Origin of the sequence: Lentzea sp. NBRC 105346 (genome assembly GCF_030269605.1) — a bacterium.
Classification (GTDB): Bacteria; Actinomycetota; Actinomycetes; order Mycobacteriales; family Pseudonocardiaceae; genus Lentzea.
Window position 1 is genome coordinate 133,562 of record NZ_BSTQ01000008.1, and the last position, 55,701, is coordinate 189,262.

The window sequence follows — 55,701 nt, forward strand, 5'->3', positions numbered from 1 at the left end:
GGTCGTGCTCGGCGTGACGGACCGGCTGATCCCGGCGAACGCCGGGTCGTACCTGATCACCCCGGACGGCGCGACGCGCACCGACCTGTCACCCGACATCGAGCTCACCGTCGACCTGCTGGGCGCGGCCTACCTGGGTGGCGTGACGTTCACGCAGCTGGCCGCGGCGAACCGGATCTCCGGCGCGACGGCGAACGCCGACCGGCTCTTCGCGATCTCGCAGTCGCCCTGGTGCGGCACGTACTTCTGATCAGCGGATTCGTTGTCCGGCGCGGAACACGGCGTGGACGCCGGTCAGTGCTTGGAGGTCGGCCACCGGGTTTCCGGACACGGCGAGCAGGTCGGCGTCGTACCCCGGCGCGATCCGGCCTTTGCGGTGGCCGACTCCGCACGATTGGGCCGCGAGGCTGGTGACCGCCTTGAGCCCGGCTGTTGGGGTGGACTCGGTGAAGCTCACGAACTCGGGCACGACCAGGGGCAGGACGTCGTGCGGTTTCCGGGCTGTGATGCCGGCGTCGGACGAGCACACCAGGCGAACGCCGTCGCGGTGCATGCGCGCGTACATGGCCCGGATCGCGTCGGCCCGTGGCGATGGCGGCGTCCGGCCGACCGTCACCCCGACGAAGATCCCCGCCTCGGCGATCGCGGCGACGGTAGTCCAGTCGGGCTCGGCACCGATGAACGTGCAGTGCTCGATGCCGTCCACCCCGGCGCGTACGGCGTCCGCGATCCCTTGGGCGCCGTGGGCGTGGGCGGTGACCCGTATCCCCGCGTCGTGGGCGGTGTCGACGATGACGCGCAGCTCGTCCAGGGTGAACTGCGATTCCTGCATCGAACTGCCGGGCGTGACGCTGCCGCCGGTCGCCATCACCTTGATCACGTCGACCTGGCGTTCCACCCGTTCCCGCACCGCTGCACGCACGTCGGTGGTCGCGCCGCCGAGGAACCAGCAGTGGCCGCCGGGCGTGGTGATCGGCGGTCCGGACACGAGCAGTTCCGGACCGTCCTGTTCCGCCCGCAGCGTGAGGCCGAGGTAGTTCCGATCGCCCAGATCGCGAACGGTGGTGATTCCCGCGCGCAGGGCCTGCTGGGCGTGCGTCCGCATGCGTTTGAGCAGCGCTTCGTCGTCGTCCGTGGTCAGCTGTTCGATGTCCAACGGCGGCCGGAAGGCCAGGTGGCTGTGGGCGTCGACCAACCCCGGCAGCAGCGTCACGTCGCCGAGGTCGGTCACGGGCCCAGGCGCGTCGGGGGTCACCGAGACGATGCGCCCGTCCTCAATGAACACCATCACGCGCCGGTCGACCAGCGTCTCGCCGTCGAACAGGCGGCGGGCGGCGATCGCGATCAGCGGCGTTCCATGGCGTTGATCAGGCGGGGCACCGAGCTGCCCAGGCCCCAGCGTTCGGTCAGCTCCTTGAGCCGGACCGGGTCGGCGGGCGCCGACGGCACGGCGTCGTCGCGGTCGAGGATCACCGGGGCGTCCAGCGCCGTGCGGACGACCGTGGGCGCGACGGCGAGGTAGGCCTCGGCGGCCAGCAGGCTGGTGCGCGCGCGGGCGGTGAGCTTGCGGTCACGCGGGTCGTTGACCGCGGCCAGCAGCGCGTCCAGCGAGCCGAACTCGGTGATCAGCTTCGCGGCGGTCTTCTCGCCGATGCCCGCCACGCCCGGCAGGCCGTCGGAGGGGTCGCCGCGCAGCACGGCCATGTCGGCGTAGGCGGAACCGGCGGTCGCGACCGGCAGCGAGTACTTCGCGGCCAGCTCGACGGGGCCGAGCTCCTCCAGCTTGTTCCAGCCGCGCCCGACGTAGAGCACGCGCACCGGCGTCGGCTCGTCGCGGACCACCTGGAACATGTCGCGGTCGCCGGTGACGACCTCGACGGCCGAGCGGGTCTCGCGGTGCGCGAGCGCGCCGATCACGTCGTCGGCCTCGTAACCGGCGGCCTCGGCGGTGCAGATGCCCGCGGCGTCCAGCACGTCGAGGATGATCGGGATCTGCGGCGTCAGCGTGTCCGGCACCTCTTCGGAGCCGTCGGCGGCCACCACGTCGACCCGCTGCGCCTTGTAGGACGGCAGCAGCGCGACCCGGAACTCGGGTCGCCAGTCCGCGTCGAGACACGCGACCAGGCGCGCGGCCTTGCGGTCGGTGATGACGCGGGCGATCGTGTCGACGAAGCCGCGCACGGCGTTGATCGGCGTCCCGTCGGGCGCGGTCATCGAGTCCGGCAGCGCGTAGTACGACCGGAAGTACAAACTCGCGGAGTCCAGCAGCACCAGGGGAGAGCTCACCGCGTCAACCTACTAGGCCGTGTCTGTCGGGTCCCGTTCGACAAGAGGCGTGTCCGACGCCTTCGGGCGCGACTATCGCGAACGTGGGCCGACCAGGCATGGCCTAGGCTCACGACCATGGCAACGATCACCGGACCCATCGACGTGTCTGCCCTGAAGGCCCGGCTCACCCGCACCACGAATGCGGCCGCCGGCGCCGGAGTCGACGCACTGCTCATCTCGCCCGGTTCGGACCTGCGGTACCTGATCGGCGCGGGCGGCGAGTCGTTCGAACGGCTCACCTGCCTCGTGCTGCCGGTCGACGGGACGCCGGTGCTGGTCGTGCCGAAGCTGGAGCAGCCCGGCTACGCGGGCATCCCGACCGACGAGCTGGGCGTCCAGGTCGTCACCTGGGTCGACGGTGAGGACCCGTACGCGCTGGTCCGTTCGGCATTGTCGAACACCGGCCGCGTCGCGGTCGCGGACATGATGCCCGCGTTGCACAACCTGCGGCTGCGCGAGGCGCTCGGCGGCGAGCAGACGCTGGCCGGGCCGGTCCTGCGCGAGCTGCGCATGCGCAAGGACGCCTCCGAGGTGGCGGCGCTGCGCAAGGCGGGCGCGGCGATCGACCGGGTGCACGCCCGGATGGGTGAGTTCCTGCGCGCCGGCCGCACCGAGGCCGAGGTCGCGAAGGACATCGCCGCCGCGATCGTCGAGGAGGGCCACACGGTCGCGGACTTCGTGATCGTCGGCTCCGGCCCGAACGGCGCGTCGCCGCACCACCGCGACTCCGACCGGGTGATCGAGCACGGCGACGTCGTGGTCATCGACATCGGCGGTCCGGTCGCCGAGGGCTACAACTCGGACTCGACCCGCACCTACGTGCTCGGCGAGCCGAAGTACGACGACGTGTTCAGCACCTACGCGGTGCTGCAGGCCGCGCAGCAGGCGGCCGTCGAGGCGGTCAAGCCGGGCGTCACGTGCGAGGAGATCGACAATGTCGCACGGTCGATCATCGCCGACGCCGGGTTCGGCGAGTACTTCGTGCACCGCACCGGCCACGGCATCGGCCTGGACGTGCACGAGGAGCCGTACATCGTGAGCGGCAACGCGTTGCCGCTGGAGCCGGGCATGGCGTTCAGCGTCGAGCCGGGCATCTACCTGCCCGGCCGCTGGGGCGCGCGGATCGAGGACATCGTGGTCGCGACCGAGACCGGCGTCGAGTCGTTCAACAACCGTCCACACGAGCTGGTGGTGCTTTGAGCCTGGAGCCGATCGACCGCGCCATCCTCAAGGAGCTGGCCGCCGACGGGCGGTGCAGCTTCACCGACCTCGCCGAGCGGGTCGGGCTGAGCGTCTCCGCGGTGCACCAGCGGGTGAAGCGCCTGGAGCAGCGCGGCGTGCTGAAGGGCTACGCCGCGCGGCTCGACGGGGACGAGATCGGGCTGCCGCTGACGGCGTTCATCTCGTTGTTCCCGATCGACCCGGCGGCGCCGGACGACTACCCGAAGCGGCTGGAGCACCTGCCGCAGATCGAGGCGTGCTACTCGGTCGCGGGGGATGCGTCGTACGTGCTGCGGGTGCGGGTCGCGTCGCCTGCCGCGCTGGAGGATCTGTTGCGGCAGATCCGGGAGTCGGCGCACGTGTCGACGCGCACGACGGTGGTGTTGTCGACGCCGTATGAGGATCGGCCGCCTGCTGTTTAGCCAGCTCGTCCTCGCTCGCCACCGGCTGGGAATGAGCGACGCCGTCGCGGCACGGGAGTACGCGTGGATCCGGCGGGCGCTGCTGCCCAGAATCGGTCCTGATCATCCGCTAGTGCAGGCGGGCGAAGACCCGCGCGAACTCGGTGTAGGTTTCGGCCGGCGCGAACATCAGCGCCGAGACCAGCACGAACGCACCCGCGCCGCGCACCCACCAGTTGCGCGCCCACAGCGCGGCCACGACCGCGTACGAGATGCCGGTGAGCACGAAGCCGGCGAGCTGCGGCGCGTGCCAGTCGTCGGCCAGAGTCATGACGAAGATCGTGCCCACGACGCCCAGCAGCCCGACGGTGACACCCCACGCGATCCGCTCGTACCACCGCCCATCCCACACGGCGAGGCCGAGCAGCACGTACAACGCGACCACGACACCGGTCAGCACGGCGACACCGCCCGCCGACTTGGCCGCGAAGAACAGGAACATCAGAATTCCGAGGCCGAGGAAAGCCAGCACGCCCCCCAGCCAGGCCATACCGACCTGAAGCGCGATCTTCACGGCGGCCAGTGTGGACGGTCCGGGCCGCCGTTGTTCGCGGAACGGCGAAAGTGGGTCGCCAGCCGTCTTCGAACCGCATGGCCGAATCCGTGGGAACCATGTCGTTGCCGCCATCAGGATCTTGCTGGACTCTGGAGGCGTGGGGAAGGAACGGGAGATCGTCCTCGTCGGGTACGACGACGCGGCGATGCTGGACCTGGCTGGGCCGATCGAGGCTTTCACGTACGCGAACTACGCCGGTGAGCGGCGCTATCGGGTGACGGTCGCGTCGCTCGGGGGCGAGTCGATCACGGCGACCGCGGGCGTGACGATCGGCGTGCACGACGACCTGGCCGCGATCGACCGTCCGATCGACACGGTCATCGTCGTCGGCGGGTGGGGATATCCCGACGTGGCAAAGGATCCGGTGTTCACCGGGCACCTGCGCCGCGTCGCCACCGGAGCCCGGCGTGTCGCGGGGATCTGCGTCGGCTCGCTCGTGCTCGCCGGCGCCGGGTTGCTGGAGGGGCGCCGCGCGACCACGCACTGGGCGTTCCTCGACGAGCTGGCCGCGTGCGGCGTTGACGTCGACCGTGACGCGATCTTCGTGTCCGACGGCAACGTCATCACCTCGGCCGGCGTCACCGCGGGCATCGACCTGGCGCTGGCGATGATCGAACAGGACCACGGCGCGGCGCTGGCCCGCCGCATCGCCCAGTACCTCGTCGTGTTCCTGCAACGGCCGGGCGGCCAGTCGCAGTTCAGCGTGCGCAGCAGGCTCCAGCCGGTGCGCGACGACGCGCTGCGGGCGTTGCTCGACGCGATCGCCGACGATCCGGGTCGCGAGTGGACGGTGCCCACGATGGCGCGCCAGGCCGCGATGAGCACGCGTCACTTCGCCCGGATCTTTCCGCGTCACGTGGGACTTTCGCCCGCGCAGTACGTCGAACGCGCTCGGGTGGAGGCGGCGGCGGAACTGCTGGCCGGTGCCGAATCCCTTGATGTTGTGGCCCGTCGCAGCGGTTTCGGCTCGGCCGAGACCATGCGCCGCGCCTTCCTTCGCGTGCTCGGCGTCCCGCCGGGCAGTTATCGCGCTCGTTTCCAGACCACGGGGGTTGCCTGATGGACGTCGCCTTTGTCTTATACCCGAACATGACGGCGCTGGATCTGATCGGCCCGTACGAGGTGCTGTCCGGGATTCCCCTGGTACGGCCCCATTTCGTGGCAGCCTCCAGGGATCTGGTCCGGGCCGACCAGGGTTTGGTCATGGCTCCTACCACGACGTTCGACGAGCTTCCGGCCGTCGATGTCGTCGTGGTGCCGGGCAGCAGCCACTGGAAGGAAGCACTGGACGACACCGCGCTGATCTCGTGGTTGCGGGCGGTTCATCAGTCCACCCGCTGGACGACCTCGGTGTGCACGGGGTCGACGTTGCTCGCGGAGGCCGGCCTGGTCGACATCGCCACAACGCATTGGGCGGTAAGGGATTTCCTGGCGGGACGTGGGGTCGAGGTCAGCACCGACCGCGTCGTGCGCTCCGGCAAGGTGATCACCGCGGCGGGTGTGTCCGCGGGCATCGACATGGCGTTGCGGCTGGTGGGGCTGGAGTTCGGCGACGCGGTCGCGCAGACCGTGCAGCTCGCCATCGAGTACGACCCGGAGCCGCCGTACGAGTACTCGGCGATCCCGCCGGAGATCGCCGACGGGGTCAGGTCGCTTATAGGCTGATCGCATGGATCTCACCACCGCGCACGTCGCGGACGCGTGCCTGCGCGCCGGGATCCCGGTGCGCTGCGCCCCGTCGGCGGTTCAGGCCCTCGACCCCGGGATGCGCGTCTTCGGCCGCGTCCTGCCCGCCCGCCACTGCGGCAGCGTGGACGTGTTCCTGGAGGCGTTCGAATCTGCTGCTGAAGGGGACGTCCTCGTCGTCGACAACGGCGGGCGGACCGACGAGAGCTGCGTCGGCGACCTCGTGGTTTTGGAGGCCGCGGCGGCCGGGCTCGGCGGTGTCGTGATCTGGGGTCTGCATCGCGACACCGCGGACATCCGGGCGATCGGCCTGCCGGTGTTCAGCACCGGCTCGATCCCGACCGGTCCGCTGCGGCTGGACGAACGGCCGGAGGGTGCGCTGGCATTCGCGCAGGTGGGGGAGTGGAGGGTCACGTCCGACGACGTCGTCTTCGGGGACGACGACGGGGTGTTGTTCCTGCCCGCCGCGCAGGTCGACCGGATGCTCGAGCTGGCCGAGGGGATCCGGGACACCGAGCGCAGGCAGGCCGAGCTGATCCGCGACGGCGAGTCGCTGCGCAGCCAGGTGCGGTTCGACGCCTTCCTGGCCCGCCGCGAGAAGAACCCCTCGCTGACGTTCCGCGACCACCTGCGTTCGGTCGGCGGCGCGATCGAGGAGTGACGGGTCAGGTCAGTCCGGACTGCACCGCGAACACGACGAGCTGCGCGCGGTCCCGCGCCCCGAGCTTGATCATGGCGCGGGACACGTGCGTGCGGACCGTCGCGGGGGAGATGACGAGGCGTTCGGCGATCTCGTCGTTGGACGCGCCGGTGGCGACGTGCCGCATGATCTCCCGCTCACGTTCGGTGAGCTTGTCCAGGTGCGCCACGGGTTTCGCGGGCACGCCGGAGGAGAACCGTTCGATGACGCGGCGCGTCACGGTGGGGGACAACAGCGACCCGCCGTCGGCCACGACGCGCACGGCCCGGAGCAGGTCGGCCGGGTCGCTGTCCTTGACGAGGAAGCCACTGGCGCCGGACCGGAGCGCCTCGAAGACGTACTCGTCGAGCTCGAACGTCGTCAGCATGACGACCCGCACGTCACCCAGGGCCGGATCGGACGTGACGCGACGCAACACTTCGAGCCCGTCGAAAACCGGCATGCGGATGTCGAGGAACGCCACGTCGGGGCGCGTCCGCCGGATCACGTCGAGCGCCTCGCGGCCGTCGGCGGCCTCGCCGACGAGTGAGATGTCGTCCTCGACCTCGAACAGCGTGCGCAGGCCCATGCGGACCAAAGCCTGGTCGTCGGCGACCACCACCCGGATCATGACGGCAACGGTATCCGGGCGACGACCGCGAAGCCGCCGGAATCCGCAGGACCGGCATCCAACGTGCCCCCCAGCGCCGTCGCCCGGCGGCGCATGCCCGTGATGCCGCTGCCCTCGGCGAACGACCCGGCGTGCCCGGTGTCGGCCACCGTGACGACCAGCGCGCCGTCCGAACAGGACACGTCCACCGACGCGGTCGCGCCGGGGCCCGCGTGGCGCAGGACGTTCGTCAGCGACTCCTGCACGATGCGGTAGGCGGCGGTCTCGACGTTCTCGGGGAGAGAATCGACGGACACCACCAGTGACACGGGCAGGCCGGCCGAGCGCATCCGGGCGGCCAGTGCCGGGAAGTCCGCAGTGGACGGACGCAGGGGTGCGTTGCCGCGCATGGCCTCCAGCTCGCCGCGCAGATCCGCCAGCGACTCCCGCGAGGCGTCACGGATGGCTTCCAGCGACGCCCGCGCCTTCGCCGGGTCGCGGTCCAGCACGTGCAGCGCGACGCCGGCCTGCATCGCGATCACCGAGAGGCCGTGCCCGACGACGTCGTGTACCTCCTGGGCCAGGCGCAGACGTTCCTCGGTCACGGCGTGCTCGCGTTGCTCCACGCGGGACCGGCGCCAGATCCGCACCAGCACACCGGCGACCGCGGGCAGGAAGATCCAGCCCAGCGCCCACGTGATCCAGCCGAGCGGGTCCTGCAGCCAGCCCGGCGCCACGGCGAACAGATAGGCGACGCAGCAGATCAGCGCCACCCGCACGGAACACCGCAACCCGACGGTGTACACGGCCGCCACACCGCTCAGCAGGATCGGGCCGAACGGGAATCCGAGCCACAGGTACACCGCGATCGCCGCGACGGCGAGCACGAACGTCCACAGCGGACGGACGCTGCGCAGCAGCATGGCGAGCGCGGCGAGGACGATGAGCGAGTAGCCCAGTACACCGGGGCTCGGCAGGTGCTGCAGACGCGCGGCGAAACGCGTGCCACCGATGCCGATGACCGTCAGTCCCAGCGCCAGCGCCACGTCGTACCACCTGATCCGCATGCTGAGAACGATAGGACCGAGGGCGTACGCAGATGTGCGTATTTCGAAGCCGCTTCCGAGCGGACGACGAACTACAAGCTCGGGAAGCAAGCTCGTAGCCATGATCGTGACGACGGAGAAACTGACGAAACGCTACGGCGACAAGACCGTGGTCGACGCGGTGGAGCTGAACGTCCGGGCGGGCGAGGTCTACGGGTTCCTCGGGCCGAACGGCGCGGGCAAGACGACCACCATCCGGATGCTGCTCGGGCTCGTCAAGCCGACCAGCGGAACCGCGCGGGTCCTCGGCGAGCCGCCCGGCAGCCCGAAGGCCCTGCTGCGGATCGGCTCGCTGATCGAGGGGCCGGGCTTCTTCCCGTACCTGTCCGGACGGGACAACCTCAGGGTGCACGCCCGGCGGCGCGACCGGACGGACATCGAGGTCGACGCCGTGCTGGAGCAGGTGGACCTGAGCGACGCCAAGAACGCCAAGTTCAAGTCCTACTCGCTGGGCATGAAGCAACGGCTCGGCGTCGCGGCGGCGTTGCTCGGCCAGCCCGAGCTGCTGATCCTCGACGAGCCCACGAACGGGCTCGACCCGGCGGGCATGGCCGACATGCGCGACCTCGTCCGTGAGCTCAAGCGCCAGGGGCAGACCGTGCTGTTGTCGAGTCACCTGCTGGGCGAGGTCGAGGAGATCTGCGACCGCGTCGGCGTGATCTCGAACGGACGGCTGGTCGCCGAGAGCAGCGTGCAGGAACTGCGGGGCGACACCGTGCTGCTGGTCCGCGCCGATCCGTTCGACATTGCCGAACGGGTGGTCGAGAACAGCTCGGTCGTCGACGGTGCGCTGCACGTGCACGCGTCCGAGGAGGACGCGCCCAAGATCGTCCGGGCGCTGGTGGAGGCGGACGTCGACGTCCGTGAGATCCGGCCACTGCGCCGGACTTTGGAAGAGGTCTTTTTCGAGATGACGGCAGGTGTTCGGTGATGGGTAGCTATAGGGCCGAGCTGTTGCGCCTGGTCAAGTGGCCCGCGACGTGGGTGCTGATCGGCGTCTGGCTCGTGATGACGCTGACGTTCGGGTACGTCTTCAACTACGTCGCCTACAAGAGTGGCGACACCAGCCGCGGCGGCGGGTCCGGCGCGCAACTGATGGCGCAGATGATGCCGGCCGAGGCGGCGGAGGCCGTGGTGCGCGGGCTGCCGATGTTCGGCGGCGCGATCGTGCTGGTGCTGGCCGCGCTGGCGGTGGGCAGCGGGTATGGCTGGGGGACGTGGAAGACGACGCTGACGGCCGGTCCGCGCCGGATCAGCGCGATGGGCGGCACGCTGGCCGCGGTCGGCACGATCGTCGTGGTGCTCGTGGCGCTGACGTTCGTTGTCGACTTCGGTGCGGCATTGTCGATCGCGACCATGGAAAACCAGTCCTGGTCGATGCCGTCGTTCGACCATGTCGTACAGGGTCTCGGCGCCGCGGGCCTGATCGCGGGCATGTGGGCCGCCATGGGTGTCTTCCTCGGTGTGATCACCCGCGGGCCGGCGCTGGCCGTCGGGCTGGGGCTGCTGTGGTCGATCGTCGCGGAGAACCTGTTGCGGGGTGTCGGCGCGCTGCTGGGGCCGGTCGCGGACGTGACGAAGGTGCTGCCGGGTGGTGCGGCGGGCAATCTGGCGGGGGCGTTCGGGGCGACGGGCGCTCCCGGGGTACTCACGGATCTGAGTGGCGTTACCGCGTCGCTGCTGGTGGCGGGTTACCTTGCGGTGTTCGCACTGATCGCCGCGTGGCTCACCGTGCGACGCGACCTGGTGTGATCGCCGGACTGAGAGGCAAAGCGTGCGGGCTGGTGTCTTCGCGATCGGGGAGTTCAGGACGCTCTGGACGGCCGAGCTCTTCTCGATCGCGGGCGACCAGCTCGCACGCGTCGCGTTGTCGGTCCTGGTCTTCGACCGCACGCACTCGCCCGCGTGGACCGCGCTGACCTACGCGCTCACGATGCTGCCGAACCTGGTGTCGGGCGTGCTGCTCAGCGGCCTGGCGGACCGGTTCCCGCGGCGGACGGTCATGGTGACCAGCGACCTCGTCCGGGCCGCGCTCGTCGGCCTGATGGCGATCCCCGGCACGCCGCTCGTGGTCCTGGCGGCGCTGCTGGTCCTGGTCCAGCTCGCGGAACCGCCGTTCGCCGCCGCGCAGGGGGCGTTGCTGCCCGAGGTGCTGGGGGAGCGGTACGAGGACGGCCAGTCCGTGCACCTGGTCACGCACCAGGCCGGCCTGCTCGCCGGGTTCGCGGGCGGTGGCGTGGTCGTGGCGCTGCTGGGCACGTCGGGCGCGCTCGCCGTGGACGCGGCGACGTTCGCGCTCTCGGCGCTCGTGCTGCGCGTCGGCCTGCGGGAACGGCCGGCGTCGCAGCCCTCCCGCAACCCGCCGGCGCCCCAGGTCACCACCCGTACGAGGTGGCGGGAGTGGGCGGCCCAGATCCGGGACGGCGCCGGCCTGGTGTGGCGCGACCGCAAGCTGCGGATCCTCATGCTGCTGGGCTGGCTGGCCCTGTTCAGCGTGGTGCCGGAGGGGCTGGCGGCGCCGTTCGCGAACGAGGTCGGTGCCGGTGCCGCCGCAGTCGGCCTGCTGCTGGCCGCCGATCCCGCGGGCATGATCGTCGGCGCGTTCCTGCTCAGGTTCCTGAAGGACCGTTCCCGCTGGCTGGGCGTGCTGGCCGTGGGCACGAGCCTGCCGTTGCTGGGCTATCTGACCAGCCCGAACCTCGCCGTCGCGCTCGCCCTGCTGGCGCTGTCCGGGTGCGCGAGCGCGTACCAGATCACGGCCGGGGCCACGTTCGTGCGGCTCGTGCCACCCGAGCGGCGCGGGCAGGCGCTCGGGTTCGCCCGCAGCGGGCTGATCGCCGCCCAGGGGATCGGTGTCGCCCTCGGGGGCGTTGTCGCGTCATGGACGGGCAGTGCGGCCGTCACGATTGCCGTGGCGGGCGCCTTCGGAACGGTGCTGGCGCTCGCCGCGGCCGCCGCATGGTCGGGTGTGTAGTCACCAGATCTTGTCGCGCATGGTGTTCACCTCCATGAACGGGTTACTTTTTGCAGATGACGTGGTCTCTATGGTCACTGCCCCGCCGGGCGGTGGCCTACGTCCTACTGGTGGACGTTGCCGCGCTGACGCTCGCCGTACTGGCGGCGCGTCCGGTCGGCGCGCGCTCATGGGTCACGTTCGGGGTGTTCGCCGCGTGCGCGGTCGCCCACCTGCAGGCCTCGCAGTGGATCGAGCGGATCAGGCGTGACCACAGCCGGGTGCCGCACGTCGACCTGTGCAGCATCTGGATCTTCGCTGGCGCACTGGCACTCCCCGCGCTCCCCGCGGTACTCCTCGTCGCGGTCATCTACCTGCACCGATGGTGGATGGTAGGCCGTTGGGACGCGTCCAGACCACCACATCGTTCCGTCTTCACCGCCTCGATGATGACCCTGGTCGTGCTCGCGGCGGGCTCCGTCGCCCGGCTGACCGGGTTTACGGACGGTACGCCGTCCGGGTTCAACGATCTGCTCTCTTTGGTCGTGTCGGGTGCCACGCACTGGACGGTGAACACTGCGCTGGTCGCGGGCATCGTGGTGATGACCGCGAAGGTGCACCCGCGTGAGGCGATCGGCACCGCGGGCGACAACCTGCTGGAGGCCGGTCAGCTGGCGCTGGGCGGGTTCGTCGCCCTCGGGACGCTGTGGTGGCCCGGTTTCGCGGTGCCCATGGTCGTCGCGGCCGTCGCGCTGCACCGCACGGTGCTCATCCACCAGCTGGAGCTCGCCGCCCGCACCGACACCAAGACCGGCCTGCTGAACGCCGAGGCGTGGCACCTGCAGGCACGGATGGAGCTGCACCGGCTGGCCCAGCAGCCGGGCACGCGGCTCGGGCTGTTCATGGTGGACGTCGACCACTTCAAGGACATCAACGACACACACGGCCACCAGGTCGGCGACGAAGTCCTGCGACAGATCGCCGCCACATTGGACGGCGCGGTCCGGCGCGGCGATTCGGTCGGCCGATTCGGCGGCGAGGAGTTCGCCGTGCTGCTTCCCGGTGTGGACGCGGCCGAGGCCATGGTGATCGCCGAAAGAATTCGCACCCAGGTGCATACCCTGCGGGTCGGAGCTATCGGCGGATTCGGCGTGAGCATCGGTGTCGCGGTGTGGCCGGACGTCAGCGAGGACACCGTCGAGGGGCTGCTGGCGGCCGCCGATGCGGCTCTCTACCAGGCAAAACGGGCCGGGCGCGACCAGGTTCAACTGGCTGGGCGCGACCGTCGTCAGCCGTGGTCGCCCGCCGAACGCCAGTAATCCAACAGGAGTCGGCAATTTCGTTACGTATTGGGTCAATTGATACGTAATCCGGATCACGTTCTGTCGGTTGTGAATCGAAAGGCAAATACGGTCGTCGCCTGCCGCCCCATTCCCGTGAAAGGACACGTTTGATGGAGCAGTTGGAGCCGACCGTGTACGAGCCGCCGATGATGGTGGAGGCCGGCGAGTTCGCCGAGCAGACCCACGGCAACGGATGGTTGTTCACCGACGCGGGCGCGGGCATCGCGAAGTTCTGATGCGCGACACGCGGTGCGGGCGGAGCTGGTTCGTGGTCCTGCCGGATCACGAATCGGCTTCGGCCGTCTCCCTGAACGCCTGCCGGCGGGTGGCGCATCCGTCGGGGCGGCCGTGGCTGCTGGGGTGCTGGGACGACGACTTCGTGCTGAGCGTGACCGGACGGCGTGCGGTCGCGGTGATCGGCACCTCGTCGGTCACGCCGGACGAGCTGGCGCGGTGCGATCTCGACGCGGTGCTGACCGGCAGCGCCCACGTCGTGGCGAGCATCGACGGACGGGTGCGTGTGCAGGGCACGGTGTCCGGCGTGCGGCGGGTGTTCCACACGCGGTTGAACGGCATGACCGTCGCCTCGGACACGGCCGGCGTGCTGGCCTCGTTGACGGGAGCGCCGCTCGACGACGAGTGGGCGGCGACGCGGCTGCTCTACCCCGCGCTGCCGCACCCGGTCCATCGGATCGCGCCGTGGCGCGGCGTCGAGACCGTGCCCGAGGACTGTTACCTGACGCTGGACGACGCCCGCGTGACGCGACGATGGTCGCCTCCGGCGCCGGAGCTGGGCCTGCGCGAGGGCGCGGCCGGACTCCGTGACGCGTTGCTCGCCGCGGTCGCGACGCGCGTGCGGCCGGGCGAGCCGGTGGCCGCGGATCTCTCGGGCGGCATGGACTCGACGTCGATCTGCTTCGCCGCGGCGCAGGCGGGCGCTCGGTTGGTGACCGTGACCCTCGACTGGGGCAGCGGCGGAACGGAGGATGCGCGACACGCCGATCTGGCGGCGACAGCGTTCGGCAATGTCGAACGGATCGTGCGACGCACCGACGATCTGCCCGCGTTCTTCGACGATGTCGGCTCGCGTTCGACATTGCCCGACCACACCCTGCCGCTGGTCCGCGAACGCGCGCAGCAACGCGTCATCGCGCGCGAGCTGAGGGCGCGTGGCGCGCGGGTGCTCCTGCGCGGGCACGGCGGCGACCATGTCGTGATGGCGCCGTCGAGCTACGTGCACACGTTGCTGCGCCGCGAGCCCCTGACCGCGTTGCGCCACATCCGCGCGTTCCGCGCGCTCGAACGCTGGCCGCTGCTGCCGACGCTCAAGTCGTTGTGGGACAACAGTTCCTACAGTTCCTGGCTGGCCGGCACCGCGGAGCGGCTCACCACTCCGTTCCGGACGAACGCACTGTCGATGGAGGACTGGGGCTTCCCGGTGCTGCTGCCGCCGTGGGCGACCCCGGCGGCGGCCGAGCTGGTCCGGGACGTCATCCGGCGCGCGGCCTCGGTGGCCGAGGAGCTGGCGCCGGGCCGGGGCCAGCACGGTGCGGTGTTCCACGCGCGCAACGCGGGCCAGCTCGCGGCGCAGGTCGAACAGGGGCATGGGATGGCGGTCGCGGCGCCGTTCTGCGACGACCGGGTGATCGAGGCGTGCCTGGCCGTGCGGCTGCCGGACCGCAGCAATCCGTGGCAGTTCAAGCCGTTGCTGGCCGAGGCCATGCGCGGCCTGGTGCCCGACGCCGTGCTCGCCCGGCGTACCAAGGACAACACCAACGCCCAGTGGCACGACGGGCTGCGTCGCAACCGTGCCGCGCTGGCAGCGCTCGTCGACGAGTCACCGCTGGCCGAACGCGGTCTCGTGGACCGGTCTGTGCTGCGGCGGGCCGTGCTCAGCCCCGAGCTGGCCCGTGTTCCGCCGCCGGCGTTGGAGAACACGATCGCCTGTGACGTCTGGTTGCGGGACCTGGAGGGAAGTCATGTCCGTTCGCCTGCGTGCTGATGTGTCCACAACGGACACCGACAACGGGGCGGTGTTGCTGGACCTGCGAAGCGGCCGTTACTGGCAGCTCAATCCGTCGGCCGCGATGGTGTTGCGGGCGCTGCTCGACGGCGGTGTGGAGGACGCGGTGCGGCGGCTGACCGAGGCTTATGCGGTGCCGGTGGAGCGGGCTCGCGACGACGCGGGTGCGTTGCTGGACCAGTTGGTCCGGGCGGGGTTGGTGGTGTCGTGAGGCAGGCGGTGGAGCGGTTCGCGCGCCCGGCGTTGCGCAGTCGGCCCGTGGGGGCAGCGGTGCGTGCGAAGCTGGTGGTGTCGTGAGGCAGACGCTCGAACGGTCGGCCCGCCCACCGCTGCGCCGCCGCCCCGCGGTCCACCTCGCCGTGTGGACCGCCCTGCTGCTCGCGAAGCTGGTGGTGTCGTGAGGCAGACGCTCGAACGGTCGGCCCGCCCACCGCTGCGCCGCCGCCCCGCGGTCCACCTCGCCGTGTGGACCGCCCTGCTGCTCGCAAAGCTCCCGCCGCGCCGCATCGTCACCGTCTTGTCCGTGGTCCGGCGCGGCGCCGCTCCGGCGGGATATGACGACGCGTTGCTGGCGCGCAACGATGTCGTCGGCGTGAGCGTGCGGTGCGCCGGCCGGTACTGCTTGCCGCGTGCCATCGCGACGGCGTTGCTGTGCCGCATGCGCGGGGTCTGGCCGACGTGGCGGGTGGGCGTGCACACCGCGCCGTTCGCCGCCCACTCGTGGGTGGAGGCGGAGGGCCGGGCCGTGGACGAGCCCTACCCGGACGGTCACTTCAGCCCGATCCTGAGCGTCTAGGCGTAGACGGCCAGTGCGACCGTGGCGACCCAGAGGAGGCCGAGGAGCTGCAGGACGCGGTCGGAGCGGGCGACGTCGTCCGGGGCGCCCGCCTTGCCGCTGTCCACGTCGACCGCGTAGCGCAGCACGGCGATGACGAACGGGATCATCGACAGCGCCGCCCACGGACTGCCGGTGCGCTGGCCGAGCTCGAACGCCCACAGGCCGTACGTCATGTTCATGACGGCCGCGGAGGTGGCCCACACGAACCGCAGGTAGGTCTCGGAGTACTTGGTCAGCGACTGCCGGATCGCGGCGCCCGTCGCCTGGAACAGCTTGATCTCCGCGTACCGCTTGCCCGCCACGATGAACAGTGAGCCGAACGCGGTCACCAGCAGGAACCACTGCGACGGAGAGATGTCCGCGCCGAGACCGCCCGCGATGCACCGCAGCAGGAAGCCGGACGCCACCACGCACAACTCCAGTACCGGCTGGTGCTTCAGCCCGAAGCAGTAGCCGAGCTGCACCGCCAGGTAGACCAGCATGAGCACCAGCAGCTTCCACCCGGCCACCGCGCCGATGCCGAGTGCCGCCACCATCAGCCCACCGGCCGTGGCGTACGCGAGTGGGACGGACACGACGCCCGCGGCGATCGGCCGGTCGCGTTTCTTCGGGTGCGCGCGGTCGGCCTCGACGTCCTTGGCGTCGTTGACCAGGTACACCGCCGAGGCCGCGCAGCAGAACGCGGCGAACGCCAGTCCCGCGGACCGGAGCACCACGGCCTCGGCGATCCGGGTCGACGCGAACGGGGTCGCGAGCACCAGCACGTTCTTCGTCCACTGGTGCGGCCGCGCGGTGCGGATCAGTCCACGAAGGACGGACGGAGGTGGTGCGGTCGCAACGGTCATTCGTGCTCTCCGAACACCAGGCGGCGCACGCCGCGGGCGATGACGGCGCCGAGGACGGCACCGGCGAGGACGTCGGTCGGGTAGTGCACGCCCAGCACGAGCCGGCTGAGCACCATGGGCGGTACGAGCATCGGTACCAGCGGACGGTTGGTGAGCGCGCCGTACGCGACCGCCGCCGTGGTGGTCGAGGTCGCGTGGGAGGACGGGAAGCTCAGCGCGCTCGGCGTGCCGGCCAGCACCCGCACGTCCGGGTGGTGCGGGCGTCTGCGGCGCACCACGCGTTTCACCACGACGGACGCCGCGTGCGCCGCGAAGACCGACGTCGCCGCGACCGTCCACTCCGGACGGCGCTGGCGGTCGAGTGCGGCACCGGCGATGCCGAGCACGAGCCAGCCCGCGCTGTGTTCGCCGAAGAAGGACAGGGCCCGTGCGGCCCGCACGACGGCCGGTGTCGCGAGGGCTGTCTGCACCGCGACGAGTGCCGCTGCTTCCCGGTCGCTCATCGCATGGCCTCCCAGCCGAACAACGTCGTGCTGCCGCGGCTGATCGAGTAGTCGACGGCGTACCGGGGCGTCGTCCGGTACACCTGGATCGGGTAGGCGCCGGGCTGGTCGCGCAGCCGGGCGGGCAGTGCGGTGATCTCGTGCGACGTCAGCACATCGCCGAACAGCGCGCCGCGCACGGGCGCCCACGTCGCGTCGCTGACGCCGAGCAGCGGCGTGTCACCCCATTGCACGGCATAGGTGACCGGCTCGATCACGCCGTCGCGCACGGCCGGCTGCCGTTGGCACGGGAACAGGAACGCGTGCTGCCACGCCACCGCCACCGCCGCGTCGCGCGGCAGGAAGTCCCGCAGCCGCAGGTATCTCTGTGCCGCCGGAGGGGACGCGTCACCGGTGAGCCGCACGGCCGTGGCGTCCGCCGGAGCCGGTGGCAGCACGAGGGTTCGCCGCACGACGCTGTCGGCGTCATCGGTGAGCCTGCCGCTGCCGACGACCCGCCCGGACCCGGTGGCGTACTCGTAGGTGACCGAGGGCCTGCCGGACACGACGGTCGCGATCGGGGTGTCGCGCAGCACGAACCAGCCGTCCCGCAACGGGGACAGCGTCCCGTCGGGCACGAGCACCTCGACGCCGTCGGCGGCGGCACAACGCCGGGCCAGCGGGTCCTGCACCGACGCGGCCCACGGCGACCACGTGTCGAGCGTGCGCACGGTCGCGATCGCGAAACCGCCCACCAGGTAGGCGATGTTGACGCCGAAGAACAGCACGATCACGACGGGCAACGCGATCAGCGAGTCCTTGCGGCGCCGGTACAGCACGTACGCCACGATTCCGATCAGCAGCAGCCACCAGTACGGCTTGTCGAGCTTGAGGAGCCAGAGGTGCGGCGGCTGGGCGACCTGCGGCAGCCCGAGGTGCCACGAGTACGGCCACCGGTTGGCGCCGTGCGCCGCGAGCCCGAGCATCGCGATCACGCTCAGCACCCCGCCGGTCAGCACCGCCGCGGGCACGCGCGGCGCCAGCGACCGCGCCAGCGGGACCACCGACAGCAGCATCAGGGCGAGGAACACCGAGCCGATCCCGGCGAGGCTGCCGAAGTGGTGCGTCCACTTGCTCGGCGTGAACCACAGCAGGAAGAACGCGAACAGCGTGGACCAGCCGGCCAGCGCGAGCCGTGGCGGCACCGCGATGCGGCGGGCCCGCAACGCGGTGAACAGCACGACGAACCAGACCATCGCGGCCACGCACACCAGCACCGGCGCGCGTTTGGCGTAGTTCGCCATCGCGTCGTTCTGGTTCAGCAGGAACATCCACCGGGCGAACTCCGTGTACCAGGACTCCGAGCCGGCGAGCTTCTTGAAGATCTCCTGTGCGTGCAGGAAGTCCCGCAGGCTGCCGTCGGCGAACGCGAGCAGCATGGCGACGGCGCCGGGCGACAGCACGGCGAGCACGCGGGCCACGACGGTGCGCCATCCGGCGTCACGGGACAGCAGCCGCCACGCGAACGGAAGCCCGGCGAGCAACGGCGCGAGCGTCGTGAAACCCGTGGGGTGCGCGAAGAACCCGATGCCCGCGATGCCCACCGCGAGACCGAGGAACGTCAGCCGCTGCCGTTCGACCGCCGCCGTGACGGCCAGCAACGTCAGCAGGCCGCACATCGTCACGACGCCTTCGGGACGCACGCCCATGTCGAGCGGCAGCCACCACGCGAGGAACGCCGCGCCGAGCGCGATCCCGGCGAACCGGCGGCGCGTCACGTACCGCCGGGCGGCGAACCACGTCACCAGGCCGAAGAGCAGCGCGGGGATCCGTAACACGACCGGCGCGAACCCGAAGACCTGCCACTTGGCGAGGAAGTAGTAGAACCAGGAGAACGGCGTGAAGCCCTGGTTGAGGATCTGGTAGTAGTTGCCGACATACCCCTCGAACGGCACGTTCTTCGCCATCGCGCTGTAGTAGCCGTCGTCGTCGGACATCGGGGCCAGGAACACCCACAGCAGCATGATCGCGGGCACGACGAGGTCGGCCGGGCCGAGCCGTTGCCGGAGCGAGACGCGGGGCCGTTCCAGCAGCACCAGGCAGCCGAACGCGGTGACCGCCGCCAGCGCGAGCAGCACCATCAGCACGATCTTGAGCGGTGACGGCGAGGTGTCGAACTGGTCGTCGACCCGGATCCGCACGGACAGGTCCGGGTTGGCGAGGCTCGTCAGCGACGTCGCGAGCACGTGCACGTCCGGCAGTGCGCCGCGGCCCACCTCGGTGCCGTTGCGCAGCACCGACAGTCCATTGTGGTCGCCACGCAGCCGGTACACGCAGTCACCGGGCGGGATCGGCTCGTCCAGGATCCCGTTGATGGTCAACCGGTCGCCCTGCGCGCGCACGACGAGACCGCGTTGCGTGGCGTCCGGAGCGCCGGAGTCGATCGTCGCGAACACGATGCCACCGGCCGCCTGCGCGGCACGCGCGGTGCCGCAGCCGAACTCCGCCTCCATCCCGAGTGGCCGGTAGGCGCTCAGCGCGAGCATGGTCGACCGTGGTGCGGACGCGTTGGCGGGCCAGCTGACCGTCGGGTCGTTGACCGTCACCGGCGCCAGCGGCAGCAGTGCGGAGAGCAGCAGCGTGAGTGCTCCGGCCACGGTCGCGACGGTGAGCAGCCGTGGTCGGGCCGGTGCGGGGGTCGCCGCGGCAACGACAGGGGGGATCGCTTGAGTTGTGGTCACGCGCCGGGTGTCCTCGGGGTGGCAGGGTTGCGAGGCGTTGAAGCTAATGAGCCCCCGTTACGCCCGCGCCCGCATTTGCTACGTCTTCGTTGCCAACCCCGGAATGCGGTTACGAGCAGGAAAAACGCGCAGGCCCGGCGGATATCGTGCCGCCCATGTTCCGTGCGCTCGGCTTCGTCGGTGTGTGCATCGTCCTGTCCGGACTGCTCGTCAACGCACACCTGGCCGTCGTCGCGCGCGCCGTCTCACCGGCCGAGTACGCGGACTTCGGGGCGTTCTGGTCGATCGCCCTGCTCGTCGGTTTCGGTGCTTTCCTGCCGGTGGAACAGGAGCTGGCCCGGCTCGGGCCGGGGAAGGCGTTGCGGTCGGCGGCGGTTGTCGCGCTCGCGGTGGCCGCGGCCGAGGCACTGCCGGCGCTGGCCGTGTCACCGGTGCTGGTCGTGTTGTGCTTCGTGTCAGCGGGGCAGTTCCTCGTGCGCGGCGCGCTGATCGGCAGCGGGCGGCTGAGGTGGCACGGCACGCTGCTGGTCGCCGACACGGCGTTGCGCGTCGTGTTCGCGCTGGTCGTGGCTTCGCTGGGCGCAACGACGAGCGTGCCGTTCGAGTGGACCCTGGTCGCGGCGATCGCGCTCGCCCATTTGCCACTACTTCCCGGAATCCTGCGGCGCGGTGGCGCCGAGGTTCCGCCGCGGGCGTTCGGCAAGGCCGTGGCGCCACTGCTGGTGGGTTCGGTCTGTGCACAGCTGCTGCTCAACGGCATTCCCGCGCTCACCGCGGCGATCGCGACCGACCGCGCCGAAGCGGGTGTGTTCCTGGCGGCGTTCCTGCTCGCGCGCGTGCCGTTGTTCGTGGCCGTGCCGCTGCAGACGGCGCTGCTGCCCGCCTTGAAAGGCAACGAGGTCACGGCCGTCGTGCGCTGCGCGGTCGCGCTGGCGGCGGCGGCCGTCCTGGGAGTGGTTGCCGCGGTCACCGTCGGGCCGTGGCTCGTCCGGCTGGTCTTCGGGCCCGGTTATGTCGTGTCCACTGTGGACATGGCTCTCATGGTGCTCGGTGTCGTCGCCCACCTCGGCCTGATCGTCACGACCCAGGCGCTGGTGGCGCGCGCGTTGCACAACCGCGTCGCGTGGTGCTGGCTCGCGGGCGTGGCCACCGCGCTCGTCGCGTTCGCGGCCGTTCCGGATCTGTTGCTGCGCGCGGAGATCGCGTTCCTCACCGGTTCGCTGGCGGGCTGGCTCGCCGGCGTCCGGTTGCTCATCACCCCACGACAGGAGAGCGAACTGTGCTCGACGACCTCGTCATCGCCCTGACCTACTACACGCCGTACGTGTCGGGGCTGACCAACTTCGCGCGCGACGTCGCGGAGGGACTCGCCGCGCGCGGCAAGCGCGTCCGCGTGGTCACCACGAGGCATGACCCGTCGCTGCCGCACGACGAGACGATCAACGGCGTGCGGGTCAGCCGGGCGCCGGTGCTCGCGAGGCTGGGCAAGGGCGTGATCAGCCCGGCCTTCCCGGCGCTGGTCCGAGAGGCGTCGGCGAACGCGCGCGTGCTGAACCTCCACCTGCCGATGCTCGAGGCCGGTCTGGTCGCGGGCCTGGCGAAGTGCCCGATCGTCGTGACCTACCACTGCGACGTCAGCCTGCCGCCGGGACTGGTGAACGACGTGCAGCGCCGGGCGATCGACGCGTCGAGCCGCGCGGCCATGCGCCGCGCGGACGTGGTCGCGGTGACCAGCGAGGACTACGCCAACCACAGCCGGCTGTGGTCGTCGATCGCGCCGCGCGTGGCGACCGTGCCGCCGCCCTGCCGTCCGGTGCCCGCCGGCGCGCCCCGGTTCCGTGACGGCGACGGGCTGCACGTCGGTTTCCTCGGCCGCATCGTCGAGGAGAAGGGCGTCGAGCATCTGGTCGACGGTTTCCGCGCGCTGGGCGACCCGGACGCGCGGCTGCTCATCGGCGGCGACTTCGGTGCCGTCGCGGGCGGCAGCGTGATCGACCGGGTGCGACAGCACGTCGACGGCGACCCGCGGATCAAGCTGCTCGGGTTCGTGCCCGACGACGACCTCGGCGACTTCTACGCGTCGCTCGACGTGTTCGCGCTGCCGTCGGTGAACGCGTTCGAGGCGTTCGGCATCGTCCAGGTGGTCGCGATGCTCGCCGGGGTCCCGGTGCTGGCCAGCGACCTGCCCGGCGTGCGGATCCCGGTGCGGGAGACGGGGTTCGGCAGGCTCGTGCGGCCCGGTGACGCCGCGGGCATCGCGTCGGCGCTGCGGGAACTGCGGGACCACCCGCCCGCGGACACCGGCCTGGCGGCCGCCAAGTTCAGTGTCCCGGCCGTCCTCGACGCCTACGAGGCCCTGTTCACGGCAAGGTCGGCAGCGGGCACGGCCGTTCGCTGATCTTGGGCAGCGTCGGCGCGACGGAATGGCTGACCGGCACGGGCTCGTCCTGAGGTTCGACACCGCAGGCGGTCAGCACCAGCACCAGGATCATCCAGCGCACGGCAGCTCCACCACGAACTGAGCGCCGATCGGGCACCGGTCCTGCACCCACACGCGGCCGCCGTGCCGTTTGACGTGCTCGGACACCAGCGCGAGACCGAGCCCGCTGCCCGAGTCGCCGCCACGGGTGCCGCGCGCGAACCGCTCGAAGATGCGTTCGCGCAGCTCGGGCGGCACGCCGGGGCCCGCGTCGTCGACCTCCAGGCGCACGCAGTCCGCCGCGCGGGTGACGGCGAGGCGGACCGGGCCGCCCGCATGGCGTTCGGCATTGTCGAGCAGGTTTGTCAGCACGCGGTCCAAGCGGCGGCGGTCGGCCAGCACGACGACCGGCGATTCGGCGACCTCGATCGGGACCTCGGCCAGCTGCGGGCGGGTCGCGACCACGTTGCGCACCAACGCGCCCAGGTCGACCTCCTCACACAGCCGCTCGTCGGTCTGGTCGTCGCGCGAGATCTCCAGCAGGTCCACGACCATGCGGGCGAATCTGTCCACTTCGGACGTCAGCAGCGTGAGCGCCTGCCCGGCCGGGCCCGGCAGGAGCGACAGCCTGCGACGCAACACCTCGCCCGCGTTCACCATCGTCGTCAAGGGCGAGCGCAGCTCGTGCGACACGTCGCTGGCGAACCGCGAGTCGCGCAGCACGCGTTGCTCCAGCTCGGCGACGGTCGAGTTGAACTTCTCCGCCAGCGCCTTGAGATCCGGGTCGCCCTGCGCGGGCAGCCGGGCCTGCAGGTCGCCGGACGCGATGCGGCGGGCCGCGGCGTTGAGTTCGCTCAACGGCCGCAGTGCGCGCTTGCTCGCCCACGACCCCATCAGCGCGCCGAGTACCGCGCTCGCGATCGTCCCGGTGATCAGCAGGCCGCTGATGTACTGGAACGTGCGATCCAGTTGCTCCAACGGGAACAGCTCGACGTACACCGCGTTGGCGACCGGCATCGTCACCGCGATCATCGGCAGGTCGTTCACGATGATCCGCTGCCGCGCAGATACGCCGCGCCGGCCCATGTCCAGCAGGGAGTCCGGCAGCGCGCCCGCGTCCACCGGCCGTCCCGCGGTGAGCAGTTTTCCCGGTCGCAGCACGAGAATGCTCGAGTCCGGGCCCGTGGTGAGGCCGGTGAGCAGCTCGTCGAGACCACCGGAGTCGAGCGACTTCTCCACCAGCCGCACGTTCACCTCGGCCTGCCGCACCGCGCTGCCTTCGCGTTGGCGCAACATGTATCCGGACGCGAGGTTCCACGTCGCGATCGCGAGGACGCTGGTCACCAGCAGCGTGCCGAACCCGAGGATCAGCGCGACCCGCCAGTGCAGCGACAGCCTCCTCACGTGTGGATCCGGTAGCCGGAGCCGCGCACGGTGAGGACGACCGCGGGATCGTCCGGGTTGGGCTCGATCTTGCGGCGCAACCGCCGGATGTGCACGTCCAGCAGGCGCGTGTCGCCGAAGTAGTCGTAGCCCCACACGCGTTGCAGCAGCTGTTCGCGCGACACGATGCGGCCGTGCGCGCCGGCGAGCTCGACCAGCAGGCGGAACTCGGTGCGCGTCAGGTGGACCTCGGATCCGCCGCGGTGCACGAGCCCTTCCTGCGGCCGGATGACGATGTCCCCGACTCTCAGTGTGTCGCCGACCCGGCCCGGCCCGCGTCTGCGGAGCAACGCCCGGATGCGCGCGGCCAGCACGCTGGCCATGAGTGGTTTGGTCACGTAGTCGTCCGCGCCGGCCTCGAGACCGGAGATCACGTCGTGCGCGTCGGTGCGGGCGGTGACGACGATGATCGGCAGGTCGCCGCGCGAACGCAGGGTGCGGCACACGTCCAGGCCGTCCACACCGGGGAGTCCGAGGTCGAGCAGCACCACGTCGAAGGTCTCGGCGTCGAGTCTTCGCAACGCGAGTTCACCGGAGGCCGCGTCCTCGACGTCGAACCCCTCGTCGCCCAGTGCCAGACCCAGGGCCTGCCGGATGCGCTCGTCGTCCTCCACGAGCAAGATCCGCACCTGCATGGTCGCCGACTCCACTGTGTGAAAGCCGCGGCGACGGCATTCACACAGTGGTGGTCGGGACCATCAAAATCAAGACTGCAATTGGTTTAGCAGACGTGAGGAACACTCATCCCGTTGGCTCAGAACGAAGTGAGGGTCACCCTCGCCGAACGCGGGTTCGGGTCATGTACCAGGGACTCGAAGTGTCCGACATCGTCGAACGCGAACCCGTACGCCTTGCCGTCCACCATGTTCGAATGAATGATCTTCGAGTAGTGGTTGGTGATCGACCGGGTGTAGAACTGGGACGCGTTCGTCGTCGGCTGGGTGTGCAGATAGCCCAGCGTGGACCGGTTGAGCGCCGCGCACAGCGACCGCGAGATCGCGCCGACGTCGTTGTTCGGCGCGGCCAGCCGCCCGTCGCAGTTGAACACGTCGCGCGTGGACGGCTGCTGGAACGACGCCACGAACCCGCCTGAAGCGTTGTTGCAGTTCAGCACGCCGCCGCTGGTGCGGCAGGTGAACCGGTTCGTGGGCTGGTTCTCGTACGGCACCACGGTCAGGGTCTGCGCGCCGTACGTCGACCAGGCGCTCGACACGTAGCCGCTGTAGTAGCTGCCGCTGAAGAGTCCGGCGTCGATGCCCTTGCTCGGGTTGAGCACGCGCAATCGGTTGTACACCAGGCGGGCCCAGTCGCCGCCGAGCGCCAGGTGCTGGTCGAAGATCCGGTTGCGGCCGCCCGCGACGAGCTGGCCGGTGCGCTTGACCGTGCCGTTGCTCGCGGTGACCTCGACCGCGTGCGGAACGCTGAACATGTCCACCTGGGAGCTGTTCAGCCAGAGGCCGCCATTGTCGTACGTGAACTCGCTCCAGTCGAACAGGATGTCGCGGTTCGGGTCGCCGGGCGCCCACGGCGCGGGTTGCACCAGGCCGCCGGGCACCAGGAAGAACTTGATCTTCTGGCCGAACGACATCCACAGCCGGCCGCCGGCGAGGCCGAGCGGGATCTGCAGGGTCCGGCTGCCCCCGTTGCCGGGGCCGGGTATGGAGACGTCCGGCGCGGGGCTCGGCGGGATGGAGCCGCCGGACCACGCGGTGAACTGGCCGTTCGCGTTGACGTAGCCGAGTCGCCCGTTCATCACACCGGTCACGTACAGGTACACCGCGTCGCCGCGGCCCGAGCTGTTCTGGACGGTCAGCGGCAACAGGCTCGGCGCTGCTTGCGCAGGCGCGGATAACCCGGTCAGCGCCAGCACCAGGGCCAGGATGATGCGCACAGGTTCTCTCCTCACAGGGCAGGGGTCAGTGTGAGAGCGCTCTCATCGTCGGTGCGATTGCCGTCATGTGTCAATGGGGTGAACATTCGGATCATGCGCGCGCTGACGGTCGACCTCGGGGCAGCGGACTCGCTGTCGCTCGACGAACTGCCGGACCCGGAGCCGAAGGAGGGTGAGCTGCTGGTCAAGGGCATCGCGGTGGGCATCTGCGGCACCGACCGCGAGATCGTCCGCGGCGAGTTCGGCACCGGCGGCAGGCTGGTGATCGGTCACGAGTCGCTCGGGCGCGTGCTGCGGGCCGCGCCGGGGTTCGAGGTCGGCGACTACGTGACCGGCGTGGTGCGCCGGCCCGATCCCGAGCCCTGCGGGCCGTGCGCGCAGGGGTTGTTCGACATGTGCCGCAACGGGAAGTACACCGAGCGCGGCATCACCGGTATCGACGGGTACGCGAGCGAACTGTGGATTCTTTCCCCGGAGTACGCGATCGTGCTCGATCCTCGCTTGCACGACGTGGGCGTGCTGGTCGAGCCGACTTCGGTCGTGGTGAAGGCGTGGGAGCAGATCTTCCGGATCGGCGCGCGCAGCTGGTTCGAACCCGCACGCGTCCTGGTGACGGGCGCGGGCCCGATCGGTCTGCTGGCCGCGATGATCGGCGTGCACCGGGAGCTGGAGGTGCATGTGTTCGACACTGTCGAACGCGGTTCGAAACCGGACCTGGTCGAACGGCTCGGCGCGACCTACCACCGCTCGGTTCCCCTCGATCTGAAGCCTGACGTGATCATCGAGGCGACCGGGTCGCCGCGGGTGGCGTTCGACATGGTCGAACGGGTGGCGCGCAACGGGATCGTCTGCTTCACCGGCGTTCCGTCACCCGAGCTGCTCGCGATCGACGGCGGCCGGCTGAACCGCGAGATGGTGCTGGGCAACGTGGTCGCGTTCGGCACGGTCAACTCGAACGCGCACCACTACCGGGGCGCCGCGGAGATCCTGGCGCGGGTCGACCTCGCGTGGCTGGAAGGGCTGATCACCAGACAGGTGCCGCTCGAGCGCTACGCCGAGGCGTTCGCGCCCGAGCCGGACGACGTGAAGGTCGTGATCACCCTCTGACCGGGCAGCCTGCGGGCGTGAACTGAGGACTCACCGGGCCTGAACCGAGGACTCGCCGGGGCTGATTGAGGACTCGCCAGGGTTGAAGGGGCGACACGCGGTGGTTGAAGGGGCGACTCGCGGTGGTTGAAGGGGCGACTCGCGGTGGTTGAAGGGGCGAATCGCGGGGGTTGAAGGGGCGACACGCGCGTTTGTTGACGCCACCGCGCGTGTCCTCGCTTCAGCGCCCGCGAGTCGCCCGTTCAGTACCCCTGAGTTGTCCGGTCAGCGGGTGCCGAACAGGTGGTCCAGGGCCAGCTGGTCCAGCCGTTCGTAGTGCATGCCCCGCAGAGCGGCCTGCTCGACGTCGAAGTCGTCCCCGGCCAGCGACGCGAGCGTCTCGCCGGCGTCGAGCGTCGGGATCCGCAGATCGTCCACACGGGATGCGCGCAACGCCTCCTGGACCTCGGGATCCGCGCGGAACGCCGACGCCCGCTCCCGGAAGATCAGGTAGTTGCGCATGCAGGCCTGCGCGGACGCCCAGACCCCGGAGTAGTCCTCGGTGCGCGCGGGCTTGAAGTCGAAGTGCCGCGGACCGGTGTACCCCTGCGTCTCGAGCAGGTCGACGAGGAAGAACGCGGTCTTCACGTCACCGTTGCCGAACCGCAGGTCCTGGTCGTAGCGCGGCCCGTTCTGCCCGTTGAGGTCGATGTGGAAGAGCTTGTCCTGCCACAACGCCTGCGCCACGCCGTGCACCATCGACAGCCCGGCCATCTGCTCGTGCCCGACCTCGGGGTTGAGCCCGACCCGCGCCGGCTCCTCCAGCTGCGTGATGAACCCGAGCGCGTGCCCGATGGTCGGCAGCAGGATGTCGCCGCGCGGCTCGTTCGGCTTGGGCTCCAGCGCGAACCGGATGTCGTAGCCCTGCTCGCGCACGTAGCCGCAGAGCAGGTTCAACGCCTCGGCGTACCGGTCGAGCGCGGCGCCCACGTCCTTCGCGGCCGGCGACTCGGCGCCCTCGCGGCCACCCCACAGCACGTAGGTGGACGCGCCCAGCTGCGCGGCGAGGTCGAGGTTGCGGAGCGTCTTGCGCAGCGCGTAGCGGCGGACGTCGCGGTCGTTCGAGGTGAACGCGCCGTCCTTGAACACCGGGTGGGTGAACAGGTTCGTCGTCGCCATCGGCACGCACAGGCCGGTCGCGTCGAGCGCTTTGCGGAAGGCGGTGACGCGCTGGTCACGTTCCGCGTCGGCGGCGCCGAACGGGATCAGGTCGTCGTCGTGGAAGCTGATGCCCCAGGCGCCGAGCTCGGCGAGCCGCTCGACCGCCTCGGTGGCCTCCAGCGGTTCACGGGTGGGCGCGCCGAACGGGTCGGCGCCGCGCCAGCCCACGGTCCACAGGCCGAAGCTGAACCGGTCTTCGGGGCGGGGTGTGTAGTCGGCCATGCCCCTCACTCAACTGCTCTGAGCGGAGCTTTGCAAGCTTGGATCGCACCTGGTCAGCGGCGCCGCGGATCACGACCGGCCGGCTGGGCGGGCCGGGGGAGCGACGGCGCGGGCGGAATGGGCATCGTGACCGGAGCGTCCGGTTTGACCTTGATCGGCTCACCGTGGTGGCGCAGCTCCAGCGCGTCACCGGAGACGATCTCGTACGTGGCGTCCTCGCGCCGCACCGAGACGCGGAACCTGGTACCGCGGAAGCACATCCGGAAGGTGAACTCCGTCAGCGGCAACGGCAGCCGCGGCGCGAACGCCAGCCCGGAGTGGTCGCGCATCCCGCCGAACCCGGCCACGAGCGCCGTCCACGCACCGGCCAGCGAGGCCATGTGTAGTCCATTGTGGACGTTGTCGTGCAGGTCGTGCAGGTCGGTGAACGCGGCCTCCAGCAGGTAGTCGTAAGCCAGCTCCAGGTGGCCGACCTCGGCCGCGAGCACCGCCTGCGTGCCCGCGGACAACGACGAGTCGCGCACGGTCAGCGCCTCGTAGTAGGCGAAGTTGCGCGCCTTCTCGTCGGGTGTGAACACGTCACCGCGAACGTGCATCGCGAGCACCAGGTCCGCCTGCTTCACCACCTGCTTGCGGTACAGGTCGAAGTACGGGTAGTTGAGCAGCAGCGGGTAGTTGTCCTCGGGCGTGTTCTCGAAGTCCCACACCGCGTGCCGGGTGAAGTTCTCCGACTGCGGGTGCACCTCGAGCAGCTCGTCATACGGGATCGCCATGTGTTCCGCGGCCGACCGCCACGCGTCGAGCTCGTCGGGCGTGACCTCCAGTTGCGACGCCACGGCCGGGTGCTGCTCGCACGCCGCCACGGCCCCGAGGAAGTTCCGTTGCGCGATCAGGTTCGTGTAGACGTTGTTGTCCACGATCGCCGAGTACTCGTCCGGGCCGGTGACGCCGTCGATGCGGAACCCGTTGTGCCGGTCGTGATGGCCGAGCGACGTCCACAGCCGGGCGGTCTCCACCAGCAGCTCGGCGCCGCATGTCGCCTCGAAGTCCCGGTCGTCGGTCGCCGTCACGTACTGCGAGACCGCGAATGCGACGTCGCCGGACACGTGGAACGCCGCCGTCCCGGCGGGCCAGTAGGCCGAACATTCCGCGCCGTTGATCGACCGCCAGGGGAACGCCGCGCCCTGAAGGCCGAGCACCCGCGCGCGTTCGCGTGCTTTGTCCAAAGTGGAATGACGCCAGCGCAGGGCGTCGCGGGCCGCCTCGGGCAGCGTGTAGGTGAGCACGGGCAGCACGAACATCTCCGTGTCCCAGAAGGCATGCCCGTCATAGCCCGGCCCGGTCAGGCCCTTGCCGGGAATCGCGCGGGTCTCACCGCGGGCACCGGCCTGCAGCACGTGGAACAACGCGAACCGCACCGCCTGCTGCAGTTCGTCGTCACCCTCCAGCGAGATGTCCGCGACCTCCCAGAAGTCGTCGAGGAACTCGCGCTGCTCGGCCAGCAGACCCTCCCATCCGGTCTGCAGCGCGCCCGCCAGGGCCGCCTCGACCTGCGCGCGCAACGCGGGCGTCGAGCGTTGCGCCGACCAGCCGTAGCCGAGGAACTTCGTCATCCGCAGGCACGTCCCGGCGGGCACGTCGACCGCGGCGGTGAACCGGGCGAGGTCGGCCTCGGCGCTGATCGAGCAGTTCAGGCCCTCCGGGGTGTCCAGGACGTGGTCCATCGCCGCGGCCATCCGCAGGCCCGAACGCCGGGTGTGGTGCGCCAGGACCGCACGGGTGCCCTCGGCGACGTAGAAGTCGGACAGCAGCGGCGCGTCCAGTGCCGCCGCGACACGCGGGTCGTTGGTCTGCTGCGCGATCGGCTCGTTGGCGAGCAGGTCCGACTGCACGACGAGCTGCAGGTCGTCGGCCGGCTCGACCTCGTAGTGGATCGCCGCGACCGCGCGTTGCGTGAACGACACGATCCGTTCGCTGCGCACGGTCACGACGCGGCCGGTCGGCGACTCCCACACCGTGCGCCTGCGCAGCGTCCCGGTGCGGAAGTCCAGCGTGCGCTCGTGTTCCAGCGCCTGGCCGTACCGCATGTCGAGCGGTTCGTCCTCGACGAGCAGCCGGACGATCTTGCCGTCGGTGACGTTGACGATCGTCTGCCCGGCCTCCGGGTAGCCGTAGCCCGCTTCGCCGTAGGGCAGGTCGTGCTCCTCGTAGAAGCCGTTGAGGTACGTGCCCGGCAGGCCGCGCGGCTCGCCCTCGTCGAGGGTGCCGCGCATGCCGATGTGGCCGTTGGACAACGCGAACGTCGACTCCGTGCGGCGCAGCTGGTCCACCGCCAGCCCGTGCCAGCGCAGCTGCCACGGCTCGATCTGGTAGCTCATAGCAACTCCGCCAGGTCCGCGACGACGACGTCCGCGCCGGCGTTCTTCAGTTCGTCGCGGCCGGCGCCGCGGTCGACGCCGACGACGAACCCGAACGCGCCGTCGTGCCCGGCCCGGACACCGGCGAGGGCGTCCTCGAACACCGCCGCGTGCTCCGGCGTCACCCCGAGTTCCTTGGCGCCCTTGAGGAACGAGTCCGGTGCGGGTTTGCCCTTGAGGTTGTCGCGGACGATCACGTTGCCGTCCACCAGCGCCCGCACGAACCGGTCGAGGCCGGACACACCCAGCACGCGCGTCGCGTTCGCCGACGAGGTCACCACGCCGATAGGCAGCCCGGCCTGTTCCGCGGCCTCCAGGTAGCGCAGCGAGCCTGGATACGGGGTGACACCGCGTTCGGCGATGATCTGGTCGATCAACGCGTTCTTGCGGTCGCCGACCTCGTGCACCGTCTCCTCGGTGGGTTGCAGGCCACGCGATTCGAGGTAGGTGCGGACGCCTTCGTAGCGCGGCCGCCCGTCGACGTAGTTCAGGTAGTCCGACTCGGTGAACGGTTCGCCGAGGTAGGCCTCGAACGTCTTCTTCCAGGCCTCGCGGTGCAGCACCGCGGTGCTGGTGAGCACGCCGTCGAGGTCGAACAGCAGCGCAGTGATCTTGTCCGGCAGTCCGAGCATGACCTCCATCATCGACCAACCCGGCTCAGCCCGCCCAGGCGAGCAGCGACCCATGGCGCACGGGGTTGCGCAGGTCGTCCATCGCCCGGCGTTCCAGCTGACGGATCCGTTCCCTGGTCAGGCCCAGGTGGTCGGCGATCTCCTGGAGCGTGTGCTCGCGTCCGTCGGACAGCCCGTACCGCATTGTGACGATCATCGCTTCGCGCGGCGGCAGCGTGTCGACGAGCGCGCGCAGCTCCGCCTTGAACTGCTGGTCCTCCACGAGATCGGACGCCGCGGGCGCACCGGGATCGCCGACCAGGTCGCCCAGCCGCGTGTCCTCCTCCGAACCGACGGGCGTGTCGAGGCTGACCGCGTCGCGCGTGATGTGGCGCAGCTCCATGACCTTGCCGACGCTCATCCGCGCCCGGTCGGCGATCTCCTGCGGCGTCGGCTCGTGGTCCAGTTCGGCCCGCAGCTCGCGGGTCGCCTTGTCCAGCCGGGTGAGCTCCTCGGTGACGTGCACCGGCAGGCGGATCGTGCGGGAGTGCGTGGCGATCCCGCGTTCGATCGACTGCCGGATCCACCACGTCGCGTACGTGGAGAACTTGTAGCCCTTGGTGTAGTCGAACTTCTCCACCGCGCGGATCAGGCCCAGGTTGCCCTCCTGGATCAGGTCGAGCAGCGGCAGGCCACGCCGCAGGTGCTTCTTCGCGACGGAGACGACCAGTCGCAGGTTCGCGCGCACCATGTGGTCCTTGGCGCGGACGCCGTCGTCGGCGATCGCCCGCAGCTCGGGCCGCGGGTCGTCGCGGCCGAGCAGGACGGTCGCGTAGACACCGGCTTCGATGCGCTTGGAGAGTTCGACTTCCTGCTCCCCGCTGAGCAGCGGCGTCTTCGCGATCTGCGCGAGGTACTGGCGGACCAGGTCTCCTTCAGGCTCGTACGGTTCGGCGCGGGAGGTCATGCACTGGGCGTACCCGAGATCGCGTCCGGTGAACCGAGGTCCGGGCGTCCGCCGAGGCGCCCGACGGTGACGCCGGCCGCCGCGACGGCCTGCCGCGCCGCCGTTTCCGGGCTCTCACCGCGCAGCAACGCGCGGGTCAGTGCCGCGACGAACGCGTCGCCCGCGCCCGTGGTGTCGACGACCGGCTCGTCGCCGTGCGGGACGGTGAGCACCTGATCGTCCCAGGCGAACACGTTGCCGATCTCCTCCACGGCCACCGCGGCGAACCCCGGTCCGCGTTTGAGCAGCTCACGTGCCGCACGTGCACCGGACTTCTCGTCGGTGATCCGGATACCGGTGAAGAGCTCGCCCTCCCGATGGTCGACGCGCACGACGTCGGCCAGGTCGAGGATCGACTCGTCGTCGCTCACCCCGTCCAGCACGACCTTCGCGCCGCCCTGCCGGGCGATCGCGGCCGCCCGTTTCGCCGCGGCCGCGGGTTGCTGCAGCTGGATCACGACGGCGTCGGCCTGGCCGATCACGGGCCGGGCGGCCTCGACGTCGCCCTCGGTCAGCAGCGTCGCGTCCGGGATGTCCTCCAGATAGTGCCAGCCCTCGTCGGACACGAGGTCGACGATCAGTGCCGTGGTAACGCGCTCGCGGCGGATCACCGGGGTGGTGTCGATGCCGTCCGCGCCCGCCCTGGCGAGCACTCGTTCACCCGCGAGGTCGTCGCCGACGACGCCCAGCAGCGCCACCGGGACACCGAGCTGGGCGAGGCCCACGGCGATGTTGGCGCCCTTGCCGCCCAACGTCTCCCGGCGTTCGCGGACCGGCGCGGCGGTGCCCTTGTCCGGAATCCGCGCGACTTGCAGGACGAGGTCCCTGGCGATCTGGCCCAGCACGGTGACGTACATGCCGCTGGCGTACCCGGTTTCAGCCCTCGCGCCACATCGGCCACAGTGGCGGGCCGTCCGGCAGGTGATACGGCTCGCCCAGCACGCGGTAACCGCTTGCCTCGTAGAACCTGACGTTGCCGGGTGTGCTCGCCTCGAGGAAGGCGCTCAGTCCCTTGGCGTCGAGGATCGCGTGGTGGTGGTCCAGCAGCGCCCTGCCGAGCCCATGGCCCTGGTGATCGGGATGGACCGCGATGAACGCCAGGTGGTGGTGCTGGTCGTGGTCCGGGTGGTGCGCGGCGAACGTGTCGTCCATCAGCCGGAACCGCGCGGCCGGCGCGTAGTCGTCCGGCAGTGGCACCGGGCGTTCGCGGTGGAACCACACGGCGGCGGCCCGAGTGTCGATCAGGTCGACGTGTCCGTGTTTGAGCGCGTGGGTGGTCCACATGGCGAAGTTGGCTCTGATGAGCGCCGGCCGTTCGCCGGCGTCGCCGACCAACCAGACCGACGGCGGCAGGTCGGCGAAGGCGCTGGTGATCAGGTCCGCAACACGACCGACGTCGTCGGCGGTCGCACTGGTGATGTGCATGTTCGGTGCCTACACCCCGGACGAGTCCAGGCGAGCCGGATTAAGCGAAAGGTGCATTCACTTTCTCGGTTCACACGGCCTGACCGACCAGAGAACCGATTCCGTAGGTGACCCCCATGGCGATGAGGCCGCCCACGATGTTGCGCACGACCGCCCGTGTGCGCGGCGCGCCGCTGAACCGCGCGCTGATCGCGCCGGTGAGCGCCAGCGTGAGCACCGCGGCCACGACGGTGATCGGGACCCGCAGCGAGACCGGGGACAGCACGATCGCCACGAGCGGCAGGAGGGCGCCGATCGTGAAGCTGATGAAGCTGGCGATCGCGGCGCCCCACGGGTTCGTCAGCTCCTCCGGGTCGATGCCCAGCTCGGCGTCGGCGTGCGCGGCGAGCGCGTCGTGCTCGGTGAGCTGGGTGGCGACCTCGCGGGCCGTCTCCTCGGTCAGGCCCTTGTCCCGGTAGATCTCGGTGAGCTCCGCGAGCTCCTCCTCGGGCATCTCCTTCAGCTCGCGCTTCTCCTGCGCGAGCAACGCCTTCTCGGCGTCGCGCTGGCTCGACACGCTCACGTACTCGCCGGACGCCATGGACATCGCGCCCGCGAACAGCCCGGCGAGTCCCGCGACGACGATCTGCGACAGCGCCGTGGTGGCGCCGGCGACGCCCACGACGAGGCTCGCGGTCGACACGATGCCGTCGTTCGCGCCCAGGACGCCCGCGCGCAGCCAGTTCATCCGGTCGCCGCTGACTTCCTCGTGTGGCTCCTCGTGTGCGGTCATCGGATCAGCGTAGGTTCACGGCCATGCTCGCGTGGCGTACCGCGCCGTTGGAGGCGTGCACCGTCGAGGTCCCCTCGCCCGGACCCGGCGAACTGCTGGTGCGCGTGCTCGCCTCCGGGGTGTGCCGGACGGACCTGCACGTTGTGGACGGTGACCTGCCGGTCCACCGTCCTCGCGTGACGCCCGGCCACGAGGTGGTCGGTTCCGTGGTCGTCGGTTCCTCGGCCTTTCCGGTCGGTACACGGGTGGGAATTCCGTGGCTGCGGCACACCTGTGGTTCGTGCCGGTTCTGCTCGCGTGGCGCGGAGAACCTCTGTCCGTCCTCGGAGTACACGGGATGGGACGCCGACGGCGGATATGCCGAGTACGCCATCGTTCCCGTCGCCTATGCGCTGCCGTTGCCGTCCGGGTATTCCGATGTGGAGCTGGCACCTTTGTTGTGCGCGGGGATCATCGGATACCGCGCGTTGGAACGCGCTCTCGTGCCGCCCGGTGGCACCCTCGGGATCTGGGGTTTCGGCGGGTCCGCGCACCTCGCCGCCCAGGTGGCCATCGCGCGCGGGATTTCCGTTCACGTCGTCACGCGTTCGGTCGAGGCTCAGTCTCTCGCGTTGTCTCTCGGCGCTACCTCGGCTTCTTCTTCCGCCCCGTCCGGGTTGGATTCCGCGATCTTGTTCGCGCCGGTCGGATCTTTGGTGCCGCAGTGCCTGGCCGCTTTGGCACCGGGCGGGACGTTGGCGATCGCCGGTATTCACCTGACCGACGTGCCGCCGCTGGTCTATCAAGATCACCTGTTTTACGAACGACAGGTTCGCTCGGTCACGGCGAATACGCGGGCGGACGCGCACGCGTTCCTGTCGTTCGCCGCTTCCTGCCGTTTGGAAGTCTCGTGCGTCGAGTACCCGCTCGCCTCGGCTATGTCGGCTCTGGACGACCTTCGAGCGGGTCGCGTGCGTGGCGCAGCGGTACTCGTTCCCTGAGTTTCCGCAGGTCAGGGGGTCTGTTTTCAGTTTTTGTCAGACCCCCGTGGCACCATCTCGAACAGATGTTCGTTCTGCCTTTGAGATGGAGTGGAAATGCGACTGGACCCCCGCAAGTGGCCCGGCCGGGTGGTACCCGAGACAGACCGCGAAATCGACGCGGCCGTGTCCTCCTTCTGCTCGCGCGCGTCGTGGGCGGATGCGGCCCTCGCCCGCATCCGTGTCGTCCTGGTCCCGTGGTTCGCGGCCGGCTGGTGCGTCGATGCTTTGTTGCAGGCCGTCGACACCCGGCCGGACGGTTCGCGCCAGGGCCGGCCGCGCGGCCGAGACCAGGTGGCGCACGAGTTTCTGCACGCCAGGCTGCGTGCCTGGTCCGGCGACGGGTCGGGGTTCGCGCGGCCGCCCTTACCGGGGATGACGCTGGGGCAGTGGTGGCGGGTGAACCGGCGCAACGCGTCCCTCAACGCCCCTCGGTCCGGGACCGCGTCGGCTTCGGTGCGTTCTGCCGCTGCCTCGGCGGCTCGGGCGCACCTGCGGGATCCGGTGGAGCGGTGCCGGGAGAAGGGGCGGCGGCGGCAGGAGGTGCTGGACAGTCTCCTGGTGCCTGGGTTGCGTACGCCGACGTTCGAGGACGCCTGGCGGCTGCTGGCGGAGTTTCCGCTGCCTACGCAGCGGGTGTGCAGTCACTGTGGGCACGTGGCGCGGGAGGTGGTGCGGTCGGCGGCGTGAGTGGCCGGTGGGCGCGTGGCCCGGACGGTCGAGCCCTGTGGCCGGCGCACCACGCGAGCGTGTCCGTGGCGCTGTCGCTGCCGGGGTAGGCAGGCCGCGCGGCCGCCCTTACCGGGAATTCCCTGGGGCAGCGTGGCGGGTGAATCGGCGCAACGCGTCCCTCAACGCTCCTGGTTCTGGGGTCGCGTCGGCTGCGGTGCGTTCGGCCGCTGCTCGCGATGGCTCGGGCCCACCTGTGGGATCCGGTGGAGCGGTGCCGGGCGTGGGGTCACGCACGCTCAGGCCTCGCCGCCGGCGATTCCGTGGGAGCCGTGCGGGCTCGTGCCTGACGTCGGTGACGGACACACCACGTTCGCGAGCCGGCGCACGACGGCCTCGGACGCCATCGGGTGGGCGTGGTGCAGGCTGATCACTGGGCGGAAACTATGCGCCTCGAGGGTTCACTTGCTCGATTCCGGGGAACACCGGCCGGGTCCCCTACGAAAGGTTCGTCATGCTGGAAGTGACCCCGGTGGCCGCGGAAGTCATCAAAGAGCTGGTCAGCGAGGCCCCGAAGTCCGAGACTCCGGACGCCGGTCTGAAGTTCAGCCTGCGTGGCGAGGAGAACAGTCAGGCGGCGCTGGAACTGTCGGTCGCCGAGCCGGCGGACGGCGACGAGGTGATCGCCGCGGAGTCGGGCGCCAAGGTCATCATGGAGCCGGCGGCCGCCCGGTATCTCGACGACAAGGTCCTGGACATTCGGGAGGACGCCAACGGGCAACCCGCCTTCGCCATCGCCCGGCAGGCCTGAGCCGAGTTCGCGGTCCGTGAAACCCGAAGTGCACCAGGGCCGCGAGTCGGCACGTCGACGCCGTCGTGACGGCCGCCAACGAGTCGTTGCTCGGAGGCGGTGGCGTCGACGGCGCGATTCACCGGGCCGCGGGCCCGCGGCTCGCTGAGGCTGGGGCGGCGTTGGCGCCATGTGCGCCGGGTGACGCTGTGGCGACGCCCGCCTTCGACATGGCCCCGCCCGTGAAATACGTGATCCACACGGTCGGACCGGTGTGGGAAGGCGGCGGGTACGGCGAGGCCGAGGTGCTGGCCTCCGGTTATCGGCGCAGTCTCGAAGTGGCCGACGAGCTCGGGGTGCGCAGCGTCGCGTTCCCCGCCATCGCCACGGGCGTGTACGGCTATCCGCCGGAGGAGGCGGCCCGGATCGCCGAGGAGACGATCCGGGCCGCCAACACCGATGTCGAGCGCGTCGTGCTGGTCGGCTATCAGGAGTGACCGGCGATCGCGTGCGGCACGTAGGGCTGCTCGAGTTCGAGGACCTCGTCGTCGGACAGTTCCAGGGACACCGCCGCGACCGCGTCATCGATGTGTCCGGGCTTGGTGGCTCCGATGATCGGCGAAGTGATCGCCGGGTTGCGGAGCAGCCACGCCAAAGCGACCTGCGCCCGAGGCACGCCACGAGCCTCGGCCACCGCGGCCACGCGGTCCACCACGAGACGGTCGGTGTCCTGGTAGAGCTTGCGGCCGAACTCGTCGGTCTCCGCGCGCGCCGTCGTGGCGTCCCAGTCGCGGGTGAGCCGGCCGCGCGCGAGCGGTGACCACGGGATGACGGCCACGTCCTGGTCCTGGCAGAGGGGCAGCATCTCGCGCTCCTCCTCGCGGTAGATCAGGTTGTAGTGGTTCTGCATGGAGACGAACCGGGTCCACCCGTTCAACCGCTGCGTGTAGAGGCACTTCGCGAACTGCCACGCCCACATCGACGACGCGCCGATGTAGCGGGCCTTGCCCGCCTTCACCACGTCGTGCAGCGCTTCCAGCGTCTCCTCCAGCGGAACCGACCGGTCGAAGCGGTGGATCTGGTAGAGGTCCACGTAGTCGGTGCCCAGACGGCGCAGCGAGTTGTCGATCTCCGCGAAGATCGCCTTGCGGGACAGGCCGGATCCGTTGGGGTCGTCGTACATGCCGCCGAAGACCTTGGTCGCGATCACGACCGAGTCGCGGCGCGCCAGCGACAGCAGCGCCCGGCCGGTGATCTCCTCGGACGTGCCCGCGGAGTAGACGTTGGCGGTGTCGAAGAAGTTGATGCCCGCGTCCAGGGCCTGCTTGAAGAACGGCAACGCCTCGTCGTAGTCCATCGACCACGGGTGGGTGCCCGACGAAGGCACGCCGTAGCTCATGCAGCCCAAGCAGATCGCCGACACGTCCATGCCGGCGAGCTTGCGGTACTTCACGCGTCCCTCCAGGAGTGTTGCGGCGCGAACCCCAGCAGCCTTCGCGCCTTGTCGATCGACAACAGCGTCTCGTGCGGGCCGAAGGCGCCCTTCAATGGCACGCCCGGATAGAACTCCTCGACCAGAGAAGCGTTCGGCACGGTCACGCACGTGTCCGCGTTGGCGATGGTGAACTTGTCGTAGCCGGCGAACTCGTATTCGAGCGCCAGGCGCACGGCCTGGGCGCCGTCGCGCGCGTCGATGTACGACCAGAGGTTCCACTTGCGTGAGGCGGGTTCCGCGTCGAACGGGAACCGCGCGTAGTCGGAGACCTCCATGACATTGGAGAACCGTAGCCCGATGATCTTCAGCGCCGGGTCCCAGCGGCAGAACTGTTCCGCCATCGTCTCGTCCACGAGTTTGCCCAGCGAGTACGAGGTCTCCGGACGGCCCGCGTACTCCTCGTCGATCGGGATGTACGGCGGGGGAGTGTCGAACGGCAGGCCCAGCACGGTCTCGCTGGACGCCCACACCACGTTGCGGACGCCGGCCAGCCTGGCCGCGGCGAAGACGTTGTAGGTCGACACCACGTTGTTCGCGAAGGTCGCGGCGTTCGGCGCCACGCCGGGGCCGGGGATCGCGGCCAGGTGCACGACCGCGTCCAACCCCGAGTAGCGGTCGTCGATCGAGGTCAGCGCCTCGACGACCTGGCCGTACTCGGTCAGGTCGACCCGCGTGTGGTCGCACGCGGCGGACGGCACCAGGTCGAGGTTGTGCACTTCCCAGCCGGATTCGAGCAGATGACTGACGACCGCGCGGCCGAGCTTGCCGCTGCCTCCGGTCACCGCGACACGTTGACTCATGGGTCAGATATTGGTCCATCCGGGGGACAAGTGCTACCACGATTCAGAGACGTGAACCACCCCTGGTTGCACGTCCAATAGTAGGAAGTCAAACTATTCTCATGAGCTTGCACCGGCCGGTGAACCCCGTGCGCTTCGTGACCGCCTCCAGCCTGTTCGACGGGCACGACGCGGCCATCAACATCATGCGGCGGATCCTGCAGTCGCAGGGCGCCGAGGTGATCCACCTCGGCCACAACCGGAGCGTCAAGGAGGTCGTCGACGCGGCCATCCAGGAGGACGCACAGGGTGTCGCCATCAGCGCTTACCAGGGCGGGCACGTCGAGTATTTCTCGTATCTCGTCGAGCTGCTGAACGAGCGCGGCGCCGGCCACATCAAGGTGTTCGGCGGTGGCGGTGGCGTCATCGTCCCCGAGGAGATCGAGCTGCTGCACAGCCGTGGCGTCGCGAAGATCTTCTCGCCGCACGACGGACAGACGCTCGGCCTCGCCAAGATGATCAACTCGATGATCGAGGCATGCGACTACGACCTCAGCACGCGGCCGTACCACGCCGACGCCCTCTACACCGGGGCGGACGACGCGCTGGCCCGCGCGATCACGCTCATCGAGGCCGGGAAGCCGCAGGAGTTCAGGACCGAGCGGAAGGTGCCCGTCCTCGGCATCACCGGCACGGGCGGCTCGGGCAAGTCGTCGCTGACCGACGAGCTGGTCCGCCGCTTCCGGCTCGACCAGCAGGACAAGCTCAAGATCGCCGTGCTCGCGATCGACCCGACGCGCCGGCGGGGCGGCGGCGCGCTGCTCGGCGACCGCATCCGGATGAACTGCCTGGACGGCGACCACGTCTTCTTCCGCTCCATGGCCACGCGGCAGGCCGGGAGCGAGACCCCGGACGGGCTCAACGACGCCATCCAGGCGTGCAAGGCGTCCGGCGCGGACCTCGTCATCGTCGAGACGCCCGGCATCGGCCAGGGCGACGCGGCGATCGTGCCGTTCGTGGACTTCTCGCTGTACGTGATGACGCCGGAGTTCGGCGCCGCGTCGCAGCTCGAGAAGATCGACATGCTGGACTTCGCCGACGCCGTGGCGATCAACAAGTTCGAACGCCGCGGCGCCGAGGACGCGCGGCGCGACGTCAGCAGGCAGCTGGTGCGCAACCGCGAGGCGTTCGGCGCCAAGTGGGAGGACATGCCGGTCTTCGGTACCAGCGCCGCCACGTTCAACGACGATGGCGTCACCGCGCTCTACCAGTTCCTCAGGAGCGGCCTCGTCGAGCACGGCCTGCACGTCGAGGAGGGCGTGCTCCCGCACGTCGACACCAAGGTCTCGACCAGCGCGTCGACGGTCGTGCCGCCGCAGCGCGCCCGCTACCTCAGCGACATCGCCGACACCGTGCGGGCCTACCACCGCCGGACCGACGAGCAGGTCGGCGCCGTCAAGCGGCACACCGAGCTGGAGAACGCCCGCAAGGCGCTGGACACCGCCGGTAAGTCCACTGTGGACATCGCAGAGCTTGCCCAGGCCGCGTACGAGCAGATCGACCGCGACACCGAACGCGTGCTCGCCGCGTGGCGGCAGACCAAGGAGCAGTACGAGGGCGACGAGCTCGTCTTCCACGTGCGCGACAAGGAGATCCACACCAAGCTGACCAAGGAGACCTTGTCCGGCAACAAGGTCCGCCGCGTCAGCCTGCCGCGTTACGACGACGAGGGATCCCTGCTGCGTTTCCTGCGCAAGGAGAACCTGCCCGGCTTCTTCCCGTTCACCGCGGGCGTGTTCCCGTTCAAGCGCGACGGCGAGGACCCGGCGCGCATGTTCGCCGGCGAGGGCGATGCGTTCCGCACCAACAAGCGATTCAAGTACCTCTCGCACGGCAACCCGGCGACGCGCCTGTCCACGGCGTTCGACTCGGTCACGCTGTACGGCCGTGACCCGGACACCCCGCCGGACGTCTACGGCAAGATCGGCACCTCGGGCGTCTCGATCGCGTCGCTGGACGACATGAAGGCCCTCTACGACGGCTTCGACCTCGTCGCGCCCACGACGTCGGTGTCGATGACGATCAACGGCCCGGCGCCGACGATCCTCGCGTACTTCCTCAACACCGTGATCGACCAGCAGGTCGACAAGTTCGAGGACGAGCACGGCCGCGTGCCGGACGAGGCCGAGTATGAGCAGCTCAAGGCGTTCGCGCTGCAGCACGTGCGCGGCACGGTGCAGGCGGACATCCTCAAGGAGGACCAGGGCCAGAACACCTGCATCTTCTCCACCGAGTTCTCGCTGCGGATGATGGCCGACATCCAGGAGTGGTTCATCCAGAACCAGGTCCGCAACTTCTACTCGGTGTCGATCTCCGGCTACCACATCGCCGAGGCCGGGGCGAACCCGATCAGCCAGCTGGCCTTCACGCTCGCCAACGGTTTCACCTACGTCGAGTCGTACCTGGCGCGCGGCATGAACATCGACGACTTCGCGCCCAACCTGTCGTTCTTCTTCTCCAACGGCATGGACGCCGAGTACAGCGTCATCGGCCGCGTGGCCCGCCGGATCTGGGCCGTCGCGATGCGCGACCGCTACGGCGCCGCGGAACGTTCGCAGAAGTTCAAGTACCACGTGCAGACCTCGGGCCGGTCGCTGCACGCGCAGGAGATGAACTTCAACGACATCCGCACCACGCTGCAGGCGCTGTGCGCGCTATACGACAACTGCAACTCCTTGCACACCAACGCCTACGACGAGGCGATCACCACGCCGACCGAGTCCAGCGTCCGCCGTGCGATGGCCATCCAGATGATCATCAACAAGGAGTGGGGCCTGTCGATGAACGAGAACCCGCTGCAGGGTTCGTTCGTCATCGACGAACTGACCGACCTGGTCGAGGAGGCCGTGCTCGCCGAGTTCGACCGCATCTCCGAACGCGGCGGCGTGCTCGGCGCGATGGAGACCGGCTACCAGCGTGGCCGCATCCAGGACGAGTCGATGCTCTACGAGCAGCGCAAGCACGACGGGTCGCTGCCGCTCATCGGCGTCAACACGTTCCTGCCGGAGCACACCGACGACGAGCACGTCACGATCGAGCTGGCTCGCGCGACCGAGGAGGAGAAGGCCTCGCAGGTCGAGCGCACGCGGGCTTTCCAGGCGGCGCACCGGGCGGAGGCGGACGAGGCGCTGGCGGCGCTCCGGGAGGCGGCTCAGTCGGGTGCCAATGTGTTCGCGGTGTTGATGGATGCGGCGCGGGTGTGCACGCTGGGGCAGATCACGGAGGCGTTCTTCGAGGTGGGCGGTCAGTACCGGCGCAACATCTAGGGCGGACGGGGCGCTGGCGGCGTTGCGTGAGGCGGCTCAGGCGGGGGCCGTTGCGGGGCGAGCGGACGTGGGCGTTTCAGGCGGTGCACCGGGCGTTGGCGGACGGGCGCTGGCGGGGCTACGTGGGCGGCTCAGTCGGGTGCCAGTGTGTTCGCCTTGTTGATCGATGCCGCGCGGGTGTGCGCGCTGGGACAGATCGCGGAGCCCTTCTTCGAGGTCGGCGGCCAGTGCCGCCACAACATCTAGGACGAATGGAGGCATCGGCGTTCGGGTGAATGCCGGTGCCCTGATTGGGGTTGGGCGTATCTCGCGGCACCCTTGACGACACCTGTTGATACGCGGTCGCTCGAACCGCGTGCTGGACGGTGAGTCATGGCTGCCGACATGGAACTGGGCCTGGTCTGGGACGACGACCGGGAGAACTTCGAGGTCAGTCTCCGGCTGGTCGCACCCGGCAGTGACGACCGGCTCGATCACGTCAACGACGGCGTCCGGATCGACGAACAGGCGCTCGCGGCCGTTGGGGACGACGAACCGGCGTACGGCGTTCGACTATCTCGAATGCTGTTCGCTCACGACAAGGTCGTCGAGTTCTACGAGAAGGCGCTGATCGCGGCCGGCGGGGAGCCGTTGCACCTGCGGCTGCACGTGCACGGCCCGGCGCGGTTCCACAACCTGCGCTGGGAGTCGGTGCGCGCGCCCGGCGCGGACGGCCCGCCCATCGCCACGATGGACAACGTCCTGTTCTCCCGGTACCTGAGCAGCGAGGACTGGCGGCCGATCACGCTCACCACCAGCCCCGGTCATCGGGCGCTCGTCGTGATCGCGGCGCCGGACGACCTCGCGCAATACCGGCTCGCCGACGTCGACGCCGCGGGTGAACGGGCACGGGCGCTGGCCGCGTTGCAGGGTTACAGCGTCGACGTGCTCTGCGGGGGTGGCGAGGCGAGCCTCGCCCGGATCGCCGAACAGTTGGAGAAGCACCACTACGAAGTTCTCTACCTGGTCGCGCACGGCCGATGGGTGGACGGCGAGGCGCACCTCGTGCTGGAGGGGCCGGACGGGAAGTACGCGCGCGTGGACGGGCTGCGGCTCGCCGAGCGGGTGCGCGGTGTCGAACGGCGTCCGACATTGTCGATCCTGTTGTCCTGTCAGTCGGCAATGGGGAACGTCGTTCTGGGTGGGCTCGGTCCGCGGCTGTCCGGCGCCGGGATTCCCGCCGTGATCGCGATGCAGGGCGAGGTCACCATGAAGACCGCGCAGGACTTCGCGACCGCGTTCTTCAGCGCCTTCCGCGAGCAGCCGGTCGTGGACCGCGCGGTGGCCGTCGCCCGCAGGGCCGTCCGCGATCGGCCGGACTGGTGGGCGCCGGTGCTGTTCTCCCGGCTGAGGTCCGGCCGTGCCTACCAGCCGTCGGTCACCTCGGTCTCCGACACGGTGTGGGAGGACATCGGCGCGGTAATGGCGATGGAAGAGGTCACCCCGGTGCTCGGGCCGGGGCTCGCGGACGGCATTGTCGGCTCCCGTTCGGAAATCGCGCAGCGGTGGGTGCGGCGCTGGCAGATGCCCATCGCGCCGTTCGGGCGGACGAATCTCGCCCAGGTCGCGCAGTACCTGCGGGTCGGGCGCAAACCGGCCGTCGTGCGCGCCTACCTCCGCAAGTACCTGCTCGACGACCTGCTGGAACGTGTCGAGATCGCGAAGGAGGGCGACGCCTTCCACGGTCTGCCGGAGAACCTGCTGACGTGCCGCAACCCGCTGCCGATCATCCACGAGATCGGTCGGCGCACGCGGGCCGAGGACCCGGACGACCCGTACCGCGTGGTGTCCGCGCTGCGGTCGAAGGTGTACTTCACGACCGGCTGGACGAACCTGCTGCAGGACGCGATGCGGGAACGGGGCAAGGAGCCGCGCACGCTGTGCTTCCCGTGGTCCGGCGACGGCAAGTGGCTCGACCTGGACGACAAGGACGTCCAGAAGTGGCCATTGCCCACAGTGGACAGTCCGTGGGTGTGCCACCTGTTCGGCCGGCTCGACCGGCCGGACTCCCTGGTGCTGACCGAGGACGACTACTTCGCGTGGCTCAGCGCGTGGATCGAACGGCGTCCGACAATGTCGAAACTGTTGCCCACGCTGTCGCTGAGCCTGACGAACCGTTCGCTCTTGTTCGTCGGCTACCAGCTGCGCGAGTGGGACTTCCAGGTGCTCTACCAGAGCATCCAGACGTTCGGCGGGGCGCAGTTGCGCGACGACTACCCGCACGTCGGCGTTCAGCTCATGCCGGACGTCGACGTCATCGAACCCGAGGCGGCGCAACGGTATCTGGAGTCGTCGCTGAGCAACGTGCACATCTTCTGGAGCGACGCCAGGACGTTCCTGGCCGACCTGCGCGACCGGACGGGGCTGGCGGTATGAGCGCGGACAACCCCTATGTGGGACCGAGGGCCTTCCGGGACACCGAGACGCTGCCCAACCGGCAGCGCGAGGCGACGGAGCTGACGAACCTGCTGATGGCCGAACGGGTGGTGCTGCTGCACGCTCCGTCCGGCGCGGGCAAGACCTCGCTGATCCAGGCGTCGGTGTTGAAGCTGCTGGAACAGGAGAAATTCCGGCCGACGAAGGCGTTGCGGGTGGAGTGCCCGAAGCCGACCGGTATCCAGCCGCGCAACCGGTTCAGCTACGCGCTGGCACTCGACCTGCTGGGGCGCAAGAAACACGACCCCGACGAGCTCGCGGCGATGACGCTGAGCCAGGTGCTGTGCGAGGCGCTGGGTGACTCGGGGCGCCGGGTGCTGATCCTCGACCAGCTGGAGGAGACGCTGACGCTCGACCCGGCGGGCCTGGACGCGAAGGAGCAGTTCTTCGCCGAGCTGGGCGACGCGCTGCAGGAGTGCTCACTGTGGGCGTTGCTCGCGATCCGCGAGGACTACCTGGGCGCGCTGGACCGGTACCTGCGGTACCTGCCGGGCGAGCTGCGCGTGCGCTACCGGCTCGACCTGCTGGACAAGCAGGACGCGCTGGACGCCGTCCAGAAACCGGCCCAGGACACGGGAATCACGTTCACCGACGACGCGGCGATGGTGCTCGTCGACCGGCTGGCCGGCGACACGTGCGTCGAACCGTTCCAGCTGCAGGTCGTGTGCCGTCAGCTGTGGGAGGACTGGCGGTCCGCGCACGGCGAGGGGGCCACGACCATCACGGTCGGAGACGCGCGGGACGCCGACATCGACTCCGCGCTGGGCAAGTACTACGACCAGGCCCTCGACGACGTCGAGGCCGAGTTCGGCGTGCCCGAACGCGATCTGCGGGACTGGTTCGAGGAGGAACTGACCGACAACGGCAGGCGCAGGCAGACCACGGCCGGCCCGGTGGGCGGCACGCGGGTGCTGGACCGCCTGGAAGACGCCTACCTGATCCGCAGCGACACCCGCGGCGGCACCAAGTGGTACGAGCTGTCGCACGACCGGCTCGTCGCCGCGGTGCTGGAGAACAACCGGGCGTGGCAGCTGCAGAACCTCGACAGCTGGCAGGTCGCCGCCTACGAGTGGAAGCGGCGGGGCCGGCAGGTCAAGTTCCTGCTGCCCAAGGCGAAGCTCGCCTACGCGCCGCCGGTGAACACCAAGGGGCTGCTGCGGCACGAGCAGGACTTCCTGCGCGAGTCGTTCCAGCTGGCGGGCGACCTGTCGAGCGCGAAGCTGCACAAGAACCAGTTGCGCATCCTCGCCGCGATCGCCGCGATCGAGCTCGTGGTGATCATCGTGCTGCTGGCCACGGGAGCGTGAACCATGGTCGCCTTCAACGGAGTGGACGCACACACCGGCGGGTACCTGTTCCCGCGGATGGGTCCGTCCGCGGTGGCCAGGCTCGCGCAGGAGACGGACACGAAGTCCGCGTTCCTGCGCGGCATGCGTCGTCGCGACATGCTGAACGAGGCGACGTTCGGCGTGCTCTTCGTCGACGACCCGGACGATCTGGCGCAGACCGGCTGGGGCGTGCTGTTCCCGGAGGACGTCTCGCCCGAGGTGGTGACCGCGCTGGAACCGTTGCTGCGCCTGCGTGAGCGGGACGCGGGACGCCGGTTCCACCGGTACTTCGTGCGGCGGGGCGAGAGCGTCAGCGACTTCCTGATGCGCAACGGCATGGGACCGGGCCCGGCCGACCCGAACGTGGTGCCGTACTACCTGCTCATCGTCGGACCACCGACCGCGATCTCGTTTCCGTTCCAGTACCAGCTCGACGTCGACTACGCGGTCGGCCGGATCGACCTCGACACACCTTCTGAGTACGCCGCGTATGCCGAGGCCGTGTGTGTCGCGGAGGAGCGGGCGTTCTCGCGGCCGGCCGTGCACCTGTTCGGCACGCGCAATGCCGGTGACACCGCCACGGCGCTCAGCGCGAGCAGGCTGGTGCAGCCGCTCGCCGACCAGCTCGCGAGCCGGTCGTCGGCGGACGTTGTCAGCAGCGACATCGGTCCGGTGGCGACGAAGGCGCGGTTGGCCGGGCTCCTCGAGGACGGGCCGCCCGTGCTGTTCACCGCGACCCACGGTCTCGGCAGCGAACACGGTGCGATCAAAGAGATCCAGGGATCGCTGGTGTGCCAGGACTGGCCCGGCCCGCTCGCAGTGGCGCGCGAGGTCGACCCCGCGCACTACCTGTCCGCGGCCGACGTGGTCGCACCGCTCGCGACGAGGATCGTGTTCTCGTTCGCCTGCTACAGCGCGGGTTATCCGGACCAGCCGTACGTGTCCAGCCTGCCGAAGAAGCTGCTTTCCCTGGGGCTGCTGGGTTTCGTCGGGCACGTGGATCGCGCGTGGGGTTACTCCTTCCTCTGGAAGGGTGCCAAGGCGCAGATCACCTCGATGGTCGGCACCATGCTGGACATCCACAAAGGACACCGGCTGGGCAACGCCATGGAGGCGATGAACTCGCGCTGGGCGTCCATCGCGACGCAGCTCGCCACCGAGCTCGACGCCGCGCGCGACGACGACAAGCTCATCGACGACCGCATGCTCGCGTGGCTGTGGACCGCGAGCAACGACGCACGCGACTACGTGGTGCTCGGCGATCCCGCCGTGCGCGCGTGAAGGAGAGGCCCCGATGTCGAGAGAAACCGTTCCCGGCCACGACGACGTCCGCTACCACCTGCTCGCCTACGACGAGGACGGTCGCGAACGGGGTGGCGACAGCCGCGACGTGGTGCGGGAGGCGCAGAACGGCGTCACCGACATCTTCCTGTTCAGCCACGGCTGGATGGGCGACGTGCCCGCGGCGCGCGAGCAGTACGGCAAGTGGCTCGGCACCATGGCCGACTGCCGCGCCGAACGCGAGCACGCGCACAACTCGCCCGGCGGGTTCAAGTCGCTGCTGATCGGGTTGCACTGGCCGAGCAAGGCGTGGGGTGACGAAGAGATCGGGTCGATGTCCTTCGTGGCGGAGAGTGCTCGGCTGCTCGGCGGGGGAGCGGCCCGGCAGGCGGCCGTCCGCACGATCGTCGACGCGGCGATGGAGGACGCGGCGCCCGACGTGCTGCCGCCGCGGGTTCGCGAGGCGTACGACTTCCTGGAGGCCGCGGATCCCGACCTGCCCGACGAGCACGACCGGGCGCCGTTCGACGCCGAGCAGCTCTACCAGGGCTGCCTGCTGGACGACGCGGCCTCGTTCGGCGGCTTCTCCTTCGGCGGCCTGCTGGATCCGTTGCGCGTGCTGACGTTCTGGAAGATGAAGAAGCGGGCCCGCACGTTCGGCGAGGGCGGCGCGGCGGCCCTGGTCCGCGACCTGCAGCGGGCGGCGCCGCAGGCCCGGATTCACCTGATGGGCCACAGTTTCGGGTGCATCGTGATGTCCGGCGCGGCGATGCGGGCGGACCGTCCGGTAGCCACCATGGCGCTCATCCAGGGCGCGATGTCGTTGTGGTCGTACTGCTCGGACATCCCCGAGGACCGCGGCCACGCGGGCTACTTCCGGTCCGTCGTCGGCGACCGGCGTGTCACCGGTCCGGTGCTGGTCACGACGTCGCCGTTCGACAATGCCGTATGCCGTTTCTATCCGCTCGGCGCGCGGTCGGGCCGGCAGGTCGACTTCGCCCCTGGAAGGCTGCCGAAGTACGGCGCGATCGGCGCACACGGCGTGCGCGGGCCGGGGATCGATCTGGTCGACCATGTCGACCTGCGTTCGGTCGGGGACCTGGCGCCGGGCCGGGTGCACAACATCGACGCGCGGGCGGTCGTGGCCACGAGGGACGGCATCGCCGGCGCGCACAACGACATCTGTCACGTCGAGCTGGGGCGGCTGGTCTGGCGGGCGGTGCGGCCGTGATGTCCGTTTTCAGAAACAGGGTCAATCGGTTGACTGGCGTTGACTGATCCGATGACTTGCTTCTAGCCTTGGTCTCACCGTCGCTGAGAAATTCCTTCAGAGGACGGTAATATGATTCGTCGTCCATTGTGGATGCTCACCGTCGCATTCGCGCTGCTCGTCGGCGCGGCGCTGCCGGCGGCCGGTGCCGCGGAACCGAAGCTCGTTCCCATTTTCGACGGCAAGACGCTGGACGGATGGACCGCCCACGCCGACAAGATGTTCGTCGTCAAGAACGGCGCGATCCACAGCCAGAAGGACGCGACCCGCGGCTGGCTGTACTACAACAAGCAGCAGTACGGCAGTTTCCGCTGGATATTCCACGTGCGCCAGGTCTCCGGCAACCACCAGCCGACCGTGTTGATCTGGGGCAAGATCCAGACGCCGGCGCTGAACGGCCTCGGTGCCATCCAGTTCCAGCCGCCCAACGGCGGCTCGTGGGATTACCGGCCCGGCCACAACAACGGCGGTAAAGGCCTGTTCACGCGCTATCCGCACCCCAAGTGGGACATCCACAAGTGGGCGCAGTGTGAAATTCTCGCCAACCACGTGACCGGTATCGCCCGCATGGCGTGCTGCCCGCTTCCGGAGAACGCCACGAAGTGCAAGGCGACCGAGGTCCTGAAGTTCGAGGACAAGAAGGAACCGGCGGGCCGCGTGGCTCCGCTGGCCATTCAGATCCACAACAAGGGCATTGAGGACGAGTACAAGAACCTGCTGGTCGAGTCGCCGGTGGCCGAGCCGGACAAGTTCATCACCACATAGCGGGAGCCCGGTGTTGTCACGCCACGCGGGAGCCCCGTGTGGCGTGACATGCGTCGTGGGGCTCCCGTGTGGCGTGGTGTGCGTCGTGGGGTTCCCGCGTGGCGTGGTGTGCGTCGTGGGGCTCCCGCGTGGTGCGAGTGCGACGGATCGCGCCCGGCCGCGCCACGTGTCACCCCCGCGTGGCTCGGCCCGGCGCGATCCTCATCCCTGTGTCCTAGGCGGCGCTGACCCGCAGCACGGTCTGCGGGACCAGGGTGCTGCCCAGGCAGGGGCGCAGGTCCGCCCGCAGGGCGGACAGGCACGTGGTGTGCGAAACCGGCACGAGCGACACCCCGACGGTCGCCGCGGTCAGCACCACCCGCTGGGTCGCCTGACCGGCGCGCAGCTCGGCCGCCGCGCCGTCGGAGAACGAGCACACGACGATGTCCGAAGTGGTGTTGCCCATCGGGTGCAGCCACGCGCGTTCGACCTCGGCCGCGCGGGCGAGCACGCCGCGGTGGCCGCCCAGACCGCGGGTGGTGGCCGACCAGGACCTCCGATGTGTGCGCAGGGCGTGCAGCAGTGCCAGCACGTCCGGGCTCGGGTCCTGGTGGCCCCCGAGCCGGACGACGGCGGCGGCGTTGCCCGCGCTCGGGCCGGGCAGCAGCGTCACGAGCGGCCGCACGCCGTGACCTTGCAACGCCAGCCGCACGTTCAGCAGGGCGGCTCCGCAGGCCAGCCTGCCCTCACGACTGTGCGGAAAAGTTGTGTGCAGTTCGATCTGTTCGGGGCGGACGACGAACCTGCAGTGCGCGTCGGGGGAAGCAAGCGCGAGTACACCTCGCACGTCCTCGCTCGCCAGCCCGAGCGCAGGAGTCGCCGCCATAGTCATGTACCCACTGTCCGATCGGGAGCCTCTGGCAGCCACGGTCGAAGGTCCCCTTTTGGTAGGGCCGTTGTTGGTAGAGATCGGTGTGGCGTGCCACGCTGTGGAGCATGGCCGGTCGTATGTCGGGACGATTCGGGAGGGGCGTCGGCGGTCATCTGCGCCGGCGTGGCCTCGACGAGCTGCTCGGCGAGGTGCGCGACCGCATGGACGAGATCGTCACGACCAGGGACCACATGCAGGAGCTCCTGGGTGCCGTCCTGGCCGTGGGATCGGGGCTGGAGCTGGACTCCACGCTGCAGCGAATCGTGCAGGCTGCAACGGACCTGGTCGGCGCGCGGTACGGCGCGCTGGGCGTGCTGGGCACGCGCGACGACCTGTCGGAGTTCGTCCACGTCGGCGTCGACGACGAAACCCGCGCCAAAATGGGACATCTGCCCGAGGGCAAGGGGCTGCTCGGCGCGTTGATCAAGGATCCGACGCCGATCCGGTTGCGGGACCTGGCACAGCACGAGATGTCAGTTGGATTCCCGCCGAACCATCCGCCGATGCACAGCTTCCTCGGCGTGCCCGTGCGGGTGCGCGACGAGGTGTTCGGCAACCTCTACATGACGGAGAAGATCGACTCCTCCGAGTTCACGGCGGACGACGAGGCCGTGCTGCAGGCATTGGCCGCCGCGGCCGGTGTGGCTATTGAGAACGCACGACTTTTCGAACGTTCACGCATGCGTGAACGGTGGCTCGAGGCCATCGGCGAGATCAACTCCGAGCTGCTCGGCGGCGCATCCGGCGACCACGCGCTGCGGTTGATCGCGCAACGAACGGTCGAGCTGGCGGCGGCTGACAGCGCTCTCATCGTGCTCGGCGACGAGCAGCACACGCCGATGAACGTCGCGGCCTCCGCGGGCGATCGGGTCGACCACTTCTCGCCGGCGAGCTTCGCCGCGGCCGAGGTCGTGCGGTCCGGCGTTCCGTTGCTCGTCGACGATCTCGACGCCCCCGGTGGGTTCGGCCCGCTGCTCGCGGTTCCACTGCGGTCCGGCACGGTCATCACGGGAGTCCTGTTGGCACTGCGGGTGCGTGGCGGCCCCCGGTTCCTGCCCGAACAGGTGCCGGTGCTCGCGTCCTTCGCGGACCAGGCGGCCGTCGCGCTGGAGTTCGTTGAGCAGCAACGATCTCAGCGTCAGCTGGACGTGCTGGAGGACCGTGACCGGATCGCCCGCGACCTGCACGACCACGTGATCCAGCGGCTCTTCGTCACGGGGCTGAACCTGCAGGCGACCATGCGCCGGCTGAACGATCCGGACCTCAAGGAACGGTTGCGCACCGCGGTGGAGCAGCTCGACGAGACCGTGCGCGAGATCCGGACGTCCATCTTCGACCTGCACTCGACGGACACGACGTCGTTGCGCCGCAGGCTGCTCGACCTCGTCGCCGAGCTCACCGAGGAGAGCGTGCTGTCGCCCGCGGTGCGGATGACCGGCACCGTTGACAACTCCGTGCCCGCCGATCTCGGCGAGCACGCGGAGGCCGTCGTGCGCGAGGCGGTGACGAACGCCGTTCGGCACTCGGGCGCCACCGAGCTGACGGTGTCGGTCGACGCGTCCGACGAACTCGTGATCACCGTGCAGGACAACGGAACCGGCATCCCGCGCGGCGTCGCGCGCAGCGGGTTGCTCAACCTGAGCAAGCGCGCGGAGCGGTTCGGCGGCAGCCTCGAGGTGACGTCCAACGGCGGCACGCGCCTGACGTGGCGGGTTCCGCTTACTTAGCCTTGCCGTCCGGCTTGCGGAACTGGCTCGCGAACACCGCGGCCTGCGTGCGGCGCTGCATGCCGAGCTTGGCCAGCAGGTGCGACACGTAGTTCTTGACCGTCTTCTCGGCGAGGAACATCCGCTCGGCGATCTGCCGGTTGGTGAGGCCTTCGCCGATCAGGTCGAGGACAGTGCGTTCCTGCTCGGACAGCATCCGCAGCGGGTCGCCCTCCTCGCGTTCGCGGCGGATCCGGTTGAGCAGCGCGCTCGTCGTGCGGGCGTCGAGAAGGGACTGCCCGGCCGCGACCGTGCGCACGGCATTGACGAGGTCCGCGCCGAGGATCTGTTTGAGCACAAACCCTGACGCGCCCGCCATGATCGCGTCGAACAGCGCCTCGTCGTCCGCGAAGGACGTCAGCATCAGGCACTGCAGTCCGGGCAGCCGGCTGCGCAGCTCGCGGCACAGCTCGATGCCGTTGCCGTCGGGCAGGCGGATGTCGAGCACCGCGACATCGGCCTGGGCTCCGGGGACCTTGGCGAGCGCCTCGGTCACACTCGCTGCATCGCCGACCACCTCGAGATCGGACTCCTCTTCGAGGAGATCCGCGATCCCGCGGCGGACGATCTCGTGGTCGTCGACGAGGAAGACGCGCGTCACCATGCGCATCACGGTAGCGCGGTTCCAAAGGCCCTGGGAGAACAGGACCTACGGCACGCGGCGCAATCAGCCGGTCGCCTTACGTTCAGATCATGACCACATCCGCACCGCCGGTGGTGGCCGGGGTCGACGGTTCGGGATCGGCGTTGACCGCGGTCGCCCAGGCGGCGCGCGCGTGCACGAGGTATCGGCTGCCGCTGCGCCTCGTGCACGCCTACAGCCTGCCGACGCGCGGCTATCCGGAGGTGATCAGCACCGCGCGTGAGCTGCGCTCGGCGATGTACGACCAGGGCCGGCTGTGGTTGTCACAGGCCGTGGCCGTGGCCCACGACGTGGAGCCGGACCTGGTCGTCGAGCACGATCTGCGGATGGAGCACCCGGTGCCGACGTTGCTGGCCGAGTCGGTGCGGGCCAGGCGGGTGGTGGTGGGAGCGCACGGGCTGGGTGGTTTCACGGGCGCGGTGGTCGGCTCGACGGCGCTCGGACTGGCGACCTACGCGTCGTGCCCGGTGGTCGTCGTACGCGGGGACGCGGACTCCGGTGCCGTGGTCGTCGGGGTGGATCTCGCGCCCGGCTCCGACGTGGTGCTGTCCCTCGGCTTCGAGGAGGCCTCGGCCCGTGGTGCTCCGCTGGTGGCCGCCTGGTCGGACGGGGATTCCGCGGTGCTGGCCCAGCGGCTGGCGCGGTGGCGCGAGAAGTTCCCGGACGTGGCCGTGTCACCCGTTGTGACCGACGAGCGGCCCGTGCCGATGTTGCTGCGGCTGGGTGCTTCGGCCCAGCTGATGGTGGTGGGGTGCCGAGGGCGGGACGGTTTCACCGGCATGCTGCTCGGTTCCACCGGCCAGGCCCTCGTGCACCACGCCCCCTGTTCGGTCGCGGTCGTCAGGACTTGATGGCGGAGATCTCGAACTCCAGCACGACCTTCTCGCCGACCAGCACGCCGCCGGTCTCGAGCGCGGCGTTCCAGGTCACGCCGTAGTCCTTGCGGTTGATCGTGGTCGAACCCTCGAACCCGATGCGGGTGTTGCCGAACGGGTCCTTGGCGACGCCCTCGTACGAGAAGTCGATCGACACGCTGTTCGTGACGTCCTTGATGGTCAGGTCGCCGGTCAGGCGGAACGTGCTCTCGTCGAGCTGCTCGACCGAGGTCGACCTGAAGGTGATCGTCGGGTACGTCTCGAGCGCGAGGAAGTCGTTGGTGCGCAGGTGGCCGTCGCGCTGCTCGTTGCGGGTGTCGATGCTGCCGGCCTGGATGACGACCTCGGCGGAGCTGTTCGCCGGGTTGTCACCGTCGATGCTGAACTTGCCGTCGAACTCGTTGAACGAACCACGAACCTTGGTGACCATCGCGTGGCGCGCGACGAACCCGATGCGGGAGTGCGCGGCGTCGATGACGTAGTCGCCGGTCAGTTCGGAGAGGTTGGTGGCCGTGGTCATGGCGGTCCTTCCAGGGGTTTGGTTGATGCATCACCTACATTGCACCCAACGTGGGTGACGTGTCAACTATTCCCGTATACTAGGACCGTGACGTCGGATACCCGGTGGCTGGACGCCGCCCAGCAGCACGCCTGGCGGGCGTATCTGCGCATGCAGGGCGAGCTCAACGCGCGCCTCGCGCGCGACATGCAGAGCAGCTCCGAGCTGTCCATGGCCGACTTCGCCGTGCTCGTGCAGCTCACCGACGTGCCGGACGGCCGGGTCCGGGTGCTCGAGCTCGCGCGCAACCTGCACTGGGAGAAGAGCCGCATCTCGCACCACATCGGGCGGATGGAGAAGCGCGGGCTCGTGCGGCGGGAGAACTGCCGTTCGGACGGGCGCGGCGCTTTCGTGGTGCTCACCGACGCGGGGCGCGCGGCTATCGAAGCGGCGGCACCCAGGCATGTTGAACAGGTGCGCGCGCTGATGTTCGACCACCTCTCCGAGGAGGAGGTCGCGGTGCTGGCGCGCATTTCGGAACGGGTGATCGGGAAGCTGACGGCCGTCCCGGATCCGGAGTGTTCCTAGCGGTGCGCGAACGTCTTGCGGTAGTCGCTCGGCGGCACTCCGACAATCTTGTGGAAGTGGTGCCGCAGCAGTGCCGCGGTGCCGAATCCTGATTCCGACGCGACCTCGTCGATCCCGAGTGTCGTTTCCTCCAACAGTTTCCGGGCGTGCAGCACCCGCTGCATCGTGAGCCACTTGTTCGGCGTGGTCCCGGTTTCCGCCACGAACCGTCGCGCGAAGGTTCGCTCGGACATGTTCGCTCTCCGTGCCAGCGAAGCCACCGTGTGGTCGGCCGACAGGGTGTTCAGCACGCCTTCCAGTACGGGCTCCAGCGAATCCCCGGTGCACTCCGGAATCGGCAATTCGACGAACTGCCGCTGACCGCCATCCCGTTGTGGCGCCACGACCATGCGCCGGGCGATGGCCGTGGCTGCGCGCGTGCCGAGCTCACGTCGCACCAGGTGCAGGCAGGCGTCGATGCCCGCGGCGGTGCCGGCGCTGGTGATGATGTCGCCGTCGTCGACGAACAGGACGTCCGGGTCGACGTGGGCCAGCGGGAACCGGCGGCGGAACTGCTCGGTCTCGCGCCAGTGGGTGGTGCAGCGCCTGCCGTCGAGCAGGCCGGCCGCGCCGAGTAGGAACGCGCCACTGCACACCGACAGCGCGATGGTGGAGGTGCCGTGCAGGTGGCGCAGTGCCTGGACAATCGCGGCGGGGTACTCGTCGCGGATGCGCGCCGCGGGCAGGGCGATCAGGTCGACGTCCTCCAGCGCCTCCAGGCCCAGCGGCGGGGTGAGCGAGACACCGGGGATGGACGTCGGCACCGGCTCGCCTGGGCGTTCACCGAACACGCGGAACT

The 55,701-nt window shown here is 69.9% G+C and carries 56 protein-coding genes (2 of these 56 only partly in view); 30 read left to right on the forward strand and 26 right to left on the reverse strand.

Going from position 1 to position 55,701, the window contains the following annotated elements; all coding sequences use genetic code 11:
- Positions 1–250, forward strand: the final stretch of a protein-coding gene (locus QSK35_RS18860) for a GNAT family N-acetyltransferase (RefSeq protein ID WP_285747864.1). The gene continues 914 nt to the left of window position 1, outside the view; the window shows 250 of its 1,164 coding nt (coding positions 915–1,164); the start codon falls outside the window, past its left edge; it ends in the stop codon at positions 248–250.
- On the opposite strand, the gene QSK35_RS18865 is transcribed toward QSK35_RS18860, so the two are convergent.
- Both QSK35_RS18865 and QSK35_RS18870 read right to left on the reverse strand, forming a co-directional pair.
- Positions 251–1,288, reverse strand: coding sequence for a metal-dependent hydrolase family protein (locus QSK35_RS18865; protein ID WP_285748285.1), 1,038 nt, complete (start codon positions 1,286–1,288; stop codon positions 251–253).
- Positions 1,289–1,344: 56 nt separating this feature from the next.
- Positions 1,345–2,286: a 5'-3' exonuclease gene (locus QSK35_RS18870; RefSeq protein ID WP_285747867.1), complete on the reverse strand. Its 942-nt coding sequence runs from the start codon at positions 2,284–2,286 to the stop codon at positions 1,345–1,347.
- Between the two features lie 117 nt (positions 2,287–2,403).
- Here QSK35_RS18870 and QSK35_RS18875 point away from each other — a divergent pair, with 117 nt between their 5' ends.
- Together QSK35_RS18875 and QSK35_RS18880 are read left to right on the forward strand one after the other, a co-directional pair.
- Entirely contained in the window at positions 2,404–3,528 is a 1,125-nt protein-coding gene (locus QSK35_RS18875) for a M24 family metallopeptidase (protein ID WP_285747869.1), read from the forward strand.
- Between the two features lie 2 nt (positions 3,529–3,530).
- Positions 3,531–3,971, forward strand: a complete 441-nt coding sequence (locus tag QSK35_RS18880) for an Lrp/AsnC family transcriptional regulator (protein WP_502881688.1) — start codon at positions 3,531–3,533, stop codon at positions 3,969–3,971.
- Between the two features lie 109 nt (positions 3,972–4,080).
- Here QSK35_RS18880 and QSK35_RS18885 read toward each other — a convergent pair whose 3' ends face one another.
- The gene (locus tag QSK35_RS18885) at positions 4,081–4,524 is read right to left on the reverse strand and encodes a hypothetical protein (protein WP_285747873.1); all 444 of its coding nucleotides are present in this window, start codon (positions 4,522–4,524) and stop codon (positions 4,081–4,083) included.
- Between the two features lie 139 nt (positions 4,525–4,663).
- Between QSK35_RS18885 and QSK35_RS18890 the strand changes: the two genes are divergently transcribed.
- From QSK35_RS18890 to QSK35_RS18900, 3 genes are read left to right on the forward strand one after another with little or no spacing between them, the layout of a single operon-like run.
- Positions 4,664–5,626 carry a GlxA family transcriptional regulator gene (locus QSK35_RS18890; RefSeq protein ID WP_285747875.1) on the forward strand — a complete coding sequence of 321 codons (963 nt, stop codon included), beginning with the start codon at positions 4,664–4,666 and terminating at the stop codon, positions 5,624–5,626.
- Positions 5,626–6,231 (forward strand): DJ-1/PfpI family protein, encoded by a 606-nt coding sequence (locus QSK35_RS18895; RefSeq protein WP_285747877.1) that lies wholly within the window; start codon positions 5,626–5,628, stop codon positions 6,229–6,231. The genes QSK35_RS18890 and QSK35_RS18895 overlap by 1 nt, the downstream gene beginning before the upstream one ends.
- Positions 6,232–6,235: 4 nt before the next feature.
- Positions 6,236–6,913: an RraA family protein gene (locus QSK35_RS18900; RefSeq protein ID WP_285747879.1), complete on the forward strand. Its 678-nt coding sequence runs from the start codon at positions 6,236–6,238 to the stop codon at positions 6,911–6,913.
- 4 nt (positions 6,914–6,917) lie between these two features.
- Here the strand turns inward: QSK35_RS18900 and QSK35_RS18905 are convergent, their stop codons facing one another.
- Positions 6,918–7,562 (reverse strand): response regulator, encoded by a 645-nt coding sequence (locus QSK35_RS18905; protein WP_285747881.1) that lies wholly within the window; start codon positions 7,560–7,562, stop codon positions 6,918–6,920.
- On the reverse strand, positions 7,559–8,608 hold the full coding sequence (locus QSK35_RS18910) for a sensor histidine kinase (RefSeq protein WP_285747883.1): 1,050 nt from the start codon (positions 8,606–8,608) through the stop codon (positions 7,559–7,561). The genes QSK35_RS18905 and QSK35_RS18910 overlap by 4 nt, the downstream gene beginning before the upstream one ends.
- A gap of 100 nt (positions 8,609–8,708) precedes the next feature.
- Between QSK35_RS18910 and QSK35_RS18915 the strand changes: the two genes are divergently transcribed.
- From QSK35_RS18915 to QSK35_RS18950, 8 genes are all read left to right on the forward strand, one after another.
- Positions 8,709–9,578: an ABC transporter ATP-binding protein gene (locus QSK35_RS18915; protein WP_285747884.1), complete on the forward strand. Its 870-nt coding sequence runs from the start codon at positions 8,709–8,711 to the stop codon at positions 9,576–9,578.
- On the forward strand, positions 9,578–10,399 hold the full coding sequence (locus QSK35_RS18920; RefSeq protein WP_285747886.1) for an ABC transporter permease: 822 nt from the start codon (positions 9,578–9,580) through the stop codon (positions 10,397–10,399). Before QSK35_RS18915 ends, QSK35_RS18920 begins: the two co-directional genes overlap by 1 nt.
- Before the next feature lie 22 nt (positions 10,400–10,421).
- A complete protein-coding gene (locus QSK35_RS18925) occupies positions 10,422–11,621 on the forward strand; it encodes an MFS transporter (protein ID WP_285747889.1) in 1,200 nt (399 codons plus the stop codon).
- Between the two features lie 56 nt (positions 11,622–11,677).
- Positions 11,678–12,919, forward strand: a complete 1,242-nt coding sequence (locus tag QSK35_RS18930) for a sensor domain-containing diguanylate cyclase (RefSeq protein WP_285747890.1) — start codon at positions 11,678–11,680, stop codon at positions 12,917–12,919.
- A 134-nt stretch (positions 12,920–13,053) separates the two neighbouring features.
- Positions 13,054–13,179: a keywimysin-related RiPP gene (locus QSK35_RS18935; protein WP_285747892.1), complete on the forward strand. Its 126-nt coding sequence runs from the start codon at positions 13,054–13,056 to the stop codon at positions 13,177–13,179.
- Positions 13,179–14,945 carry an asparagine synthase-related protein gene (locus QSK35_RS18940; protein WP_285747894.1) on the forward strand — a complete coding sequence of 589 codons (1,767 nt, stop codon included), beginning with the start codon at positions 13,179–13,181 and terminating at the stop codon, positions 14,943–14,945. The genes QSK35_RS18935 and QSK35_RS18940 overlap by 1 nt, the downstream gene beginning before the upstream one ends.
- Positions 14,923–15,177: a lasso peptide biosynthesis PqqD family chaperone gene (locus QSK35_RS18945; protein ID WP_285747896.1), complete on the forward strand. Its 255-nt coding sequence runs from the start codon at positions 14,923–14,925 to the stop codon at positions 15,175–15,177. Before QSK35_RS18940 ends, QSK35_RS18945 begins: the two co-directional genes overlap by 23 nt.
- Before the next feature lie 186 nt (positions 15,178–15,363).
- Positions 15,364–15,762 carry a lasso peptide biosynthesis B2 protein gene (locus QSK35_RS18950; RefSeq protein WP_285747897.1) on the forward strand — a complete coding sequence of 133 codons (399 nt, stop codon included), beginning with the start codon at positions 15,364–15,366 and terminating at the stop codon, positions 15,760–15,762.
- Here QSK35_RS18950 and QSK35_RS18955 read toward each other — a convergent pair.
- From QSK35_RS18955 to QSK35_RS18965, 3 genes are read right to left on the reverse strand one after another with little or no spacing between them, the layout of a single operon-like run.
- Positions 15,759–16,649, reverse strand: coding sequence for a decaprenyl-phosphate phosphoribosyltransferase (locus tag QSK35_RS18955; protein ID WP_285747899.1), 891 nt, complete (start codon positions 16,647–16,649; stop codon positions 15,759–15,761). The genes QSK35_RS18950 and QSK35_RS18955 overlap by 4 nt on opposite strands.
- Complete coding sequence (locus tag QSK35_RS18960) at positions 16,646–17,152, reverse strand: phosphatase PAP2 family protein (protein ID WP_285747901.1); 507 nt, start codon at positions 17,150–17,152, stop codon at positions 16,646–16,648. The genes QSK35_RS18955 and QSK35_RS18960 overlap by 4 nt, the downstream gene beginning before the upstream one ends.
- A complete protein-coding gene (locus QSK35_RS18965) occupies positions 17,149–19,788 on the reverse strand; it encodes an arabinosyltransferase domain-containing protein (RefSeq protein WP_285747903.1) in 2,640 nt (879 codons plus the stop codon). The genes QSK35_RS18960 and QSK35_RS18965 overlap by 4 nt, the downstream gene beginning before the upstream one ends.
- 239 nt (positions 19,789–20,027) lie before the next feature.
- Here QSK35_RS18965 and QSK35_RS18970 point away from each other — a divergent pair, with 239 nt between their 5' ends.
- Both QSK35_RS18970 and QSK35_RS18975 read left to right on the forward strand, forming a co-directional pair.
- Positions 20,028–21,179 carry a hypothetical protein gene (locus QSK35_RS18970; protein WP_285747904.1) on the forward strand — a complete coding sequence of 384 codons (1,152 nt, stop codon included), beginning with the start codon at positions 20,028–20,030 and terminating at the stop codon, positions 21,177–21,179.
- Positions 21,152–22,270, forward strand: a complete 1,119-nt coding sequence (locus QSK35_RS18975) for a glycosyltransferase family 4 protein (RefSeq protein WP_285747906.1) — start codon at positions 21,152–21,154, stop codon at positions 22,268–22,270. Before QSK35_RS18970 ends, QSK35_RS18975 begins: the two co-directional genes overlap by 28 nt.
- Here QSK35_RS18975 and QSK35_RS18980 read toward each other — a convergent pair.
- From QSK35_RS18980 to QSK35_RS18995, 4 genes are all read right to left on the reverse strand, one after another.
- On the reverse strand, positions 22,233–22,373 hold the full coding sequence (locus tag QSK35_RS18980; RefSeq protein ID WP_285747907.1) for a hypothetical protein: 141 nt from the start codon (positions 22,371–22,373) through the stop codon (positions 22,233–22,235). The genes QSK35_RS18975 and QSK35_RS18980 overlap by 38 nt on opposite strands.
- Entirely contained in the window at positions 22,361–23,695 is a 1,335-nt protein-coding gene (locus tag QSK35_RS18985) for a sensor histidine kinase (protein WP_285747909.1), read from the reverse strand. The genes QSK35_RS18980 and QSK35_RS18985 overlap by 13 nt, the downstream gene beginning before the upstream one ends.
- On the reverse strand, positions 23,692–24,369 hold the full coding sequence (locus QSK35_RS18990; protein WP_285747911.1) for a response regulator: 678 nt from the start codon (positions 24,367–24,369) through the stop codon (positions 23,692–23,694). Before QSK35_RS18990 ends, QSK35_RS18985 begins: the two co-directional genes overlap by 4 nt.
- Positions 24,370–24,488: 119 nt before the next feature.
- The gene (locus QSK35_RS18995) at positions 24,489–25,625 is read right to left on the reverse strand and encodes a beta-1,3-glucanase family protein (protein WP_285747913.1); all 1,137 of its coding nucleotides are present in this window, start codon (positions 25,623–25,625) and stop codon (positions 24,489–24,491) included.
- A gap of 93 nt (positions 25,626–25,718) precedes the next feature.
- Between QSK35_RS18995 and QSK35_RS19000 the strand changes: the two genes are divergently transcribed.
- Positions 25,719–26,732: a glucose 1-dehydrogenase gene (locus QSK35_RS19000; protein WP_285747915.1), complete on the forward strand. Its 1,014-nt coding sequence runs from the start codon at positions 25,719–25,721 to the stop codon at positions 26,730–26,732.
- 264 nt (positions 26,733–26,996) lie between these two features.
- Here QSK35_RS19000 and xylA read toward each other — a convergent pair whose 3' ends face one another.
- The 7 genes from xylA to QSK35_RS19035 all read right to left on the reverse strand — a co-directional run bounded on the left by xylA (position 26,997) and on the right by QSK35_RS19035 (position 34,385).
- Positions 26,997–28,154, reverse strand: a complete 1,158-nt coding sequence (gene xylA / locus QSK35_RS19005) for a xylose isomerase (RefSeq protein WP_285747917.1) — start codon at positions 28,152–28,154, stop codon at positions 26,997–26,999.
- Positions 28,155–28,207: 53 nt separating this feature from the next.
- The gene (locus tag QSK35_RS19010) at positions 28,208–30,532 is read right to left on the reverse strand and encodes a glycoside hydrolase family 65 protein (protein WP_285747919.1); all 2,325 of its coding nucleotides are present in this window, start codon (positions 30,530–30,532) and stop codon (positions 28,208–28,210) included.
- Positions 30,529–31,203, reverse strand: a complete 675-nt coding sequence (locus tag QSK35_RS19015) for an HAD family hydrolase (RefSeq protein WP_285747922.1) — start codon at positions 31,201–31,203, stop codon at positions 30,529–30,531. The genes QSK35_RS19010 and QSK35_RS19015 overlap by 4 nt, the downstream gene beginning before the upstream one ends.
- Positions 31,204–31,228: 25 nt before the next feature.
- On the reverse strand, positions 31,229–32,149 hold the full coding sequence (locus tag QSK35_RS19020) for a sigma-70 family RNA polymerase sigma factor (RefSeq protein WP_285747924.1): 921 nt from the start codon (positions 32,147–32,149) through the stop codon (positions 31,229–31,231).
- On the reverse strand, positions 32,146–33,045 hold the full coding sequence (locus tag QSK35_RS19025; RefSeq protein ID WP_285747925.1) for a PfkB family carbohydrate kinase: 900 nt from the start codon (positions 33,043–33,045) through the stop codon (positions 32,146–32,148). Before QSK35_RS19025 ends, QSK35_RS19020 begins: the two co-directional genes overlap by 4 nt.
- A gap of 19 nt (positions 33,046–33,064) precedes the next feature.
- A complete protein-coding gene (locus QSK35_RS19030; RefSeq protein WP_285747926.1) occupies positions 33,065–33,613 on the reverse strand; it encodes a GNAT family N-acetyltransferase in 549 nt (182 codons plus the stop codon).
- A 70-nt stretch (positions 33,614–33,683) separates the two neighbouring features.
- Complete coding sequence (locus tag QSK35_RS19035; protein WP_285747927.1) at positions 33,684–34,385, reverse strand: VIT1/CCC1 transporter family protein; 702 nt, start codon at positions 34,383–34,385, stop codon at positions 33,684–33,686.
- A gap of 23 nt (positions 34,386–34,408) precedes the next feature.
- On the opposite strand from QSK35_RS19035, the gene QSK35_RS19040 reads away from it, so the two are divergent.
- Complete coding sequence (locus tag QSK35_RS19040; protein ID WP_285747928.1) at positions 34,409–35,365, forward strand: zinc-binding alcohol dehydrogenase family protein; 957 nt, start codon at positions 34,409–34,411, stop codon at positions 35,363–35,365.
- 96 nt (positions 35,366–35,461) lie between these two features.
- Positions 35,462–36,094, forward strand: a complete 633-nt coding sequence (locus QSK35_RS19045) for a hypothetical protein (protein ID WP_285747929.1) — start codon at positions 35,462–35,464, stop codon at positions 36,092–36,094.
- A 278-nt stretch (positions 36,095–36,372) separates the two neighbouring features.
- Here the strand turns inward: QSK35_RS19045 and QSK35_RS19050 are convergent, their stop codons facing one another.
- On the reverse strand, positions 36,373–36,507 hold the full coding sequence (locus QSK35_RS19050) for a hypothetical protein (RefSeq protein WP_285747931.1): 135 nt from the start codon (positions 36,505–36,507) through the stop codon (positions 36,373–36,375).
- Between the two features lie 80 nt (positions 36,508–36,587).
- Here QSK35_RS19050 and QSK35_RS19055 point away from each other — a divergent pair, with 80 nt between their 5' ends.
- Entirely contained in the window at positions 36,588–36,884 is a 297-nt protein-coding gene (locus QSK35_RS19055) for an iron-sulfur cluster biosynthesis protein (protein ID WP_285747933.1), read from the forward strand.
- Between the two features lie 65 nt (positions 36,885–36,949).
- Entirely contained in the window at positions 36,950–37,360 is a 411-nt protein-coding gene (locus QSK35_RS19060) for a macro domain-containing protein (protein WP_285747935.1), read from the forward strand.
- On the opposite strand, the gene QSK35_RS19065 is transcribed toward QSK35_RS19060, so the two are convergent.
- Positions 37,351–38,316, reverse strand: coding sequence for an aldo/keto reductase (locus tag QSK35_RS19065; protein ID WP_285747936.1), 966 nt, complete (start codon positions 38,314–38,316; stop codon positions 37,351–37,353). The two genes, QSK35_RS19060 and QSK35_RS19065, sit on opposite strands and share 10 nt — an antisense overlap.
- Positions 38,313–39,158, reverse strand: a complete 846-nt coding sequence (locus QSK35_RS19070; RefSeq protein WP_285747937.1) for an NAD-dependent epimerase/dehydratase family protein — start codon at positions 39,156–39,158, stop codon at positions 38,313–38,315. Before QSK35_RS19070 ends, QSK35_RS19065 begins: the two co-directional genes overlap by 4 nt.
- Positions 39,159–39,259: 101 nt before the next feature.
- Between QSK35_RS19070 and icmF the strand changes: the two genes are divergently transcribed.
- The 6 genes from icmF to QSK35_RS19100 all read left to right on the forward strand — a co-directional run bounded on the left by icmF (position 39,260) and on the right by QSK35_RS19100 (position 49,582).
- On the forward strand, positions 39,260–42,463 hold the full coding sequence (gene icmF / locus QSK35_RS19075; protein ID WP_502881680.1) for a fused isobutyryl-CoA mutase/GTPase IcmF: 3,204 nt from the start codon (positions 39,260–39,262) through the stop codon (positions 42,461–42,463).
- Between the two features lie 372 nt (positions 42,464–42,835).
- Complete coding sequence (locus QSK35_RS19080; RefSeq protein ID WP_285747938.1) at positions 42,836–44,878, forward strand: CHAT domain-containing protein; 2,043 nt, start codon at positions 42,836–42,838, stop codon at positions 44,876–44,878.
- Positions 44,875–46,245 carry an ATP-binding protein gene (locus QSK35_RS19085; RefSeq protein ID WP_285747940.1) on the forward strand — a complete coding sequence of 457 codons (1,371 nt, stop codon included), beginning with the start codon at positions 44,875–44,877 and terminating at the stop codon, positions 46,243–46,245. Before QSK35_RS19080 ends, QSK35_RS19085 begins: the two co-directional genes overlap by 4 nt.
- Before the next feature lie 3 nt (positions 46,246–46,248).
- Positions 46,249–47,547, forward strand: a complete 1,299-nt coding sequence (locus QSK35_RS19090; protein ID WP_285747942.1) for a hypothetical protein — start codon at positions 46,249–46,251, stop codon at positions 47,545–47,547.
- A gap of 13 nt (positions 47,548–47,560) precedes the next feature.
- Positions 47,561–48,778 carry an alpha/beta hydrolase gene (locus tag QSK35_RS19095; RefSeq protein ID WP_285747944.1) on the forward strand — a complete coding sequence of 406 codons (1,218 nt, stop codon included), beginning with the start codon at positions 47,561–47,563 and terminating at the stop codon, positions 48,776–48,778.
- A gap of 111 nt (positions 48,779–48,889) precedes the next feature.
- A complete protein-coding gene (locus QSK35_RS19100; RefSeq protein ID WP_285747946.1) occupies positions 48,890–49,582 on the forward strand; it encodes a 3-keto-alpha-glucoside-1,2-lyase-like domain-containing protein in 693 nt (230 codons plus the stop codon).
- A gap of 214 nt (positions 49,583–49,796) precedes the next feature.
- Here the strand turns inward: QSK35_RS19100 and QSK35_RS19105 are convergent, their stop codons facing one another.
- Positions 49,797–50,453 carry a hypothetical protein gene (locus QSK35_RS19105; protein WP_285747948.1) on the reverse strand — a complete coding sequence of 219 codons (657 nt, stop codon included), beginning with the start codon at positions 50,451–50,453 and terminating at the stop codon, positions 49,797–49,799.
- 116 nt (positions 50,454–50,569) lie between these two features.
- Here QSK35_RS19105 and QSK35_RS19110 point away from each other — a divergent pair, with 116 nt between their 5' ends.
- The gene (locus QSK35_RS19110; protein WP_285748290.1) at positions 50,570–52,219 is read left to right on the forward strand and encodes a sensor histidine kinase; all 1,650 of its coding nucleotides are present in this window, start codon (positions 50,570–50,572) and stop codon (positions 52,217–52,219) included.
- Here the strand turns inward: QSK35_RS19110 and QSK35_RS19115 are convergent.
- Positions 52,212–52,862 (reverse strand): response regulator transcription factor, encoded by a 651-nt coding sequence (locus tag QSK35_RS19115; RefSeq protein ID WP_285747950.1) that lies wholly within the window; start codon positions 52,860–52,862, stop codon positions 52,212–52,214. The genes QSK35_RS19110 and QSK35_RS19115 overlap by 8 nt on opposite strands.
- An 89-nt stretch (positions 52,863–52,951) precedes the next feature.
- On the opposite strand from QSK35_RS19115, the gene QSK35_RS19120 reads away from it, so the two are divergent.
- A complete protein-coding gene (locus QSK35_RS19120; RefSeq protein ID WP_285747951.1) occupies positions 52,952–53,752 on the forward strand; it encodes a universal stress protein in 801 nt (266 codons plus the stop codon).
- Here the strand turns inward: QSK35_RS19120 and QSK35_RS19125 are convergent.
- Complete coding sequence (locus tag QSK35_RS19125) at positions 53,742–54,296, reverse strand: YceI family protein (RefSeq protein ID WP_285747953.1); 555 nt, start codon at positions 54,294–54,296, stop codon at positions 53,742–53,744. The two genes, QSK35_RS19120 and QSK35_RS19125, sit on opposite strands and share 11 nt — an antisense overlap.
- An 87-nt stretch (positions 54,297–54,383) precedes the next feature.
- Between QSK35_RS19125 and QSK35_RS19130 the strand changes: the two genes are divergently transcribed.
- On the forward strand, positions 54,384–54,863 hold the full coding sequence (locus tag QSK35_RS19130) for a MarR family winged helix-turn-helix transcriptional regulator (protein WP_285747956.1): 480 nt from the start codon (positions 54,384–54,386) through the stop codon (positions 54,861–54,863).
- On the opposite strand, the gene QSK35_RS19135 is transcribed toward QSK35_RS19130, so the two are convergent.
- Positions 54,860–55,701, reverse strand: the 3' portion of a protein-coding gene (locus QSK35_RS19135; RefSeq protein ID WP_285747958.1) for a GlxA family transcriptional regulator. Its footprint extends 112 nt past the window's final position; 842 of the gene's 954 nt are visible here — the last part of the coding sequence; the start codon falls outside the window, past its right edge; its stop codon occupies positions 54,860–54,862. The genes QSK35_RS19130 and QSK35_RS19135 overlap by 4 nt on opposite strands.

Coding starts and splice junctions, on each gene's coding strand:
- QSK35_RS19045 (WP_285747929.1), top strand. CDS start 35,462: ATGCGACTGGACCCCCGCAAGTGGCCCGGCCGGGTGGTACCCGAGACA.
- QSK35_RS19035 (WP_285747927.1), bottom strand. CDS start 34,385: ATGACCGCACACGAGGAGCCACACGAGGAAGTCAGCGGCGACCGGATG.
- QSK35_RS19085 (WP_285747940.1), top strand. CDS start 44,875: ATGAGCGCGGACAACCCCTATGTGGGACCGAGGGCCTTCCGGGACACC.
- QSK35_RS18905 (WP_285747881.1), bottom strand. CDS start 7,562: ATGATCCGGGTGGTGGTCGCCGACGACCAGGCTTTGGTCCGCATGGGC.
- QSK35_RS18900 (WP_285747879.1), top strand. CDS start 6,236: ATGGATCTCACCACCGCGCACGTCGCGGACGCGTGCCTGCGCGCCGGG.
- QSK35_RS18930 (WP_285747890.1), top strand. CDS start 11,678: ATGACGTGGTCTCTATGGTCACTGCCCCGCCGGGCGGTGGCCTACGTC.
- QSK35_RS19015 (WP_285747922.1), bottom strand. CDS start 31,203: ATGCTCGGACTGCCGGACAAGATCACTGCGCTGCTGTTCGACCTCGAC.
- QSK35_RS18920 (WP_285747886.1), top strand. CDS start 9,578: ATGGGTAGCTATAGGGCCGAGCTGTTGCGCCTGGTCAAGTGGCCCGCG.
- QSK35_RS18915 (WP_285747884.1), top strand. CDS start 8,709: ATGATCGTGACGACGGAGAAACTGACGAAACGCTACGGCGACAAGACC.
- QSK35_RS19115 (WP_285747950.1), bottom strand. CDS start 52,862: ATGGTGACGCGCGTCTTCCTCGTCGACGACCACGAGATCGTCCGCCGC.
- QSK35_RS18935 (WP_285747892.1), top strand. CDS start 13,054: ATGGAGCAGTTGGAGCCGACCGTGTACGAGCCGCCGATGATGGTGGAG.
- QSK35_RS19025 (WP_285747925.1), bottom strand. CDS start 33,045: ATGTACGTCACCGTGCTGGGCCAGATCGCCAGGGACCTCGTCCTGCAA.
- QSK35_RS19125 (WP_285747953.1), bottom strand. CDS start 54,296: ATGACCACGGCCACCAACCTCTCCGAACTGACCGGCGACTACGTCATC.
- QSK35_RS19095 (WP_285747944.1), top strand. CDS start 47,561: ATGTCGAGAGAAACCGTTCCCGGCCACGACGACGTCCGCTACCACCTG.
- QSK35_RS18990 (WP_285747911.1), bottom strand. CDS start 24,369: ATGCAGGTGCGGATCTTGCTCGTGGAGGACGACGAGCGCATCCGGCAG.
- QSK35_RS19030 (WP_285747926.1), bottom strand. CDS start 33,613: ATGCACATCACCAGTGCGACCGCCGACGACGTCGGTCGTGTTGCGGAC.
- QSK35_RS19055 (WP_285747933.1), top strand. CDS start 36,588: ATGCTGGAAGTGACCCCGGTGGCCGCGGAAGTCATCAAAGAGCTGGTC.
- QSK35_RS18875 (WP_285747869.1), top strand. CDS start 2,404: ATGGCAACGATCACCGGACCCATCGACGTGTCTGCCCTGAAGGCCCGG.
- QSK35_RS19110 (WP_285748290.1), top strand. CDS start 50,570: ATGTCGGGACGATTCGGGAGGGGCGTCGGCGGTCATCTGCGCCGGCGT.
- QSK35_RS19070 (WP_285747937.1), bottom strand. CDS start 39,158: ATGAGTCAACGTGTCGCGGTGACCGGAGGCAGCGGCAAGCTCGGCCGC.
- QSK35_RS19000 (WP_285747915.1), top strand. CDS start 25,719: ATGCGCGCGCTGACGGTCGACCTCGGGGCAGCGGACTCGCTGTCGCTC.
- QSK35_RS19020 (WP_285747924.1), bottom strand. CDS start 32,149: ATGACCTCCCGCGCCGAACCGTACGAGCCTGAAGGAGACCTGGTCCGC.
- QSK35_RS18970 (WP_285747904.1), top strand. CDS start 20,028: ATGTTCCGTGCGCTCGGCTTCGTCGGTGTGTGCATCGTCCTGTCCGGA.
- QSK35_RS19100 (WP_285747946.1), top strand. CDS start 48,890: ATGATTCGTCGTCCATTGTGGATGCTCACCGTCGCATTCGCGCTGCTC.
- QSK35_RS19090 (WP_285747942.1), top strand. CDS start 46,249: ATGGTCGCCTTCAACGGAGTGGACGCACACACCGGCGGGTACCTGTTC.
- icmF (WP_502881680.1), top strand. CDS start 39,260: ATGAGCTTGCACCGGCCGGTGAACCCCGTGCGCTTCGTGACCGCCTCC.
- xylA (WP_285747917.1), bottom strand. CDS start 28,154: ATGGCCGACTACACACCCCGCCCCGAAGACCGGTTCAGCTTCGGCCTG.
- QSK35_RS18955 (WP_285747899.1), bottom strand. CDS start 16,649: ATGACCGTTGCGACCGCACCACCTCCGTCCGTCCTTCGTGGACTGATC.
- QSK35_RS18865 (WP_285748285.1), bottom strand. CDS start 1,288: ATGGTGTTCATTGAGGACGGGCGCATCGTCTCGGTGACCCCCGACGCG.
- QSK35_RS18940 (WP_285747894.1), top strand. CDS start 13,179: ATGCGCGACACGCGGTGCGGGCGGAGCTGGTTCGTGGTCCTGCCGGAT.
- QSK35_RS19105 (WP_285747948.1), bottom strand. CDS start 50,453: ATGACTATGGCGGCGACTCCTGCGCTCGGGCTGGCGAGCGAGGACGTG.
- QSK35_RS19120 (WP_285747951.1), top strand. CDS start 52,952: ATGACCACATCCGCACCGCCGGTGGTGGCCGGGGTCGACGGTTCGGGA.
- QSK35_RS19080 (WP_285747938.1), top strand. CDS start 42,836: ATGGCTGCCGACATGGAACTGGGCCTGGTCTGGGACGACGACCGGGAG.
- QSK35_RS18895 (WP_285747877.1), top strand. CDS start 5,626: ATGGACGTCGCCTTTGTCTTATACCCGAACATGACGGCGCTGGATCTG.
- QSK35_RS19010 (WP_285747919.1), bottom strand. CDS start 30,532: ATGAGCTACCAGATCGAGCCGTGGCAGCTGCGCTGGCACGGGCTGGCG.
- QSK35_RS18910 (WP_285747883.1), bottom strand. CDS start 8,608: ATGCGGATCAGGTGGTACGACGTGGCGCTGGCGCTGGGACTGACGGTC.
- QSK35_RS19040 (WP_285747928.1), top strand. CDS start 34,409: ATGCTCGCGTGGCGTACCGCGCCGTTGGAGGCGTGCACCGTCGAGGTC.
- QSK35_RS18945 (WP_285747896.1), top strand. CDS start 14,923: ATGTCCGTTCGCCTGCGTGCTGATGTGTCCACAACGGACACCGACAAC.
- QSK35_RS18960 (WP_285747901.1), bottom strand. CDS start 17,152: ATGAGCGACCGGGAAGCAGCGGCACTCGTCGCGGTGCAGACAGCCCTC.